Annotated in this window: 61 protein-coding genes (2 of these 61 only partly in view); 18 read left to right on the top strand and 43 right to left on the bottom strand. The window is 37.8% G+C overall.

All coding sequences use genetic code 11. From position 1 onward, the window contains the following. A protein-coding gene (gene nagE / locus NSQ59_RS02945) for an N-acetylglucosamine-specific PTS transporter subunit IIBC (protein WP_340829078.1) crosses the window boundary here: on the top strand, nucleotides 1–1,698 show its 3' portion. The gene continues 258 nt to the left of window position 1, outside the view; 1,698 of the gene's 1,956 nt are visible here — the last part of the coding sequence; the start codon falls outside the window, past its left edge; its stop codon occupies nucleotides 1,696–1,698. Between the two features lie 131 nt (nucleotides 1,699–1,829). On the opposite strand, the gene NSQ59_RS02940 is transcribed toward nagE, so the two are convergent. The 6 genes from NSQ59_RS02940 to NSQ59_RS02915 all read right to left on the bottom strand — a co-directional run bounded on the left by NSQ59_RS02940 (nucleotide 1,830) and on the right by NSQ59_RS02915 (nucleotide 6,594). After that, entirely contained in the window at nucleotides 1,830–3,029 is a 1,200-nt protein-coding gene (locus NSQ59_RS02940) for a GGDEF domain-containing protein (protein ID WP_340829074.1), read from the bottom strand. Nucleotides 3,030–3,156: 127 nt separating this feature from the next. Then, the gene (locus tag NSQ59_RS02935) at nucleotides 3,157–4,059 is read right to left on the bottom strand and encodes a phosphotransferase (RefSeq protein WP_340829072.1); all 903 of its coding nucleotides are present in this window, start codon (nucleotides 4,057–4,059) and stop codon (nucleotides 3,157–3,159) included. A gap of 120 nt (nucleotides 4,060–4,179) precedes the next feature. Beyond that, nucleotides 4,180–4,311 carry a YvrJ family protein gene (locus tag NSQ59_RS02930; protein WP_445669228.1) on the bottom strand — a complete coding sequence of 44 codons (132 nt, stop codon included), beginning with the start codon at nucleotides 4,309–4,311 and terminating at the stop codon, nucleotides 4,180–4,182. A gap of 107 nt (nucleotides 4,312–4,418) precedes the next feature. Beyond that, complete coding sequence (locus tag NSQ59_RS02925) at nucleotides 4,419–4,637, bottom strand: DUF2922 domain-containing protein (RefSeq protein WP_340829067.1); 219 nt, start codon at nucleotides 4,635–4,637, stop codon at nucleotides 4,419–4,421. A gap of 111 nt (nucleotides 4,638–4,748) precedes the next feature. Beyond that, a complete protein-coding gene (locus NSQ59_RS02920) occupies nucleotides 4,749–4,967 on the bottom strand; it encodes a DUF1659 domain-containing protein (RefSeq protein ID WP_055738177.1) in 219 nt (72 codons plus the stop codon). 103 nt (nucleotides 4,968–5,070) lie between these two features. Further along, nucleotides 5,071–6,594, bottom strand: a complete 1,524-nt coding sequence (locus NSQ59_RS02915; protein ID WP_055738176.1) for a response regulator transcription factor — start codon at nucleotides 6,592–6,594, stop codon at nucleotides 5,071–5,073. A 331-nt stretch (nucleotides 6,595–6,925) separates the two neighbouring features. Here NSQ59_RS02915 and NSQ59_RS02910 point away from each other — a divergent pair, with 331 nt between their 5' ends. From NSQ59_RS02910 to NSQ59_RS02895, 4 genes are read left to right on the top strand one after another with little or no spacing between them, the layout of a single operon-like run. Beyond that, complete coding sequence (locus NSQ59_RS02910) at nucleotides 6,926–7,531, top strand: DUF6230 family protein (protein WP_055738175.1); 606 nt, start codon at nucleotides 6,926–6,928, stop codon at nucleotides 7,529–7,531. 31 nt (nucleotides 7,532–7,562) lie between these two features. Next, nucleotides 7,563–8,003 carry a DUF6114 domain-containing protein gene (locus tag NSQ59_RS02905; RefSeq protein WP_340829060.1) on the top strand — a complete coding sequence of 147 codons (441 nt, stop codon included), beginning with the start codon at nucleotides 7,563–7,565 and terminating at the stop codon, nucleotides 8,001–8,003. 59 nt (nucleotides 8,004–8,062) lie between these two features. After that, complete coding sequence (locus tag NSQ59_RS02900; RefSeq protein ID WP_340829057.1) at nucleotides 8,063–8,389, top strand: hypothetical protein; 327 nt, start codon at nucleotides 8,063–8,065, stop codon at nucleotides 8,387–8,389. Then, complete coding sequence (locus tag NSQ59_RS02895; protein ID WP_340829055.1) at nucleotides 8,379–9,080, top strand: hypothetical protein; 702 nt, start codon at nucleotides 8,379–8,381, stop codon at nucleotides 9,078–9,080. The genes NSQ59_RS02900 and NSQ59_RS02895 overlap by 11 nt, the downstream gene beginning before the upstream one ends. 18 nt (nucleotides 9,081–9,098) lie before the next feature. Here NSQ59_RS02895 and NSQ59_RS02890 read toward each other — a convergent pair whose 3' ends face one another. From NSQ59_RS02890 to NSQ59_RS02855, 8 genes are all read right to left on the bottom strand, one after another. Further along, on the bottom strand, nucleotides 9,099–9,518 hold the full coding sequence (locus NSQ59_RS02890) for a VanZ family protein (RefSeq protein ID WP_126647328.1): 420 nt from the start codon (nucleotides 9,516–9,518) through the stop codon (nucleotides 9,099–9,101). A gap of 15 nt (nucleotides 9,519–9,533) precedes the next feature. After that, complete coding sequence (locus tag NSQ59_RS02885; RefSeq protein ID WP_055738171.1) at nucleotides 9,534–10,193, bottom strand: SOS response-associated peptidase; 660 nt, start codon at nucleotides 10,191–10,193, stop codon at nucleotides 9,534–9,536. Nucleotides 10,194–10,459: 266 nt separating this feature from the next. Continuing rightward, nucleotides 10,460–11,428 (bottom strand): ABC transporter ATP-binding protein, encoded by a 969-nt coding sequence (locus NSQ59_RS02880; RefSeq protein WP_055741103.1) that lies wholly within the window; start codon nucleotides 11,426–11,428, stop codon nucleotides 10,460–10,462. A gap of 38 nt (nucleotides 11,429–11,466) precedes the next feature. Next, the gene (locus NSQ59_RS02875; protein WP_055738169.1) at nucleotides 11,467–12,462 is read right to left on the bottom strand and encodes an ABC transporter ATP-binding protein; all 996 of its coding nucleotides are present in this window, start codon (nucleotides 12,460–12,462) and stop codon (nucleotides 11,467–11,469) included. 88 nt (nucleotides 12,463–12,550) lie between these two features. Next, nucleotides 12,551–13,477, bottom strand: a complete 927-nt coding sequence (locus NSQ59_RS02870; RefSeq protein WP_083489191.1) for an ABC transporter permease — start codon at nucleotides 13,475–13,477, stop codon at nucleotides 12,551–12,553. After that, on the bottom strand, nucleotides 13,477–14,406 hold the full coding sequence (locus tag NSQ59_RS02865; RefSeq protein WP_340829048.1) for an ABC transporter permease: 930 nt from the start codon (nucleotides 14,404–14,406) through the stop codon (nucleotides 13,477–13,479). The genes NSQ59_RS02870 and NSQ59_RS02865 overlap by 1 nt, the downstream gene beginning before the upstream one ends. Nucleotides 14,407–14,699: 293 nt before the next feature. Then, complete coding sequence (locus NSQ59_RS02860) at nucleotides 14,700–16,388, bottom strand: peptide ABC transporter substrate-binding protein (protein WP_340829046.1); 1,689 nt, start codon at nucleotides 16,386–16,388, stop codon at nucleotides 14,700–14,702. A 195-nt stretch (nucleotides 16,389–16,583) separates the two neighbouring features. Further along, nucleotides 16,584–17,507: a DUF1002 domain-containing protein gene (locus tag NSQ59_RS02855; RefSeq protein WP_055738165.1), complete on the bottom strand. Its 924-nt coding sequence runs from the start codon at nucleotides 17,505–17,507 to the stop codon at nucleotides 16,584–16,586. Nucleotides 17,508–17,827: 320 nt separating this feature from the next. Between NSQ59_RS02855 and NSQ59_RS02850 the strand changes: the two genes are divergently transcribed. Beyond that, a complete protein-coding gene (locus tag NSQ59_RS02850) occupies nucleotides 17,828–18,739 on the top strand; it encodes an LCP family glycopolymer transferase (protein ID WP_055738164.1) in 912 nt (303 codons plus the stop codon). Nucleotides 18,740–18,899: 160 nt separating this feature from the next. Continuing rightward, the gene (locus tag NSQ59_RS02845) at nucleotides 18,900–19,118 is read left to right on the top strand and encodes a spore germination protein (RefSeq protein ID WP_055738163.1); all 219 of its coding nucleotides are present in this window, start codon (nucleotides 18,900–18,902) and stop codon (nucleotides 19,116–19,118) included. 154 nt (nucleotides 19,119–19,272) lie between these two features. On the opposite strand, the gene NSQ59_RS02840 is transcribed toward NSQ59_RS02845, so the two are convergent. The 7 genes from NSQ59_RS02840 to NSQ59_RS02810 form a co-directional block, all read right to left on the bottom strand. Beyond that, nucleotides 19,273–19,590 (bottom strand): PTS lactose/cellobiose transporter subunit IIA, encoded by a 318-nt coding sequence (locus NSQ59_RS02840; protein WP_055738162.1) that lies wholly within the window; start codon nucleotides 19,588–19,590, stop codon nucleotides 19,273–19,275. 105 nt (nucleotides 19,591–19,695) lie between these two features. After that, complete coding sequence (locus tag NSQ59_RS02835; RefSeq protein WP_055738161.1) at nucleotides 19,696–20,013, bottom strand: PTS sugar transporter subunit IIB; 318 nt, start codon at nucleotides 20,011–20,013, stop codon at nucleotides 19,696–19,698. A 166-nt stretch (nucleotides 20,014–20,179) separates the two neighbouring features. Continuing rightward, complete coding sequence (locus NSQ59_RS02830) at nucleotides 20,180–20,623, bottom strand: DUF3284 domain-containing protein (RefSeq protein WP_055738160.1); 444 nt, start codon at nucleotides 20,621–20,623, stop codon at nucleotides 20,180–20,182. A gap of 200 nt (nucleotides 20,624–20,823) precedes the next feature. Further along, nucleotides 20,824–21,048, bottom strand: a complete 225-nt coding sequence (locus tag NSQ59_RS02825) for a hypothetical protein (RefSeq protein ID WP_055738158.1) — start codon at nucleotides 21,046–21,048, stop codon at nucleotides 20,824–20,826. 85 nt (nucleotides 21,049–21,133) lie between these two features. After that, the gene (locus NSQ59_RS02820) at nucleotides 21,134–22,540 is read right to left on the bottom strand and encodes a PTS sugar transporter subunit IIC (RefSeq protein WP_055738157.1); all 1,407 of its coding nucleotides are present in this window, start codon (nucleotides 22,538–22,540) and stop codon (nucleotides 21,134–21,136) included. A 588-nt stretch (nucleotides 22,541–23,128) separates the two neighbouring features. Then, the gene (chbG, locus tag NSQ59_RS02815; protein ID WP_055738156.1) at nucleotides 23,129–23,830 is read right to left on the bottom strand and encodes a chitin disaccharide deacetylase; all 702 of its coding nucleotides are present in this window, start codon (nucleotides 23,828–23,830) and stop codon (nucleotides 23,129–23,131) included. Between the two features lie 106 nt (nucleotides 23,831–23,936). Further along, nucleotides 23,937–25,256 carry a 6-phospho-beta-glucosidase gene (locus NSQ59_RS02810; RefSeq protein WP_126647324.1) on the bottom strand — a complete coding sequence of 440 codons (1,320 nt, stop codon included), beginning with the start codon at nucleotides 25,254–25,256 and terminating at the stop codon, nucleotides 23,937–23,939. Between the two features lie 461 nt (nucleotides 25,257–25,717). Here NSQ59_RS02810 and NSQ59_RS02805 point away from each other — a divergent pair, with 461 nt between their 5' ends. Next, the gene (locus NSQ59_RS02805; RefSeq protein ID WP_340829036.1) at nucleotides 25,718–26,443 is read left to right on the top strand and encodes a GntR family transcriptional regulator; all 726 of its coding nucleotides are present in this window, start codon (nucleotides 25,718–25,720) and stop codon (nucleotides 26,441–26,443) included. A 511-nt stretch (nucleotides 26,444–26,954) separates the two neighbouring features. After that, nucleotides 26,955–28,127: a M20 peptidase aminoacylase family protein gene (locus tag NSQ59_RS02800; protein ID WP_445669227.1), complete on the top strand. Its 1,173-nt coding sequence runs from the start codon at nucleotides 26,955–26,957 to the stop codon at nucleotides 28,125–28,127. Between the two features lie 53 nt (nucleotides 28,128–28,180). On the opposite strand, the gene NSQ59_RS02795 is transcribed toward NSQ59_RS02800, so the two are convergent. Then, nucleotides 28,181–28,846 (bottom strand): lysozyme family protein, encoded by a 666-nt coding sequence (locus NSQ59_RS02795; RefSeq protein WP_083489189.1) that lies wholly within the window; start codon nucleotides 28,844–28,846, stop codon nucleotides 28,181–28,183. A 399-nt stretch (nucleotides 28,847–29,245) separates the two neighbouring features. Here NSQ59_RS02795 and NSQ59_RS02790 point away from each other — a divergent pair, with 399 nt between their 5' ends. Beyond that, nucleotides 29,246–30,103 carry a MurR/RpiR family transcriptional regulator gene (locus NSQ59_RS02790; protein WP_340829032.1) on the top strand — a complete coding sequence of 286 codons (858 nt, stop codon included), beginning with the start codon at nucleotides 29,246–29,248 and terminating at the stop codon, nucleotides 30,101–30,103. A gap of 34 nt (nucleotides 30,104–30,137) precedes the next feature. On the opposite strand, the gene NSQ59_RS02785 is transcribed toward NSQ59_RS02790, so the two are convergent. From NSQ59_RS02785 to NSQ59_RS02775, 3 genes are all read right to left on the bottom strand, one after another. Continuing rightward, on the bottom strand, nucleotides 30,138–30,968 hold the full coding sequence (locus NSQ59_RS02785; RefSeq protein ID WP_205603391.1) for a carbohydrate ABC transporter permease: 831 nt from the start codon (nucleotides 30,966–30,968) through the stop codon (nucleotides 30,138–30,140). Between the two features lie 11 nt (nucleotides 30,969–30,979). Next, complete coding sequence (locus NSQ59_RS02780) at nucleotides 30,980–32,287, bottom strand: carbohydrate ABC transporter permease (protein ID WP_340829030.1); 1,308 nt, start codon at nucleotides 32,285–32,287, stop codon at nucleotides 30,980–30,982. A 71-nt stretch (nucleotides 32,288–32,358) separates the two neighbouring features. Next, a complete protein-coding gene (locus tag NSQ59_RS02775; RefSeq protein ID WP_445669193.1) occupies nucleotides 32,359–33,675 on the bottom strand; it encodes an ABC transporter substrate-binding protein in 1,317 nt (438 codons plus the stop codon). A gap of 249 nt (nucleotides 33,676–33,924) precedes the next feature. On the opposite strand from NSQ59_RS02775, the gene NSQ59_RS02770 reads away from it, so the two are divergent. Then, nucleotides 33,925–34,179, top strand: coding sequence for a hypothetical protein (locus NSQ59_RS02770; protein ID WP_055738150.1), 255 nt, complete (start codon nucleotides 33,925–33,927; stop codon nucleotides 34,177–34,179). 24 nt (nucleotides 34,180–34,203) lie between these two features. Here the strand turns inward: NSQ59_RS02770 and NSQ59_RS02765 are convergent, their stop codons facing one another. The 9 genes from NSQ59_RS02765 to NSQ59_RS02725 form a co-directional block, all read right to left on the bottom strand. After that, nucleotides 34,204–35,199: a LacI family DNA-binding transcriptional regulator gene (locus NSQ59_RS02765; RefSeq protein WP_126647320.1), complete on the bottom strand. Its 996-nt coding sequence runs from the start codon at nucleotides 35,197–35,199 to the stop codon at nucleotides 34,204–34,206. Continuing rightward, nucleotides 35,199–36,248, bottom strand: a complete 1,050-nt coding sequence (locus NSQ59_RS02760) for an aldose epimerase family protein (protein ID WP_340829026.1) — start codon at nucleotides 36,246–36,248, stop codon at nucleotides 35,199–35,201. Before NSQ59_RS02760 ends, NSQ59_RS02765 begins: the two co-directional genes overlap by 1 nt. Nucleotides 36,249–36,260: 12 nt before the next feature. After that, entirely contained in the window at nucleotides 36,261–37,748 is a 1,488-nt protein-coding gene (galT, locus tag NSQ59_RS02755; RefSeq protein ID WP_340829024.1) for a UDP-glucose--hexose-1-phosphate uridylyltransferase, read from the bottom strand. A gap of 2 nt (nucleotides 37,749–37,750) precedes the next feature. Next, nucleotides 37,751–38,740 carry a UDP-glucose 4-epimerase GalE gene (gene galE / locus NSQ59_RS02750; protein WP_055738146.1) on the bottom strand — a complete coding sequence of 330 codons (990 nt, stop codon included), beginning with the start codon at nucleotides 38,738–38,740 and terminating at the stop codon, nucleotides 37,751–37,753. Then, nucleotides 38,737–39,918, bottom strand: coding sequence for a galactokinase (locus NSQ59_RS02745; protein ID WP_340829019.1), 1,182 nt, complete (start codon nucleotides 39,916–39,918; stop codon nucleotides 38,737–38,739). The genes galE and NSQ59_RS02745 overlap by 4 nt, the downstream gene beginning before the upstream one ends. A gap of 303 nt (nucleotides 39,919–40,221) precedes the next feature. Beyond that, a complete protein-coding gene (locus NSQ59_RS02740) occupies nucleotides 40,222–40,800 on the bottom strand; it encodes a YkoP family protein (protein ID WP_126647316.1) in 579 nt (192 codons plus the stop codon). Nucleotides 40,801–41,178: 378 nt separating this feature from the next. After that, nucleotides 41,179–41,310: a hypothetical protein gene (locus NSQ59_RS02735; protein ID WP_321198443.1), complete on the bottom strand. Its 132-nt coding sequence runs from the start codon at nucleotides 41,308–41,310 to the stop codon at nucleotides 41,179–41,181. 50 nt (nucleotides 41,311–41,360) lie between these two features. After that, nucleotides 41,361–42,638 carry a C40 family peptidase gene (locus tag NSQ59_RS02730; protein WP_126647315.1) on the bottom strand — a complete coding sequence of 426 codons (1,278 nt, stop codon included), beginning with the start codon at nucleotides 42,636–42,638 and terminating at the stop codon, nucleotides 41,361–41,363. A gap of 1,050 nt (nucleotides 42,639–43,688) precedes the next feature. Beyond that, entirely contained in the window at nucleotides 43,689–44,141 is a 453-nt protein-coding gene (locus NSQ59_RS02725) for a hypothetical protein (RefSeq protein WP_055738141.1), read from the bottom strand. Between the two features lie 205 nt (nucleotides 44,142–44,346). On the opposite strand from NSQ59_RS02725, the gene NSQ59_RS02720 reads away from it, so the two are divergent. After that, on the top strand, nucleotides 44,347–44,748 hold the full coding sequence (locus tag NSQ59_RS02720) for a helix-turn-helix domain-containing protein (protein ID WP_055738140.1): 402 nt from the start codon (nucleotides 44,347–44,349) through the stop codon (nucleotides 44,746–44,748). Nucleotides 44,749–44,966: 218 nt separating this feature from the next. Here NSQ59_RS02720 and NSQ59_RS02715 read toward each other — a convergent pair whose 3' ends face one another. Then, nucleotides 44,967–45,317, bottom strand: coding sequence for an SCP2 sterol-binding domain-containing protein (locus tag NSQ59_RS02715; protein ID WP_340829012.1), 351 nt, complete (start codon nucleotides 45,315–45,317; stop codon nucleotides 44,967–44,969). Nucleotides 45,318–45,407: 90 nt separating this feature from the next. On the opposite strand from NSQ59_RS02715, the gene NSQ59_RS02710 reads away from it, so the two are divergent. After that, nucleotides 45,408–45,944, top strand: coding sequence for a short-chain dehydrogenase (locus tag NSQ59_RS02710; protein WP_340829011.1), 537 nt, complete (start codon nucleotides 45,408–45,410; stop codon nucleotides 45,942–45,944). A gap of 13 nt (nucleotides 45,945–45,957) precedes the next feature. Further along, entirely contained in the window at nucleotides 45,958–46,716 is a 759-nt protein-coding gene (locus NSQ59_RS02705) for a nucleotidyltransferase domain-containing protein (protein ID WP_340829009.1), read from the top strand. On the opposite strand, the gene NSQ59_RS02700 is transcribed toward NSQ59_RS02705, so the two are convergent. The 4 genes from NSQ59_RS02700 to NSQ59_RS02685 all read right to left on the bottom strand — a co-directional run bounded on the left by NSQ59_RS02700 (nucleotide 46,713) and on the right by NSQ59_RS02685 (nucleotide 51,188). Beyond that, entirely contained in the window at nucleotides 46,713–47,930 is a 1,218-nt protein-coding gene (locus NSQ59_RS02700; protein ID WP_340829007.1) for an MFS transporter, read from the bottom strand. The two genes, NSQ59_RS02705 and NSQ59_RS02700, sit on opposite strands and share 4 nt — an antisense overlap. Before the next feature lie 78 nt (nucleotides 47,931–48,008). After that, nucleotides 48,009–48,587, bottom strand: a complete 579-nt coding sequence (locus tag NSQ59_RS02695) for a DUF2087 domain-containing protein (RefSeq protein WP_340829005.1) — start codon at nucleotides 48,585–48,587, stop codon at nucleotides 48,009–48,011. 520 nt (nucleotides 48,588–49,107) lie between these two features. Then, complete coding sequence (locus NSQ59_RS02690; protein WP_055738134.1) at nucleotides 49,108–49,872, bottom strand: M15 family metallopeptidase; 765 nt, start codon at nucleotides 49,870–49,872, stop codon at nucleotides 49,108–49,110. A gap of 215 nt (nucleotides 49,873–50,087) precedes the next feature. After that, nucleotides 50,088–51,188, bottom strand: coding sequence for a citrate synthase/methylcitrate synthase (locus NSQ59_RS02685; protein WP_055738133.1), 1,101 nt, complete (start codon nucleotides 51,186–51,188; stop codon nucleotides 50,088–50,090). Nucleotides 51,189–51,298: 110 nt separating this feature from the next. Here NSQ59_RS02685 and NSQ59_RS02680 point away from each other — a divergent pair, with 110 nt between their 5' ends. Together NSQ59_RS02680 and NSQ59_RS02675 are read left to right on the top strand one after the other, a co-directional pair. After that, entirely contained in the window at nucleotides 51,299–52,177 is an 879-nt protein-coding gene (locus NSQ59_RS02680; protein ID WP_055738132.1) for a LysR family transcriptional regulator, read from the top strand. 271 nt (nucleotides 52,178–52,448) lie between these two features. Continuing rightward, nucleotides 52,449–53,090 (top strand): aspartyl-phosphate phosphatase Spo0E family protein, encoded by a 642-nt coding sequence (locus tag NSQ59_RS02675; protein ID WP_055738131.1) that lies wholly within the window; start codon nucleotides 52,449–52,451, stop codon nucleotides 53,088–53,090. Nucleotides 53,091–53,113: 23 nt separating this feature from the next. On the opposite strand, the gene NSQ59_RS02670 is transcribed toward NSQ59_RS02675, so the two are convergent. From NSQ59_RS02670 to NSQ59_RS02660, 3 genes are all read right to left on the bottom strand, one after another. Continuing rightward, nucleotides 53,114–53,638, bottom strand: a complete 525-nt coding sequence (locus tag NSQ59_RS02670) for a GNAT family N-acetyltransferase (RefSeq protein WP_055738130.1) — start codon at nucleotides 53,636–53,638, stop codon at nucleotides 53,114–53,116. 65 nt (nucleotides 53,639–53,703) lie between these two features. Next, nucleotides 53,704–54,711, bottom strand: coding sequence for a C45 family autoproteolytic acyltransferase/hydolase (locus NSQ59_RS02665; RefSeq protein WP_055738129.1), 1,008 nt, complete (start codon nucleotides 54,709–54,711; stop codon nucleotides 53,704–53,706). Nucleotides 54,712–54,876: 165 nt separating this feature from the next. Continuing rightward, the gene (locus NSQ59_RS02660) at nucleotides 54,877–55,851 is read right to left on the bottom strand and encodes a nuclease-related domain-containing protein (RefSeq protein WP_055738128.1); all 975 of its coding nucleotides are present in this window, start codon (nucleotides 55,849–55,851) and stop codon (nucleotides 54,877–54,879) included. A 277-nt stretch (nucleotides 55,852–56,128) separates the two neighbouring features. Here NSQ59_RS02660 and NSQ59_RS02655 point away from each other — a divergent pair, with 277 nt between their 5' ends. Together NSQ59_RS02655 and NSQ59_RS02650 are read left to right on the top strand one after the other, a co-directional pair. Continuing rightward, the gene (locus NSQ59_RS02655; protein WP_055738127.1) at nucleotides 56,129–56,449 is read left to right on the top strand and encodes a transposase; all 321 of its coding nucleotides are present in this window, start codon (nucleotides 56,129–56,131) and stop codon (nucleotides 56,447–56,449) included. Nucleotides 56,450–56,466: 17 nt separating this feature from the next. Beyond that, entirely contained in the window at nucleotides 56,467–57,384 is a 918-nt protein-coding gene (locus NSQ59_RS02650) for an IS3 family transposase (protein ID WP_152982338.1), read from the top strand. 184 nt (nucleotides 57,385–57,568) lie between these two features. Here NSQ59_RS02650 and metH read toward each other — a convergent pair whose 3' ends face one another. Continuing rightward, on the bottom strand, nucleotides 57,569–57,671 hold the 3' end of the coding sequence (gene metH / locus NSQ59_RS02645) for a methionine synthase (protein WP_340828999.1). The gene runs 3,332 nt beyond the window's last position; 103 of the gene's 3,435 nt are visible here — the last part of the coding sequence; the start codon falls outside the window, past its right edge — the gene reads right to left on this strand; its stop codon occupies nucleotides 57,569–57,571.

Here is a 57,671-nt window from a genome sequence, read left to right as displayed (position 1 = left end):
ATCGGTTATATGGTTTTAACCTTTACTACACACGCCATTAATCCAACGGTAAATATGGGAGTACTCGGCGGAATTATTTCCGGAATTGTCGCCGGTTTATTATACAACCGGTTCCATGATATTCATCTTCCAACCTGGCTTGCCTTTTTCGGAGGAAGGAGATTTATTCCGATTATTACAGCTTTAGCAGGAGTTATCTTAGGGATTCTATTCGGGTATATTTGGCCGTATGTACAAGATGGAATTGATGCATTAGCTCATTGGATTACAAGTGCCGGTGCCTTTGGCTACGCGGTCTACGGATTCTTAAACCGACTGCTTATTCCTTTAGGCTTGCATCATATTATTAATACTCTTGTCTGGTTTGATTTTGGAACCTTTAAGGATGCCGCCGGAAATGTGTATCATGGGGATATTACCCGCTTCCTGCATCATGATCCGACTGCCGGAAGGTTTACGACCGGTTTCTTCCCTATTATGATGTTTGGTTTGCCAGCCGCTTGTTTCGCAATGATGGCTACAGCCAAAACAGATCGGCGCAGAAAAACAGCAGGTTTACTGCTCGGTATGGCGTTAACCTCTTTTGTTACCGGGGTAACGGAACCAATTGAATTTGGATTCATGTTCGTGTCACCACTGCTTTACGTTATTCATGCTTTACTGACCGCTACATCATTTGCGGTGACGTATTTGCTTGGTATCCATGATTCTTTCAGCTTTTCTGCAAGTTTGATTGATTATATTTTGAACTATGGTATTGCTCAAAAACCGTTGCTATTGATTTTAGTTGGCTTAATTTATGGAGTTATCTATTTTATCATCTTCTATTTCGTCATCAAATGGCGCGATTTAAAAACACCTGGGCGCGAAGATGAAGATGAATTCGCAGATGATGACACCATCGCTATCTCTGCGGACGATAAGTATACAAGAATGGCAGCAGGCTTTTTAAAAGGGCTGGGAGGAAAAGAAAACTTAACTAATATTGATAACTGCGCTACCCGCCTCCGCTTGGATGTACGGGATAGTGGTAATATTGACGAAACAACTATTAAACGTTTCGGAGCAAGAGGCGTGATGAAAACAAGTAAATCAAGCGTGCAGATTATCGTTGGTCCGGATGTAGAATTTGCAGCCAATGCTTTGAAAAAGCTGTATGCACTGGATCATCCGCCAGAGCCGGTGACACCTGGTACAGCCCATACTGAACCAATTACCAAAAATGCAACTGCCAAAAAATTTGATAAAGATTCATTTACTGCCCCACTTAGTGGCAGGCTTTTAAAAATAGAAGAAGTCCCAGATAAAGTGTTTTCCGAAAAAATGATGGGAGATGGCTTTGGAATTGAACCATCTGACGGAGAAGTCATATCGCCTTTTAATGGAGTAGTGAAATCCGTATTTCCAACCAATCATGCGATTGGTTTAGAATCGGAGGATGGACTAGAGGTTTTAATCCATATGGGGCTTGATACAGTGAACCTTAAAGGAGAAGGATTTACTGTTCATGTGGAAAATGGGGATTGTATAAAACAAGGACAAAAGCTTGCAGACATGGATATCGATTTTATTAAGGATAAAGTTCCATCTATCGTAACACCAATTATCTTCACGAATCTTGAACAGGATAACCGAGTAAAATTGCTTAAAGAAGGAAACATACAACGCGGGGATAAAGGATTTATCGAAATAGAATAAAATGTATGGAGGGTGGCTTTGGGAAATGGGCCACCCTCCTTAATTTTTTATCAGATTTTTTCTGCATCTTCCCCGGCGGGTAAGCGCAATGACACGTCTCTTACCGTGTTTCCTTTGGCAGCTAATTTCACTCATCCATACGTTAGAGCTTCGCCGCGTGCACAAACAACACGATTTCTTCCATTATTTTTAGCCTTATATAAAGCGATATCTGCACGGTGGTAACACGATGTAAAGGGATCTGCTTCCTCCGTGTTCAGGGACGCCACCCCTAGACTTGCCGTTATGATAATGGTTTCATTGCCTACGGTAAATAAATTAGATTGAATGGCAGACTTTACTTGTTCTGCAACCAATACTGCTTCCGTAAGCGACGTATCGGGTAAAAGGAAGATAAATTCCTCCCCTCCTAACCTTGCAGGGAAATATTTAGCACCTAACATTTTTTTCAACAGAATTCCAACCTCTTTTAAGATTTGATCCCCTGCTGGATGACCAAAATGGTCATTCACATGCTTGAAATGGTCAATATCCATTATAATGACACAAGTCTCGCTTTGATTATTACTCGAATTTGCTATTTCGATTTCCGTATGTTTCATAAACTCCATTCTATTTAAGAGGCCAGTTAAAGAATCATGGGTGGCTAGAAACTCAAGTTGCTTATTTTGTTCTTCCAGTATTTGATTCTGTGCTTCAATTTCTTTCTCTTGAAAAAGTTTATAGATGCTATTCCTCCACGTAATTAATGCGATTCCAAAGCTAATGCCAATGACAGAAATACTGTTCACTCTTTCTGATAACAAGATATTTTGATTGCTTTGGGTGAACGAAATGCCAAAATGAAAGAAGACAAAGGCTAAACCATAAATAAAAAGTGAAGGAATGGGATGTATTAAAAAAATAACCGCAATACCGATACATACACTTGAAAAGGCATTGATACCCGCATTAACGTATTGGTCAAACGCGCTTACAACAATGCCAAAAAGGAGATAACTTATGATGGCTATTAGTTGTAGAAAAGCAGCCGCTTTGCTTTTATCCATTTTCTTTTGTTTGAAAAAATAGGCGGTACAACCAATAACTAGTATCACAAAAAACATAGTAAAATGAGAAATAGCTACTCCCATTCGCCATTTATGTACATTTTCTGCTGACTTAAAACCTGGATCATATATCCAAAAGATACATCCATGCGCGAGATGAATCAGCATTAAGATAATGGAAAGAAGATAAATTCGATGATTATTTGTAGAAATCATATCTTCCCTAGCGATTTTACTATTCATATTTAAAAGATGATTTCTAATTCGCGTAATAAGCTTCATTTTAATTCCTTCTCCACCTGCAAAACAGGATTTCACCAAATAGACGTTCCATTCATAATTTTATAACTTTTTGTGACCTTTTACCTACTTGCGTGTATTTTTATTTTTCGACAAAATTCGAACGTATTCATAGCAGGTGTCGAAGGATTTCTTTGCATTCTTCGATAAGAAGCTGGTTTGAGTTATCGTGCGCATACAGAAGGAGCAGGATTGTTGTGTAAATCGCTTTAAACTTTGCAAGATTTTCCGTTTGTTCATCGACAGTACCATATATGCTATAAAATAAATTCCGTCCTTCCGGAGGGATAAAAGTATAAACAATGGATAAATCGATGGCAGGGTTCCCTATATGAGTATCTCCCCAGTCAATAATTCCGGATACCTTTCCTTCCCCATCTACTAGCATGTTTCTTGTATGAAGATCCCCATGGACTAATGCAAATTCTGTATCTGTTTTATCAGAAGAAACGGATCCGATAAATGGTTCTAATTCTTTCTGCGCGATAAATAGACCTAACCCTGAAGCTTTTTGCAGATTTTCTTTTAATTTCGGCCTGCGACTTTCGATATCGAGCCGATTTAATTCATCATAAGGAATTTTCACATTTAGTGCGTCCTTTACAGGGAATCGATGCAATTCCTTTAAAAAGAGTGCTAATTTTTCTACTGACTGCATTCTCTTTTCATTGGACAGTATTCCAGGTGTTGTACCGTGGACGATTGGATATCCTGTAAATGACCAAGGGTAGCTTTCGCTTGGTACCCCTATAAAAGTAGGATTTGGAATGGGAATAGGAAGCTTATCAGCTAGTTTCGGTAAAATTCGATTTTCCGTTTCTAACAAATGGGCAGCAACATTACGACGCGGAAAGCGAAAGATAAATTCATCATTTACCTTGAACACCGTATTATCAAATCCTTCTCCGATTACCTCTGCCTTAGTTGGATTCAGTTGTGGAAATTGCTCTTCAATTAATGAAGTTGCTAACGTTTCTGTGACAACCACTTGCGGATCCCATATTGGTGACATGCAAACACCCTCAATCCCATTTAATTATATTAAAAATAATTGTAATGGATGTCACCTCTAAGTGACAACCAGTAACAAAAAGCGCAAGCGCCAGCACTAACGTAGGCGCCTGCGCTTCTCTTATTCATTACTCTTCAATCGATCAGGAAGACTTTGAATCGACTGTATGACTGCTTCCAACTTCGTTTCTATACGATACAAAAGATACAGTGATACAACGATTGGGAAACCAACCTCATTGATGAAGGACATGATATTATCCAAATTATTTCCCCCCTTTCTTCCAATAATCCCGCAAACAAAGAAATTATAAATAATGAAAGGCCTGTCCAATTTGAACAAGGCCTTCCCTTCCAGAACTATTCAATCGTATATTCTGTGACATTGTGATCTACTAATCTAGCACCCTTCATTTCGATAAAAGCATAACCGGTGGAATTTTGAAAGACATTGGCTGCAATCAACTGCTCCATCGCCCCTTTTACCTTTGCAGTATCAACAGGCTCGATAGGATCTTCAATGGATACACTAGCAGTTTTATTATTTGCTGTGACAAATTGTAATTCAAGAGTTTTCACTATTTTCACCTCCCTCTTTTTTTCAAATGGCTTTGTTAAATAAATGTTATAACGGAACATCGATTGAACCGTAAATAACATTGCTTAACGTAGCTCTGAAATTATTCCCCATTACGCCTGAATATCCGAACTGTCATTACGTTCCACACCATAAAGAGCTTTCTGAGATAAGGAAGCAATTGCTTGTGCAGCACTTTGCAGCTCATCAGGAGTGGAATCCAGACGGATATTGCTAAAGGTTTTGCTTTTAAACAATTGCTTTCCATCACCGTCTACTCCATTATCGAAGATTAGCTTTAGCCTGGATTCCTTTAGAAGTGTTTCTGCCATTTGTATCACCTCCCTTCACCTTTTATATAGGTTTCTGGAATAGAAAAGGACACCCTTAATTAAAAAAAAAGAACTTTCTTAACGAAATTCTTTGGCAACAAATCTATTTAATTATTCCAGATCGAATAGCCTTAACTGCTGCCTCTGTTCTGTTTTTGGCATTCAGTCGTTTCATAATATTAGATACATAGTCTCTAACAGTATATTCGCTTAAATGGAGCTTTTCAGCCGCTTCTGACGTCGAAGCACCTTCCGCTAACAGTTCCAGTACCTCTATCTCACGAGAGGATAACGGCGCTATGCCTGAATCTAGTACCTTCCACTTATTAGTTCCTGAAAATTTCATCAATAATTCCCCCGCACTCTGTCCGAATTTCAAAAGGGCTGTAAAGGTGTTACTGTCCACTTGAAAATGCTTTCCTGGCCCTTGATCCAAGATGGCTGCGGCAATTAACTCCCCTTCAGAAGGAACATAGATTGGGGCAACGATAACGGATTCCAATTGGAAATGCTGTACATATCGTGTAGGGAATTCCTTTGAAGCATTCGAAATATAGATCGGCTGAAAGTTCTTCATTGCCTCATTTTGAGGATGGAGCTTCGTAATACTCTTATATAAGGAAGGGATATTATCCACATGTTCTTTTATATTCCGGATTTCGTCATTATTAAAATGGTAGCCAAATAATCCTAATCCTGTCTCATCCTCGTTCGAATACTTAAATAACGCACATCTTTCAAAAGGAAGATATTGCGCATATCCATATGCTATATTTTGAATAGCCTCCTCTAAATTATGGGACTTCATAATCCATTCATTAAATAGAATAACCGCGTCCTTCCACTGATCACCGGATTGTTCCTGTCTTTTTTCCTCCTCTATTTGCAATAAATGCATTGCATAGGTTAAAAAAGGGGCAATGGAAGAAACATTTTGGTTTTTGGTACAAAATAATAATGTCTCACTTTTCCACGGAATCGGAAAAACATCCCGGGTTTCCTGGCCACCTGTTAATTGCAGAAGAGACTCTGTCAACATAAACCATGATGGTTTTATCTCATCATATAGGCTGCTTTGTATTGATTCTTCAGATATACCAATTATTTTTTTGAATTGGTAGCCATTTTGAACGTGCCCTATCCGTGCAATCCACTCAATATGCAGTTGTTTCGATTGAACAAGCTGCCGACAAAGTATGTCGATCTGAAATTGTCTTTGTTTTGAAATCGATAGCATTTCCTCACATATTTTCGAAAAGAGAAATTGTACAGCTGGATGCAAATGAAAAGAACGTGTTGTATTGGATTTAATGACCTTATGAACGGCATTCTCCAACAGGGTCAAAATAAAGATGAGCATATTTGGTTCAGGAGGTCTTTGAAATTGCCTGTACCATTCCGAACGAATATCCAGAAGTAAAGTATCTGTTTGGTGATTTTCCGACTGTAAAAAACGACGGAAAAAATGGAATGCAAATTCAAAAGCATCTGCTGATTTTTTATTGGTTTTTTTCATGTACTCTAATATTTCCTTCCACTCCGCCATAATGGAATCTTTATAAGCGTATAAAAGCTCCACACCATTTTTCAATACTGTTTTCATATGGGTATTCAATGATAGAGACATAGAGATCCTCCATTCCCATCTGGGTAACAATCCGCATCCTTAAAAGATATATTCAAACCTATTTCCACCATAGTACCACCGTCTATTAAAAGATAAACCTTATTTCTTTCGCCAAATATCAGCAAACTCGACATCTTTTGCTAATTTTCGTACACGACAATTGTAGGGGCACTCTTGCTATTTTCCTACATTGATAGGAATTTAGTTATCAGATTTTTTCGAATAAAATTAAAAATAAAAGTGGCTTGTAAGCGGTTTCTTAGGTGATGTTGGGATCTGGAAACCTTCGTTATTTTCCACTTTTTATTTATGAAAAAAGGGAGGGGTTTAAATGAATGAAGGTGTTATGTTGATTCAGGGGAAGACGTCGAAGAAATGGTTTTTTAGTGCACTTTTATGTGGATTTTTATTGTTAGGCGGATTGTTTGCAGTGTTTGGCGTAACTGGTGTGGCATATGCAACTCCTATTGGAGGGATTGGGAAATTTAATGTTTCCTTTGACAAGATGGTTGGAAAAGGATTCAAGCTATATGGAAGCCTTTATGGTGACCCTCAAAGCGGAAATCCAAGCAAAGTTAGTCCTGTTTTTGTAAATGAAATTGATGATGTGACTATTAATGGATTAGTTATCTCAAGAGATGTCGACATTCCAATATTAGGTAAATACACAGTAAAAATTACAGCAGGTAATGGAAATAATCCTGTAAAAATACAAGGGTTAACTCAAAAAGCCACTCTTATAAATGGTGATGCATCCTTTACAAAGATGAATATCAGTGAAAACTATGTGGAAGCATCAGATCCGCAAGCTGTTAGTAAGGCTTTTACGCAAGGATCTGATACTATTACGATTACAAACGGCAGCTTAGACACTCAATATCTATTCCAACAAGCTGTTACCTTACCTGGAATGAAGGTAGAATTTGTTAAAAAGTAATTTCATGGCTTTCTTCAAGGAGTTGAATAACATGAATCCTAGCGTTTCAAAGAGAAAAAAATTTAAAAATTGGAGAATGAGCCGCCCATTTTGGGGAGCGACCTTGTCGCTCCTTGCTGGTATTATCATTTTATACATTCCTATACAGCTTCTTAATATTGCCTTTGCACCGGGAAACATGGTGGTAATCGGCCTTATCTTTGGCGGACTCATTATTCTCATGGGAGCTCTTGGTTATTTCTATCCAAAATTTAATGTTGTCTTTGGAATCGTTACGATTTTTTTATCGGTTCTTTCTGTTATGGGTGCACTCGGCGGTTTTCTAATTGGAACTATTCTTGGCATTGTAGGAGGTTCCTTGTCCATTGCTTGGAAATATGAAATGATCCACCCTAATAATGAAATAGGCGCACTTTCAAACGCGGAAGTCGCTGCAAGTTCGGTTCTATCTGAAGAAACTACTCAAAAATGAAATGCGCATAGATAGATCATGCGCTTTTGTCTTATTTTAAGAAAATGGTGATAACCTTGGTGAAAAAAACTAGTTTCATAATCATGATTACCTTGCTTATTTTAGGTACTGCCATATCCCCCAAAAAGTTGCATGCGGATGCATCTGTACCCATGATTGATGGCTTTGTGATTGAGGCAGACAAAGTGGAAGGTGTTATGGGGATTCCAGGCATTATTAATGGTGAAACAGCTACCCAGAAAAATAAACTTATGCTTCGATTAACGTTCAGTAAAGCAACCATATATGGCCTTACTATTACGAAGGTGTTAAATACACCAAATGGTCCTGTCACGATTCAATTTAAATCAACAGGACCAGTGGGAATTAACCAATATGGCAGTTGATGTGACAAAGATTGAATTTAGCGGTATATATCTCCCAAATAAACTGGGTGAGCTTGGGATGAAGAACGTACGGCTCGTTGCCCATATGCAAACAGCGGATCAGGCAATTCTTCCTGCTCTTGTTGCCAGTCTCGAAGAACAAGGAGCTAACCTGGATACAACAAGCGATTCAGATGAAAATTTACAGAAACAAGTGGATATTTTTAAAAAGATATTAGGAGATTCTAAGGATGGAAATCTCCAGCTTCCACTGGATGATTTAAATAAGATTTTACAGCCTGATAAAGAAAAAGACTCTAATGATAAGGCAGGTAGCAATCCGTTAAACGAAATAAATAAAATCTTACCACCTAGTGGAGAGGGAAAAAATGATGACTTAGAAAGTAAGAGTACAACTTCAGAAGACAAAAATATCAAACCTGAAAAATCAGATTCTAATACATCAAATGGTAATGAAAAACCAGGCAGGAACCAAAACAATCAGACTAGTGACAATGCACAACCAAGGGATAACAATAATCCAGTTATGAAAAATACAACTCCCGATACGTCTGAAGATACCACGAGCGATACCAAACAGAGTAAAGGCACAACAGAAGAACCTGTGCCAACTGGAGATACAAATTCTGGGTCCGCTAATGAAACAAAACATGGTGGATTATTAGACCTTTTAAAAAAGCTATTTCCATAACATAAGAGTAAGGAGTAGTTATTTAGAAACTACTCCTTTCCGTTCAGCATATTTCTTTTGAAAATACCTCACAATTAAAATTGCAATGATACAGCCACACGAGTCAATAATCACGTCCTTAAAAGATGCCGTTCTACCCGGCACAAAGGATTGATGATACTCATCCGTTGCAGCATAAATCGTTGTGATCTCCCAAGCAAGAAACGCTCTTTTTCTTAAAGCCATGAAAAAACATATCCCTAGAAATCCAAATGTCGTGATATGGGTAGCCTTACGAAAAATAAAATTCACATTGCTCGCCTGATCAGGACTCATGCCGGTTAATTTTTCAATTATACGCTGTGTGTTGGAACCGGTGGAAGCTTGTGTTCCGGTAAAGTAAAATATCATGCAGCACAACAAAATTGCGATAATCCACCAAATTACTTCTTTTTTCATTTTAAAACCTCATTACTATAATGAATTGATCAATTCTTTTCCATCATTCTTCGGACTGTTCACAAGGGAGGAAATCGGATATGCTTCCATTTCATGATGATCATACGGGATAAGAACCTTTTTCGCTTCTTCCCCTACGTTTCTGTCCAGCCACATTTTTTCTGTTTCCTTCGTTAAAATAACAGGCATGCGGTCATGTATTTTTTCCATTAATGGATTTGCTTCTGTCGTAATAATCGTACACGTTTGCAGCTTTTCTCCATTCCGTTCCCAACGGTCCCATAATCCTGCAAAGGCAAATGGCTCTCCGCTTTTCAAACGTATATGATAGGGCTGTTTGGTGTTTCCATCTTTTTTCCATTCATAAAAACCATCTGCGGGTATGATGCATCTTCTTCTAGATAGGAGCTTTTTGAAGCTCGGCTTTTCAGCTAAAGTTTCTGCCCGTGCATTGATCATCTTATATCCCATCTTCGGATCATTGGCCCATGATGGCACAAGCCCCCATTTTAAAAAGCCACCCTTATTGCCGTGTTCCCCTTGGACCACAGCTAAGACAGCCTGACTCGGCGCAAGATTGTAACGGGGAGATAATTCAATCCAATCTATGTTCGTAAGTTCAAATCTCTCCAATAATATTTCAATACTAGAATAAAGATTGTAACGACCGCACATAAAGGAACACTCCAATTTAGTGATGTTAATTTATTGTATCATAGAAATATTGCATTAAATAATGAAAGTCTGTTTATCCCCACCTTTACAGGATTTCCACATTTCTTACCTCATTTTCATCACTTTTCTCATAAAATCCCACAGGAACCTTTGGTTTTTCCACACTTTCCCCGCCTCCACACGTTTTCGTGCACACTTCCCCCCTACAACATATAAAAATATCCATAAAAAAAAATAAACCGGGCTGTAACCACCACCCGATTGATTCATGTATATAAATGACAGGCAACATAATGTCCTGGCTTTGCTTCCTTCCACTCCGGCTTTGCCTGGGCGCATATATCCATCGCATGTGGGCAGCGTGTTCGGAAGACGCAACCGCTTGGCGGATTTATCGGGCTCGGAACATCCCCGGAAATGACAATTCGCTCTCGATGAAGGTTTGGATTAGGAACCGGAACAGATGACAGTAACGCTTTTGTATAGGGATGGAGAGGGTCGCGATATAGCTCTTCACTTTCCGATAGCTCCATCATATTTCCTAAGTACATCACAATTATCCGATCAGAAATATATTTTACCATCGCTAGATCATGGGCAATGAATAAATAGGTAAGCCCCATCTTCTTCTGCAGCTCTTTCAATAAATTTACGACCTGTGCTTGAATGGATACATCAAGGGCTGAAATAGGTTCATCACAGACGATAAATTTCGGATTTAGCGCAAGTGCCCGCGCAATCCCAATGCGCTGTCTTTGCCCTCCGCTGAATTCATGAGGAAAGCGATTAATATGATCCGGACTCAAACCTACCAATTCTAATAATTCTACAATCCTGTCATGCTTCTGCTTTCCTTTTACAATTCCATGAATGGTTAGCGGCTCACCGATAATATCTTCTACGGTCATCCGCGGATTTAAGGAAGCATAAGGATCTTGGAAGATCATTTGGATTTCGCGGCGAATCTTCATTAATTCTTTTTGATGAAGAGAAAATAAATTCTTTCCATTAAAAAGAACTTCTCCGCCTGTAGCCTCGTATAAACGAATCATCGTTCTACCGGCAGTAGATTTTCCACAACCGGATTCCCCAACAAGCCCTACTGTTTCACCTGGATAAATGTCAAAGTTTAAATGGTCCACAGCCTTAAGATGCTTATCTCCAACTTTAAAATACTTCTTTAAATCCTTCACTTCAACAAGAGGAGATTTTACTGCCGTTTCCTGATGATCCATGCTTTCACTCGTTTCGTTCACCATATATTTCCCCTCCTTTATCCTTTAACACTAGCCTGCGCCATATAATGATGCAGCCAGCATGCCGAAGTTTGCCCAGTCTCGATTTCTTTAAGCTCTGGTTCATTTTCCTTGCAAACTCTCATTGCCTTTTCACATCTCGCATAGAAGGAGCATCCTTTTGGAGGATCGATAAGGTCTGGCGGTGTCCCAATAATGGGCGCTAACGGCACCTTCTTGTCCATATCAAGGCGGGGGATAGATTTCAATAACCCTTTCGTATAAGGATGCTGCGGGTTATCAAAAATATCCTGCACCGTACCCGTTTCGACCACTTTTCCCGCATACATGACAATGACTCTATCACACATTTCCGCTACTACCCCTAAATCATGGGTAATCAGAATAATAGATGTTTCTGTTTTTTTCTGTAGCTGTTTCATCAATTCCAATATTTGCGCCTGTATCGTTACATCCAATGCAGTTGTAGGCTCGTCCGCAATTAAAAGTCTAGGCTGACAGGCAAGAGCCATCGCAATCATGGCACGCTGCCGCATTCCTCCAGAGTATTCATGAGGGTATTGATTCATTCTTTTTGCAGGTTGTGGGATGCCTACCAGCTCCAGCATTTCCAACGCAATCTGAAAAGCTTCTTTTCTAGTAACCTTATTATGCTTTAATACTGCTTCAATAATTTGATTTCCAACTTTACTTGTTGGATTTAAGGAGGTCATCGGATCCTGAAAAATAATACTGATTTCATTGCCGCGAATTTTCTGCATTTCTTTTTCCGGTAATCCTATTAGCTCTTTTCCGTTAAAAAGGATGGATCCACTTTTATAAATCGCTGGCGGAGTCGGTAATAGCTTCATAATAGATTTAGCGGTAACACTCTTTCCGCAGCCCGATTCTCCAACAATTGCAATTGCTTCTCCTTCTTTGACTTCAAAATTCACACCCCGAACAGCCTTTACTTCACCCGAATACGTTTGAAATGAAACATTCAAGTCCTTTACCTCTAATAAATTCCCCATATTATCTCCCTTCCCAATTCCGATTATTTCTAGGTAAAAAGTGGTTGGTCCATGAAGCAGGTCGTTATACAAAAATTCTTGCTCAGATTCATCTTGGATCTAGTGCATCACGTAATCCATCGCCAAAAACATTAAAAGCGAACATGGTGATAGAAATTAAGATAGCAGGAACGAAAAGCTGATAAAAATTGCCGATGAGGATGCTGCTAAGTGCTTCATTTGCCATCGTCCCCCAACTTGCTTTTGGAGCTGGGATTCCTAATCCTAAAAAGCTAAGTGTCGCTTCAGCAAAAATCGCTGTCGGAACGGTCAAGGTAATATTAACTAATATTGGTCCCATCGTATTTGGAATCATATGCTTGCGTAAAATCCACGAAGTTTTTGCACCTGCTGCATTGGCAGCCTGAACATATTCAGATTCTTTCAATTGCAACACTTGTCCCCGGACAAGTCGTGCCATTGGAATCCACCCCGTGATGGTCATGGCAATAATCATTGGGAAAATCCCACTATTATTCCCAAACCATACCATAATTAGAATAACCATTAGCAAATAAGGAATCGCATAAAGTACTTCTGCAATTCTCATCATAATATTATCGGTGCGGCCGCCTTTTAAAGCGGAGATTCCTCCGTACAATACACCAATCAGAAAATCCATTAATGCCGCCATAAAACCAATAAACAACGATATTCTGGCTCCGTACCATGCCCGTGTGAACATATCCCTTCCCAATGAATCTGTCCCAAACCAATGCTCCGCATTCGGATGTAAATTTCTCTTCTTAAAATCTTGTTCATAGTACGTATATCCGTTAATATGAGTACCAATGCATGCCATAATGACAAGCAAAACAATCAAGATGAGACCAAGCATTGCCAGCTTATTGGAACGCAATCTCCTCCATACATTTGCCCAATAAGAGATGGTGGGACGTGCAATTTTTTCCGCTTCTTTATAATTGTCCTCTGCTGGTAAGAACATTTCTTCCGTTAAATGTAAGTCCTTTGCCATTATTTACTCTCCCCCGTCACCTTAATTCTCGGATCAATCCATGTGTAAGCAACATCCACAATGAAAATTAATAAGATGAGGATCACACTGTAAAAAACCGTTGATCCAAGTATGACTGGATAATCCCGATTAGAGATTCCTCTGACAAACATTTCCCCCATACCTGGAATACCAAAAATATTTTCGATAATAAAGCTTCCCGTAACAATATTGGCAATTAGTATACCGAGAACCGTCACAACTGGTAAAATAGCATTTCGAATTGCATGTTTGATAATAACCACACTTCTTCCTAAACCTTTTGCCTGTGCGGTTAAAATATAGTCCTGACTTAAAACTTCAATCATGCTGGAACGCATCAGTCGCGCAATATACGCCATTGGCATGGTGGCCAGCGATAGGGATGGCAACACTGTATGAGACCACGATGTCCATGTTGCAACCGGGAAAATGGGCCATTTGACAGCAAAATAATTAATAAGAAAGGTTGCTAGAATAAAGCTTGGGACGGAAATTCCAACGATTGCTAGAATCATAGAAAGATAATCTGGCCACCTGTTTTTATTCAAAGATGCAATGACCCCGAAGATTAATCCGAAGCAAATCGCAATTACCATTGCCTGCAGCCCTAGATGAAGGGAGACTGGAAATCCATTTTTTATATAGTCATTTACGGTAATAGATTGTGATTTCATGGATGGACCAAAATCTAAGTGTATAAGTGACTTTAGATATAGCCCATATTGTACAATCTTGGGCTTATCCAAATTATAATGATGCTGAAGATTATCGTAGACAGCTTTTGGCATGGAGCCTTCTTTGGCAAAAGGGTTCCCGGGGATACTATGCATAATAATAAAGGTAAGAGTAATAATCGCCCAAATGGTAACCAGTGCCCAAAAAAACCGTTTTAATGTGTATCTTAACATGAGTGTTTCACTCCAATTCATTTAGCGTAAACAAATAGGTTTTTTATACGCTCGTCCAATTACATGTTGTTAAAGGCTGTTTTCGTTCAAAATGTTGTTTTCCGTCATTTTAATTTCTCCCCAGTTTCGGAGCATCCTTTTCCAAGAAGATGACCATAGAAATGTATTAGGTTTTGGTTCAAATAAAGTCTGAGATAGAGCCTTTATAAAAATAATGTTGAAAAAGCGGGGTATGCCCACCTGAGCATACCTCCTGATTAAAGATTTATAACTGTGACAGTTCCTATGACTCCTTATTTCTTGTTGATGTCTGCGTAGATGTATTGCGGATAGCGGTTAATTGGTGTAAAGAATCCTGTTACGTAAGATTTAAGTGCGTATGGTTTTGTGTAGAAATAGATTGGGATAACTGGCATTTCGTCCATTAAGATTTTTTCTGCATCATGCATTGCTGTCATGCGTGTCGCAGGGTCCATAGATGTTTTCGCTTTTTGAATGAGAGCATCATAGTCTTTATTGCTCCATTTTGCGTCATTGTATGGTCCGTTTGACACCCATAGATCCATGAATGTCATTGGATCCACATAGTCACCGATCCAGCCAGCACGGGAGATTTGATAATCACCGGCATGTTCGCGGTCGATTTTGACCTGGAACTCAACGTTTTGCGCTTTTACATTAACACCAAGGTTTTTACGCCACATTTCCTGAATGGCTTCTGCGATCTTTTTATGCCCTTCATTTGTGTTATACATGATTGTAAAGGCAGGCATTTTCGATAAACCTTCTTCAGCAAGCCCTTCCTTCAGAAGCTTCTTAGCCTCTGCAACATCTTCCTTAAATAAATCCCCGCCATTTTCTTGATAATCACCGTTTACATCAGGGATTCCCGGTGGAACGACAGAATAAGCTGGTTTTTGGCCGCCTTGTGCAACATCCTGCACAATGACTTTACGATCGATAGCCATCGCTAAAGCTTTTCTAATCTTTTTATTGTCAAAAGGTTTCACTTTATTATTTAAGTTGTAATAGTAAGTGGATAAGTCTGGACCGTTGTGGAATTCAGGATTTTTAGATGCCATCAATTGTCCTTGAACATCCTGTGGAAGCGGATACACCATATCTAATTCCCCAGCCTGATACATTTGCCATGCTGTGTTTTCATTGGCAATTTGTACAAAATCCACTTCGTCTAACTTGATATTATCCTTATCATAATAATTTTCGTTTTTCACTAGCTTCATGCTTTCTTTATGCTTCCAATCTGCTAATTTAAATGGTCCGTTTGAAACATAAGTGGAAGCTTCTAAAGCCCATTTAGGGTTTTGTTCTTGTACTTTTTTATCAACAGGATAATAGGTATAAAATGATGTTAAATCAAGGAAGTATGGAGTTTGCTCTGCCAGTTTAACAACCAATGTCTTGTCGTCTGTCGCTTTGACTCCAACCTTATCTTCCAATGCTTTTAAGTCGGCTCCCTTTTTAGCTGAGTTAAACTCTACCCCGCCTTTTAAATAATAGAGCTGATAGGCATATTCAGAAGCCGTCTTTGGGTTAAGTGCATATTTCCATGCATACTCAAAGTCACCTGCAGTAACCGGATCGCCATTCGACCATTTCATTCCATCCTTTAATTTGAAGGTCCATGTTAATCCATCCTTGCTTATATCCCAAGATTCAGCCATACCAGGTTCAATCTTGCCTTCAGGTGTTTTCTTTGTTAATCCTTCGAAAAGACCTTCTAATAACCAGGAGTCATGGGTACCTTGTGCCGTGCCTGGATGAAGTGATCCGGGTTCCTCTGTATTATTGAGGTGTAGGATTTTTGGCCCGGCATTAGCATTGTTTTTGTCTCCTCCCGTATTTCCATTAGATGATGGCTTTGGTGAGGTATTTCCTTGTCCACTAAAACACCCCGAAAGAAGCAACATTGCAGCAAATAGTACCGAAGCAAGCGAAAACAACGTCTTTTTCTTTCTCAAACTATTTCCCCCTTTGAAATATAAACTATGAGCAACTTAAAATTGCTGCACCCAATAAAATCTATTAAAAATATCCTATTTATATTCCTAAAAATTACTTATTTTCTTTTACAAATTTGCGCTAAAAAAATAAAAAACTGACTGTTAGCACGTAACAGTCAGTTTTTTATACTACATAATATTAATCAATACGATTTACCCAAATAGTCCGCTAAAAAAATTTCCTATTGCCTGAAATAAACTTTTGAAAAAGTTGGCGACACTTTGCCAAAAGCCTTTATCTCCGGCCGCTTCTTGCAGTTTCTTCTTAATATCAGAGGTGATGCTTCCGAGCTGGCTTTTTACATTATCAAAATTAATATTAAGTGAACGCATTTTATCAAATAATTTAATAAGCAGCTGACGGTCCTCAGGACTTAGTTCAATTTTCAACGTTTTTAATTTATCATCCACAATCTTCTCAATATCTTCTTTTGTAGCAGGGTGTTGGTTCGCAATTTCCTGTTTAATCTCTGTTAATAATTGCGTTACTTTATCTTGGTCCAAGCCATTTTTTTGCGAAAGATCGGTTGCTAGATTTAATTCCTGATTCGCAACTTCCATACGATCCTTGTTCAGTGTTGTTCCAGATTTATCATAGGCCTTATAAATTCCAACTAGCGCAGATTCACCAGTTACTTTTATTGGTGAAGCCACATCAACAGTTGCATCCTCAACCCCTGCAGTAAGTAATGCATTCGAATACATATCAGATGTAACTCTTGTAATATTGTCCGGAGTTACAATATTGACAACGATACCATTACCTTTATCTTTTCTTGTTATTTTTGCGGAAGAATATAAATTGGAGTTCGGATCCCCATTAATATATTTGACAAGGTCAGAATCTGTAACAGTGATTTCCTTAACCTGGCTGCTGTCTGTCACATTAAACACTTTTCTCATTTCATCCTTCTGAGCAGGTGTCAAGGTTTCCCCATATACTACAATAGGCGATCCGTATTTTTCATCATAACCAGTATCATTACTGTCATTGCTTGATGCTTTTGCCACACCATTCAATCCTATTCCTAATAGGAAGATTGCTACTAGAATAAATCTACTTAGCATTTTTAACATTTTTTGTTTCTCCTTTTGTTCCCTTTTTGGCATCTTTTCTATCAGTACAAAGAAAATAATAATTTTTTGATAAAAAAACTATCAATAATTAAGAAAAGATACTTCATCATCTCTATTTAGTTGTATCACATTTTAGACGTTTTTTCGCAATTTAATGTTTCACTTTTTAATGAAAAATGGGTATACGTCCCATTTAAACCTTTACAAATCAACTATTCCGACAGAACTTACCATCCAATTACGTTTTTAATTTTTTCTGTCTAAACAAACAATAAGCTTAATATAGCTATAGATGCCTGTTGTAGAAGTGAGGCAATAAGATGAAAAAAATAATAATCATTATGGCAAGTATTGTTGGTATTTTGGCAATTGGGATTAGTGGGTATGCATATTACGTCTATCATACGGTAAAAAAAACAGCCGAACAAATGCATGAACCTAATGTTAATGAAGAGCCGCCCCCTGAGGTAAACATTCCTGCTAATCCAAAACCCATTTCGATTTTATTGATGGGGGTTGATCAGCGCAAAGGGGATCCTGGAAGAACAGACACCCTAATAGTTATCACTTTAAACCCTAAAAAGGAAAAAATGGTGATGGTAAGTATTCCACGTGATACTAGAACAGAAATCATTGGCAACGGAAAAATGGATAAAATAAACCATGCCTATGCTTTTGGCGGTACAAAAATGTCTATTGATACGGTTGAAAATTTCGTTGGTGTTCCGATGAATTATTATATTCGTGTAAATATGAAAGCACTTAAAGAGCTGGTAGATGCGGTCGGAGGAATTACCGTACAAAATAATATTGACTGGTATGATGAGGGTTATTATAAAAAAGGCTACCATTATAAAAAAGGGCAAATAACCCTAAACGGTCCGCAAGCACTAGGATATGTCCGCATGCGCCATCTAGATCCTAAAGGGGATTTTGGCAGAAATGAACGGCAACGCAAGGTCATTACAGCCATCATCCATAAGGCTGTAAACATATCCTCCGTTACAAGAATCACGGATATCCTTCATGCACTTGGAAAAAACGTTAAGACAAACATGACCTTTGACGAAATGATGAATATACAAAAAAATTATCGGGACAGCCAAAAAAATATTATTCAATATGAGGTTCAAGGAAAAGGAGAAAGAATCGATGGAATTTACTATTTAATTGTTCCTCAAGAGGAAAGAACTAGAATGATGAATGATTTAAAGGAGAGTCTGAAGGAATAAAAACGGCATAATAGGACGGTTCTCATTGTAACTAGGAAAAGGAACCTATCCCTCTGTTTCACACCATTTTACAATTAGGCATATGATGTAGCATCCGATATTTATAATTTTAAAGAGCGATATTACCTAAAAATACCAATTTTAAAAAGGAATGATGAATATGCCAGCAGTAGTAGGGCCAATACAAATTGATAAAATCTTTGGAGGAGTTGCTGGAGTTGGCGACAGGGTATTTATAAGTCCAGAAACTTCAAGTAAGGTCATTTCTGGCTCCGGAGATCTTTGTACAGGAAATTTTGTATACATGGAAAATCTATTTGACATCAACACAGACTTTGCACCGAATGTAGCGAGTGAGCCAACGATTTTCAACTATTAATTTAATGGGTGCTAAACAGCACCCAATTTTAATTCCTCACTATTGTTTTTATATTTCGAACACAATAACTGTTGAGCGGCTAAAATGTATAATAAAAAGATCATTACAAAAGCAATTTCGTAATGACCCTTATTTTTATATTCATCTTAGGATGTTACTTGTTTATTTTTTTGTACATTTCCACCATTTCTTTAACCAGTAGAGCAATCGTTTCTGTACTCATTAGTTGGTCTTCTGCATGCATAAATAGTAAGGAAAATTCCACCTTATCTCCAGAAGCTTCTTTTTGAATTAACCCTGCATGAACTTTATGTCCTTCAACAAAATATTTATTAGATTCCTCTAATTTTTCTTCAGCTAGAGCATAGTCGCCGCTTTTGGCAGCAAATAGAGCTTCCATAGCTAGACTTCTTGCCGTACCAACATTACTAATAATTTGAAATCCTATCATATCCAAATTTTCATCCACCATTTATTTCAACATCCTTCATTCATTTGAACTCCTTACTACTGAGTCAAACATATAATAACTCATAAAATTAATATTCCCTGCAGTGATTTTCTTTTCAAGAATGGATTATTTATTATCAATTAATTTAATGGCTGCCTCTAAAACATTTTCACCCTTCATTAATCCATAGTCTTGCATGTTAATAGCTTCGACTGGGATATTTTTCCCATCCAATTTTTTCTCAAATTGAGCTTTCATATAACGAACTTGTGGGCCAAGTAATAATACATCGACATTCTTTTTCTTCAAAGTATTATCCACTTCAGAAGCAGAAACCGCAAAAATATCAGCTTCTATCCCTTTAGCTTCAGCTGATTTTTGCATTTTAGTGACTAATAAACTCGTACTCATTCCCGCAGAACATACTAACATAATTGTTTTCATAAATTTTCCCTCCAAATTATTTAGGGTTGTTTTATTAAAAGGCTGTTTACGTACTATTTGTTTTTTCGTTTTTATAAATGCTGAGGAGGATTGGTTTCGGGGCGTCTTTTCTTATAAGGTTTATCGATTATTAGCAAAAATTATGATATATTCGTATTTTGTAAGATTACAAAATACTTGACTCTATCTCTTCCCTTGAATAACTAGCTTCAATTTGATTAAGCATTTCATTAAACCTCTTTTTTTTCAGCCTAGACCAAATAATACCGACAAAGGCATCATTTAGTTTTTGAAGATAGCCGTAGGATTCCATCTTTTCAGAATAGTGTAATTCACAGTTTTCTCCAGTAAGCGGACGAACTTTATAAGTTACTGTAAAATCATGTATATTGCTAGTTGTTCGATACTGATAGGATTCATTTTTGGTGATTTCTTCAATCTTTACTGTAGCCTGGTTATTCTTGGAGAAAGTCTTAATATATTCGAATCCCGGCAGTTGACTTTCAACCACCTTTTTTCCCGTTTGCGAATGGATATCGGACAAAACTGATTTTATAATTGTCTTATAAAGAAATTCAGCCGGCACATTCATTTTTCTTACTATTTCCACTAGAATCACCTAATCTTTTTTCTTTTTAATCTTCCTTTTTTCCCTAAAAACCATAAAAGCTCCAACTATAATAAGAAAAAGTGCAGTAGTCAAATTAAAAATATTGTATTCCCCTGTTCGCGCATTTGCACTAATAAGTAACAGGATACAGCCAATACTGGCGAGAAATAAGCCGTTTTTAACCATGGTGTTCATCCTTTTCATTCAACTGGGGCAGATCGAAAATAAAGAACCGACCCCCACGGCTGACTTTTAATAGCTGTTTTTGCTAGTTTTGATGCTTGTTCCAAATCATTTGCGTTTGTTTCAAAATAAAGATTGATGCCCTTTTTTTCTTTAAAGGAAAATTGTATCCCTTCTTCGTTATAATTGTTTAATAGTTCAATGATTTTATCTTGCTGTACAGCAGAGCAAACTTCTATCATTTTCTTACTCCTTTCCAAATGAAAAAGATTGGTGAGCCGCTCCTGCGATAACGACGAAAGTGACCCACCTATCAGTGAATAATTCTTATGCGGCTTTATCCTCTGTTTTTGCAGTCACTTTATTTGCAGCAATAACAAATGGAACCCAAATGATGAATGAAACAGCCATGGCAACTAATGTAACAATTGGGGCACGCCAGTCTGCTCCAGTGGCCATGAAGGACAACAATAACGGCGGAGTCGACCAAGGTATCGCTACCGAAACAGGATTAACCCATCCCCATATTGTTGCAAAATAACCGATTGCAACAGACACAACTGGTGCAATCAAGAATGGGAAGAACATAAGTGGGTTTAGCACAATTGGCAAACCGAACATGATTGGTTCATTAATATTGAATATCCCAGGTCCGACAGACAATTTCCCAACCGCTTTATAATCTTTCCGTTTTGAAAATAGGAGGATTGCCAATATTAAAACAATTGTTCCTCCAGAACCGCCGTACCAAGCATAAGCATCAAAGGATCCACGAACCCACTTGTATCCATGTGCAAGAACCTCTGCGGTTCCGCCATGTTGGAAAAGGTTAACGTTTGTCAATTGAGCTACTCCGAAGACTCCTTCCAAGATTGGGGCAAGAACGTTCGGTCCATGGATTCCGAAGAACCAAAATAGTTGAACGAACAGGGTAACTAAGACAACTGCTCCAAATCCTTGGGAAAGTCCCAAAAGCGGTAACGCGATCGTTTTTTGCAACCATTGTAAGAACGTCATATCCGGTACGATGAGAGAGAATATCCAATAGAAAATAGCAATAACATATAGGGCTACGGTAGCCGGAATGATGGATGCAAAAGCTGTAGAAACTGCAGGTGGAACCGATTCCGGTAACTTGATTGTAATATCCTTCAACATCAATTTAACATAAATCATAGTAGCCACAAAACCAATAATCATTGCGGTAAAGAAGAAATTAGCGTCCAAATTATTCAGCGGCAGCCATCCCCAGCCAGCAGCTGTAATGCTCTTTGAAGTAGCAGTCCACCCAGCAGCATTAATGGCATCTACAGTGGCCGGATCTAGCTTTAATCCTGAGATTCCACCAGAGAAGGAGAACGTAATCCCCGCAATCGAAGCAGCAGTTGACACAATTCCTCCCGCTAACTCGTTTACTCCGTAGATTTTCGCAATATTGTACCCCCATGAGAAAACAAATATTAATCCGGCAATTGCAAGGGTACCATTCCATACATAACCATTGATTGTAATAATTTGTTTAATGACCGGAATGGTGTTCCCATCATATCCATCGAAAAATTGTGGCGGCAAATCCCTCAAAATAGCGTTAAGCATAACCGCCACGGAACCAGCCATTGTTGCCGGCATAGTCCCAATAAATGCATCTCTTAATGCAACTAGATGCTTTTGACCCCCAATTTTAGATGCAATAGGAAGGAAATATCTTTCCAACCATGCAGTTATCAAATTCATCCATATACCCCCCTAACAATTAAATTAAAACATGTTATAAATCTCAGGAAATTGTGTAAAACGAAGCGGAGTGATTAAACCATCCCTTGTCTTACTTCAAATGCATCCCCCCTCTCAAGGATGAATGGACTAAATTATTAAAACGGTGAAACATCTTTCAAAACTGCCCGCCAATATACTATGAATCTTGAAAGCATAGGAAAATTCCATTACATTGATGTTTTAGGATGATAGATTATTGGAAAAGTTTGAATCTGCTGAAATAGCAAAGTATGTGTGAAAGCGTTTACCGATGATGTCAAAAAAATTTTGAAGTTTTTTAGTTTAAAGCCAATAAGTGTTCTTACTTCTTTTTGAAACATTTGGGAATGAAATACACGAATTTAGTTTGCTGAGGCATTTCTTACAATCTCGATACTATACACGTTTGTTTTTGCCATTGCCCTCCTCTCTTTTGGAATATTTAGTTTTTATTACTCATATTAATTATAGTAACAAATACTTATTTAGGCAATACAAAATTAAATTTGTTATTACAAGTTTTTTAATAAAATTAAATTAGGAAAATAAACCCTTATTCACACGGGTTTATTTTAATGTGATGGATTCCGGCAATGAAACATGTGTCAATATATGAGTTTCTTTCGCACGAAGCACATTATAGGAAGATCCGTTAAGCACCTCCTGATCCACAAATCCCGGGTGAGTCATGATCTCAGCCGTTTGTCCATCCATTACCTTTTCTTCCAAGGAATAAAAATAATCCTCACTTATCGATTCACCGTAAAAGTCATCCAAGAAAACATCGCTATAGTACGGTAAATCAAATGCGTGGCTCGGTCTCCTAACTGGGAGATTATATTTATCGGACAGCCTCTTCACAATGGGGTAAAGTACGTCCCATCCATGAACATGATGATGGCTATCAAAATGATTTGGAGTAAGACCTGCTTCGTAAAATGCCTCAATTTGTGCAGTCCATTCACGTTCCAATTCTTGTAAATCGATATCCAAATGCTTCATCAAATAGGCTAAAGATTTAAAGTTTCCATTCTCATCGACCAATGTTTTTACATTATCCACTAACGGCTTGCCACAAGTTAAAACTAAATGAATCCCTACTTTCAAAGTTGGATATTGCTTTGCAAGTTCCACAGCATGTCTGGTGCCAGACATATTCATCATCATCGTAGTAGAATTGACGATCCCGTGCAGATGACTTTCAATGATGCCATAATTTACACCTGCAGAATACCCAAAATCATCCGCATTTACAATCAGCTTTATCATTTTACAGTCCCTCCCTATTTATAGTTGTCTCTCATAGTTGATGCTCCATAGGAAGCTATGCATCAACAATTAACCTAAATTAAGTAAAAAGGCAGCATTGCGCTACCTAGTTATGAAAGAATTGCGGCAAATGTTCTTTATGTGCCTCCAACATTTCATCCAAAATGAGTTTGCCGACACGATCATTTGCAACAAGCGGATTAATGGTCATGGCCAGCAAAGCTGTGTTGTAATCGCCCGTCACTGCCGCTTCCGCTGCAACTCGCTCGAAAGATTTAATTTGCCCGACAAGCCCTTGGACTGCAACCGGCAATTCACCAATGGCAATTGGTTTAGGACCATCTTTCGTAATTATACAGCTTACCTCAACGGCGGAATCTGCGGGAATTCCAGCAATTGCTCCATTGTTGATTGTATTGACTGGCTGTATATCTTTTTTATCTGTATAAATAGAATGGATCAAACGTACGGCAGCATCACTATAGTAAGCTCCACCGCGTTTTTCCAATTGCGGCGGTTTTACATCAAGATTAGGGTCTTTATAAAGTTCAAACAATTCCGCCTCTAATTTCTTCACTACTTCTGCTCTTGTTCCTAGCTCCTTTGCATTCTTCAGCTCTTTTTCAACCATATCGCTTCTTTTGTAATAATAATGATGGTAAGAGCAAGGAAGAGCATTAAGTGCTTTTAAAAATTCTGGTTCCCATTCCAGTGCCGGCACATTTTCAACCGTAATGGCATTATCCGGATTAGTGATGAGATCAATGACTTTATCTTTAACACTGACACCGTCAAGGAAAATATCCAATCCGTAAACCATATGATTCAAGCCTGCAAATGTAATGCGTACCCGACTATGATCCACATCTAACAAGCGAGCAACTCCCATTTCCATACCGATTGGCACATTACATAAACCGACAACCTTTTTAATATTGCTATAGCGAAGAACGGCCTCTGTCACCATACCTGCAGGATTTGTAAAGTTAATTAACCATGCATCCGGGCACAGTTCTTCCATTTCTCGGCAAATATCTAAAATAACCGGAATCGTTCGAAGACCTTTAAACAGTCCGCCGGGTCCATTTGTTTCTTGACCTAATACCCCATATTTAAGCGGAATTCTTTCATCCTTTGCTCTTGCATCCAGTAAGCCTACTCGAAATTGAGTCGTAACAAAATCAGCATCCTTTAATGCTGCACGGCGGTCTAATGTCAGATGAACATTAATAGGCAGACCGGACTTTTTGATCATTCTTTTCGCTAGATCCCCGACAATTTCCAACTTTTCTCTTCCCGCTTCAATATCTACTAGCCATAGTTCGCTGATAGGCAGTTCATCATATCGTTTAATGAATCCCTCCACAAGCTCCGGTGTATAGCTAGACCCCCCACCTATCGTAGCGATTTTTATTCCTTTTGCCATGAAAATCCTCCTCCTCTTGTCATTCCTCAAGTAAGTCAATAATTAACCGTTTTTCACTTTTTGCCCATTCAAAAATTCTTATTCTATCAAATTATAGTAAGAAGAAGGTAAACTCCCTTCTTACTTAACCATTAAGATATTAAATTTCAAATCTTAAAGTCTTCCTATTGTAAACGTTTACCTCTTTGAATATTATTATAATTACAAGTTATATCATATGCAATACAAAATTAAATTTGTAATGACAAGTTTTTATAATCATTACTCCTAAAAAGAAACAATGGATTATTTGTCCCTGTTTATGATATAAAACAAGTATACATACAAATAAGATTCACCAGAAACTACTCACAACCAGATATGCCAATATTGTTCGATCTGCCCATCTCATCCTTCATAAAGGCTTGTTTAAGCAAATCGACCAACAAAATATTTTTTTGCACAGATAAAGGAGGATTCTTGTGGAAAGGGAAGGAAATGGAGATGCCTTACATTTTAAAGTGAAGGAAGCCATCATCCAATTTATAAAATCCGGAGAGTATACTCCGCATACACAATTACCGACGGAAGCGGAGTTTTGCGAGAAATTCGGTGTAAGCCGCACAACGGTGAGAACCGCACTTCAACAGTTGACTCTAGAAGGATATGTATATAGAAAACAAGGAAAAGGGACATTTGTCTCAGGTCAAAAAGTGAAACAAGTACTGACGAATACGGTTAGTAATTTTACCGAACAGCTCACAACACAAGGGAAGAGCCCCACCATAAAAGTGATCGGTCTTACTGTCATACAGTCAGATGCATTTCTTGAGGAAATATTCACTTTGCAAAAAGGGGATCCCGTTAATATGCTAGAAAGAATTCGTTATGCCGATAATGAACCGTTACAATATGAGATTGCCTATTTACCTTGGAGACAAACTCCAGGCCTTAATGCAAAAGAATGTGAAAAATCGTTGTATAGGCTTCTTGAACATCAGTTTGGATTAAAAGTGAAAAAAACAATCGAGTACTTAGAATTGTCCCATGCCGATAAAGATATTGCCGAAAAGTTAAAGGTTAAAGTAGGGGCACCATGCTTTTCTCTAATCACCTACGCCTATTTAGAAGATGGGACACCTATTGAATATTCCAAAACAATATTCCGTGGGGATACTGCAAATTTCGTTATTGAGAGACATTATTAAATAATGAATTTACTTCGACAGTTATTGCGGGAGGAAAGCCTCAGTAGTCCAGGTATCGTAGGGCTTTACACTTTTTTAATCAAACGTTTGATTAAAACCTTTATGTCAAATATTGTTTTTGCACCTCTAATAGGAGCTTTGGACAGAAGCTCTTTTTTTATGCCCTTTGAGTGATCTACCTAATAATAAGGGAACTTTTTAACGGAAGTGACATAACATTTAGTAATACGAAAAAAACCAATTCACATCTATGATTCATCCACAAAATAACACTTCATTTATCTTTGAAATTATGCTATGTTCGAAAAAATATAAACTATATGAAAGGCTGTTTTCGTAACGATTGTTGCAATTAGTAAATGTAGACTTAATTTCGAGCATCTTTTCTCAAAAAGTTAATTATTCTTAATTCAAATAAGATGTTTATTAGGTTTTCGTCTCCAAAAGCAACTCAGTTTAAGAAAAGAGCCTTTGCTACAACGAAGAAATGGAAGGGATTTTAACGATGGGAATGTTTACAGAAGACATAAAGGATATACAAGCGGAGGTAATGGGGATTTTTGAATATTTACATGCCCATCCTGAAGTAAGCATGAAGGAATTCCATACAACGAAATTTTTGAAAGCCAAATTGGAAGAGTTGGGATGCAAAACTCGTGTATTTGAGGATTGCCCAGGAGTTATAGCAGAAATTGGGGATGGCACACCTAAAGTAGGGGTACGAGCTGATATGGATGCCCTTTGGCAGGAAGTGAATGGAGAATTTAAAGCCAACCATTCATGCGGGCATGATTCCCATATGACCATGGTGTTAGGTACATTAATGCTTTTAAAGAAGCAAAAGTCATTACCAAAAGGAACCATTCGCTTTATCTTCCAACCTGCAGAGGAAATTGGAGAAGGAGCGAAAAAAATGATTGAAAAGGGTGTTGTGGACGATCTTGAATTTTTATATGGTGTCCATGTTCGCCCTATTCAAGAGACTGAAAACGGCAGAGCCACGCCTGCAATCCTTCACGGCGCAAGTAATCATATTAGCGGTACGATTATCGGCGAGGATGCCCATGGTGCACGCCCGCATCTTGGCACAAATGCGATTGAAGTAGCTGCGTCCCTTGTCCATGAGCTGGCTTATATTCATATCGATCCAATGATCCCTCATTCTGTCAAAATGACAAAGCTTCATGCAGGCGGGGAAAGTGCAAATATTATCCCCGGTCAAGCAACCTTTAGTCTCGACTTACGGGCACAAACAAATAAGGTTATGGAAACCCTTATTGAGAAAGTACAATCAGCGGTGGACTCGATAGCCGAATTTTATAAAGTAAAAATTAATTTATCGATACCAGAGAGCTTAGCAGCTGCAACAGTTAATCCGGAAGCGAAAATGATTATGGCTGAAGCAATATCAGACGTCCTTGGCCGAGATAAGCTAGATGAAGCACTTGTGACCTCAGGAGGCGAGGATTTTCACTTTTATTCCGTTAAACGCAAACACCTTAAAGCAACTATGTTAGGGCTTGGCTGCGGATTAACTCCGGGACTTCACCACCCTCATATGACCTTTGACAGAAATGCAATGCTTTCAGGAATGCAAATACTGGCTACAGCTGTTTTGAAGACAATGGATAAAAACACTAAAAAAGATGACTCTGTAAGTCCTAATCAATTTGTTTCAAACTGATGAACCAAGGAGAAACTGCTCCTTGGTTTTTGTTTGGCTTTTTTCGTCGGCCTCTAATTCTCTGGCTTCATCGAGATAGTTCTTTCGTTTATTTTCTCCATATTCTTTTTCAATAGTTCAAACTTTGCCTGGACTTTTTCCGCATACGTGTAGTCACCAAAACAATATGGATAGCGGAAATTGCCCTTAAAACCCCCGCAAGTATATAAATCCGGGTGATTTTTTACTTGCTTTTCAGAATAGGATTTTGCTAGTTTTTCACTATGTTTACTACCATTTGCCGCTACATATTCTATATAACCCGGCCCCATATTATAGCTTTGGATTATCGTATTCAAATCCACTTTATTTTTTATCCCGAGATGGTACATTTGGTAAAAATGATATACCCCCTGTTGGATACTCACCTGCTTATCTTGTATCTGGTTTCGTTTTAAACCTGCTGATTCTGATGCTTGCATTAAATCTTGTCCTTCTCCCCTGCTTTCTTGATACATAATGGCAAGGAGAAGCGGTGTGAACTTTTCTAAACCATATTTCTTTAGTTCTTTTTTAACATCTAATTTATATGATAAAACCTTATCAGTTTGTTTTTGAAATAAAAATGGAACATATTGTGTTAATAAATCTTTAACCGAATTTCCCCGTACTGCAAAAATTGCAAATACTATAAGCACTAAGAGGAAAACAGCAACAAAGGATTTCAATTTCTTGACCACGATGTTTCCTCCGTTTTTCACTATTTTATTGTGAAAATTTATTTATGATTCATGCTTTTATCGTAACATATTTCGTCCACAAAACGGTTACACATTTTTTACAAATGTGTAAAACGTAACTATCATCAAAATAATGGAAAAACCGCGTAATATAAACGCTGAACGGATTAATTTTACAGATGAATTGGAAGCAACATCTCGTTATTTAGGTCTTTTTACCCAAGACAAAAGAGAGGTGTGAAGTTTAGTAGTTCGGATAATGTGATAAAAGATTATTTCACAAACAAAATCTCAGTTGAATTTTAAATGTGACCTTTTCCTATCTTAATTTAAAAGTACCATTTTGATTTTATTGTATACTTAAATAAATAATACAATAGCGAATGAAAGGTGTTCACAATGTCTAGATTTCAATCTTTCCCTTGTCTCCCCAGAATAAAAACCATGTATTCTCAATTTAGTGAAAAGGAAAAGGCCATTGCGGATTATATTTTAGAGGATCCACAAAAAATAATTCATAGCACGATTAATCAGGTTGCCGATGATTTATTTGTAGCTGATGCGACTGTTTTTCGTTTTTGTAAACGAATTGGGTTTAATGGCTTTCAATCTATGAAAATAGCATTAGCTTCCGAAATTGTGGCGCCTATTAAAAATATTCACGAAGAAATACAGGAAGGAGATTCGGTGAAGATAATCGCCGAAAAAGTGTTTAAGGCTAATATTCAAACATTAGAGGAGACACTTCATACTTTCAGTGACAGCAAAATGGAAGATGCGATTAAGCTCATTTTGGAAGCAAATGTGGTTGGATTTTACGGGAGCGGCGGATCTGGTGTTATCGCAATGGATGCCCATCATAAATTTATGAGAACCGGCATTCAGTCCATGGCATATACAGATTCTCACTTTCAAATCATGTCCGCAGCACAATTAACGGAACAAGATGTAGTTGTCCTTATTTCTCATTCGGGCTCGAATAAAGATATCATGGATGTTTTGCAAATTGCCAAGAAAAATGGAGCAAAATCAATTGGGATTACAAACTTGGCAAAATCACCTTTAAGCCAAAAGGTAGATATCCCGCTCTATACGCTCTCCCAGGAAACGGACTATCGCTCGGAAGCCCTATCATCACGGATTGCCCAACTTAGTATTATTGATAGTCTTTATGTCAATGTAATGGCAAGGCGGGATAAATTCGGCCAAGAATCCCTGCAAAAAATGCGCGAAGCAATATCTCTTAAAAAAATATAACATCGGATGAGATATCCATCCGATGTTTTTTTCGTTATTCTTTAACAGATCCCTGTGTAAGACCAGATACAATTCTCCGCTGAAAGATAAGAACCAGAATAACAAGCGGTACTGTAACAACAATGGATGCTGCTGCAATTTCCCCCCACGGAATCGTATATTGTCCTTGGAACAGCGCGAAGCCTACCGGAACTGTCTTGTAATTTGTATCGGTATTTATCGTTAAAGAGAAAAGAAATTCATTCCATGCTGCAATGAAGACGAGAATAGCTGTTGTAAAGATTCCCGGAGCCGCTAACGGGAAAATAATTTTCCAGTATGTTTGCATCAATCCCGCTCCATCAATCTTTGCCGCCTCCTCCAGGTCATGAGGAATCTTTCGGAAAAAGGTTACGAGAATCCAAATGGATAGCGGCAGCGTAAAGGTTGTATACGGAATAATTAACCCTAAATAAGAGTTGGTTAGTCCCACATTTTTCAAAAAGATATAAATTGGCGATATCGTTGCAATTTGCGGGAACATGGAAACGGATAAAACAATCCCTAATATGACTGTTTTCCCTGTAAATTGAAGTCTTGCTATAGAATAAGCGGCGAAAGATGCAACAAATACAGTATAAATGGTGGTAATAGAAGAAACGACAAAGCTATTCCATAAATAGCGGACAAACGGATAATCAAAAAAGACGGACATATAGTTTTTCCAGGTTGGATGAGAGGAAAAGGGTGTAAAAGCTTTATCCCCAAACAATTCTGTCGCTGGCTTTATCGAACTGAGCAGCATCCATAGGAAAGGAAACATGACGACAAAGACGAATATCAATAATACGACATAAAATAACCATCCTGTTTTTCGATTCACCATGAACTCCCCCCCTATTTCCCCGATGAATCCTGCAATAAATCTTTGCCAAGGAATTTAATATAAATCATCGAAATGATGGCAACACATATAAAAACAATAACAGCTAAAGCGGAACCATTGCCAAAATTGGTTTGCGAGAACATGACCTTATAAGCAAAAATCGAAATTGTTTCGGTAGAGTTTGCCGGCCCGCCCCCAGTTAAAACCCAGATCAAGTCGAAAACACGAAATGCATCGAGCGTACGAAATAGTAAAGCAACTAGCATACTAGACTTTAAGAGTGGAAGGGTAATATTCGTAAATTGTTTCCATTTGGATGCTCCGTCTATGGATGCAGCTTCGTACAAGGAGCTTGGAATGACTTGTAAACCGGCAAGTAGCAATAAAGCCATGTACGGAGTAGTTTTCCAGACATCCGACAATATCACGGAAACAAAGGCACCCATCTGTGTTGTTAGAAGGCTGCTCATATGATCTACTAATCCGACTTTCTCAAATATCTTTGCCACTACCCCATTTTGACCATCATATAGAAATTTCCATATTAACGCAGAAACTGCAGTCGGTATCGCCCATGGAATTAAGATGGAGGCACGAATGAGTCCTCTTCCTATAAAGGCCTTATTAATGACGAGAGCAATGGCAAGTCCAAGAATTAGTTCAATAGCAACCGAAATGACGGTAAAAGTAAAGGTATTGCCAAGAGCTTTCCACATTCTTTTTTGAGATAAATCGTCCTTATAATGCGCTAGTCCAATAAAATTCGGTTTTACGATAACCTGATTCAATGCCGATGAGAGGCCCATCAGTTTTTTGCTTTGATCAAGTTTGGTTGCAGCAGAAATGGATTTTAATGCGTTGTGAATTTGGTCGGTTGACGCCTGAATTTGCTTAGCCAGCTTTCTGTCTATTTTGATAAAAGCCAGACTGGAATCTATTTGTTCAAAATTCATTAGCTTTTCGTTTACCGTTTTATATTTATCCTTTATATCCGGGTCAGCTTGGATTTTTTTATCCAAGGCTTGAAGATTTGTTTTAAGCTTATTTAAATCATCTGCTGCATGTCCTTGTCGTATCTCTGCATCGATCCCGCTGATTAGAAAAGGATAATTATCTAAGTAATCCTTCAGATTGAACGAGTAACTTAGGTGAGTTTCCGATTTCGTTGGACTATTTAACTTCAAATCAAACAAACTAAAATAAAAGGATTGAATAACAGGCCATATTGCAATTGCAGCAATAAGTATTAATGCCGGCGCGACTAAAGCATACGCTTTTATTTTTTCAGAGGATTTCTTTTGCTTGCGTTTCTTCGGCAATTCTTTCGCTCCTTTCTAAAAAATGTACTAGCCTTTCCAATGAAGAAAGGCTAATACATCAGACTTTCGGATTACTTCTTCAATTTCTCCTTCATTTGCGCTTCCATATTTTTAACCGCTTGTTCGACGGTTTCTTGTTTTGCTATCGCCTTTGATACTTCAATTTGAATAATGTCTGAGATTTCTTGATAGTTAGCTGCAACAGGGCGTGGAACTGCTGCATTTAAGCCATCCTGGAAGCCTTTATCTCCGAAAGTAGGATTTGCTTTTACAACATCCGGATCGCTATAAAGGCTAGTAATTGTTGGTGCATGACCGCCATAGATGGCATCAAGCTTTTGTCCTTCAGGCCCTGCCATAAACTTAAGGAATTCCCATGCCTCTTTAGGATGCTTTGAATATTTGTTAATACCGGCTTGCCATCCGCCAAGCGCAGCCGCTGACCCCTTATCCCCCGCAGGCAGTGGAGCAATCCCAACTTTGCCTACTATTTTTGATTTATCTTTATCATTCGCACTTGCAAATTCATATGGCCAATTCCGCAAGAAGGCAGTTTGACCTTCGATGAACGCTTGATCGGATTCTATTTCAGTGAAAGTATTTACATTCCCAGGAACAACACTTGAATTTGCTACTTCCACTAGCTTTTTCAAGCCTTTTATTGTTTCTGGACTATTAACTACCACTTCATTCTTTTCATTAATAAATTGTCCGCCATAAGAGGCAACGAATTCAATTGCGTTACACACTAAGCCTTCATATTGCTTCGCTTGGAACACATACCCAAACTTTGTACCGCCCTTACCTTTCTTTTCCTTGGCCATTTTTAGTAAATCATCCCATGTTTTCGGGACTTCGTCTTTACTCACTAAATCCGTTCTGTAATAAAGAAGTCCTGCATCAATAAATTTCGGCAATGCCCATTGCTTGCCGTTAAATTGGGATGCAGCCAAGGCACCTTGATTATATGTGCCTAAATCAATTCCATCCTGTTGAATAAAACGGTCAAGCGGAAGGACATAATCTGCTTGTGCAAATTCAGCCGGCCAGATAACATCCATATCAAAGACATCTATTTCTGATGACTTTCCGTTTAATTGTGTAACATACGTATCATGCTGCTGCCCGCTATCAGACGGCATTTCCTTAAATTCAACATGAATATTTGGATGAGCTGCTTCAAATGCTTCCACAATTTTTGTTGTTCCCTTCGTTACATCCTTGCCTCGTGCATACACAATCGTTACTTTTTTATTATCGTTGTTCTCTTGCTTCGTGCCTTTGTCTTTTTCATTTGAACTATCCGTTTTACTGGAACAAGCAGCCAGCATTAAAGACAAAGATAAAAAAAGTGTCCCGGCTATCTTCCATTTGCTTTTTTTCCTCACGCCAATATCCCCCTCTTCATTTATGTTTAGGTACCTTTTAAAAAGGAAAACCATACCAACCTTTAAATCAATCCCAAAGGAAGTTTAAAATTTACTTTTTCTATTTAGGTTCACTTCATTTTATTAATGACAAGCAGAAAGTATGAATGAAGGGTAAAATAAATTAATGGAATATGGTTGATAGAAAATAGAGGAAAATAAATAACAGAGATAGAAATGGTACCTATCTGCAATTTAGGAGGAATCGGGATGGCTAAGATGAAATCGAAGAAACAATCTCTATCCTTTTTTCGAATTATATGGATCATCTTATTAGTTTTTATTGCTATAATGATAGTCTATCTTTATCGCTTACAAACCCAAGGCCAATTACTGAAACAACTCCTTAATATAACAGGATCGATTATGAGCTTCATAGAAAAAGACCCACGAGTCGGCTATGTTCTTCTAAGTTATATCCCTATCTTTTACCTGGGCTACAAAACCGGGAAGGCAAGAAAATAAGGTGTCAGGTAACTATTTATATGATTATAAATAGTTACCTGACACCCGGTGTATGAGTTTAGTAGATATAAATACCTTTTTCGCTATTTTTCTGCCGTCAATCCGTTCCATCAAGGTATCGACAGCGGTTTCTCCCATTAATTCTGTATAGACTTTGACTGTGCTTAAAGGTGGAAAGACATACTTCGACACACTGATATCATTTACACCTATAAGGCAAACTCGATCTGGAACTGGAATATTTGCCTCTTGTAAAGCTTGCAAACATCCGATTGCAATCGAATCATTGCCTGCAAAAAAGGCAGTCGGCAGCTGCTCTCCATGCTCCTGAATCGCCTTTTTCATCCACTTCTGCCCATCCTGGACGGTGAATGCTCCGGTATAGATGAACTCTTCCTTAAATAAGCCAGCGGACCTCATATATTCACTGAAGGTTAATTCTCTTACATCCACGATTTCAGCAGTTTGGTCACGGAAGGCTTCCCGCCCGCCAATATAACCTATCTCCGTATGTCCATTTTCTATAAAAAAATCAAGCACCTTTTCCGTCACCTTTTTAAAGTCAACGACAACCGAGTCAAACTGTTCTTCGTCCGGAGAAAAATCTACAAATACAAGATTGTTTGAAATCCCTGCTATTTCTTCTACTTCCTTGCTGCTGTATTTACCGATTGCAATAATCCCTTGAATTCCCTCTTTTTTAAGATCGCCAAGATTGCTTTGATAACACTTGATAACCTGGATATCATGCTGCTGGCAGCGATTCTCGATTCCTAATCGAATGGACATGTAGTATAAATCATCCAGTTCCTCTTTCTCCGTATACCAATGAAGCATCGCTATTTTTGCAGGGCTCGATTTACGTGCAGGACGCTTTTTATAAGAAAGTGCCTCCGCAGCTTCAAATATATTCTTTCTGGTTTCATCACTAACAGAAAGGCTGGGGTCATAATTCAAGACTCTCGAGACTGTCGCTATTGAGACTCCCACCCTTTCCGCTATATCTTTAATCGTAGCCATTATTTCCTCCTGGAAAATTGATACGTTGTAGTTGATTGGTATATTTCATCTTTATCTAAAACAATAGATGGGAAGTGCGAATGATGAACGGCATCCGTATATCCCTGTGTCTCCAGGCAAATACCTAGGTATTTCTGTGCTGGTACTCCAAAAATTTCAAAATCCCCTACTAACTGGTTAGATGTGTAGACCACCACAGACGGCTGATCGGTTTCCACCTTTAACGAACGTCCACTCTCCGGATCCGCTAGGGTAATAACTTTATCTTCCTCCTCATTCAATACAAACGGGTGATCATATCCATTTCCGGCTAATACATTTTGCAGATGTGCAGAGACGGTTCCTTCTTTTATTATCCTGCCCTCGCGAAAATCAAACGCAGTATCTGTTACATCGAGCAACTTTCCGGTTGGCAAAAGTTGCTCGTCTAATTCTAATATCGCCTGGCTGTTTATTGTCAACTGATGATTCAAAATATCTGTCTTCAAATTTCCGCTTAAATTAAAATAAGAATGGTTCGTCAAATTGACAATGGTTTTTCGATCCGACTGAGCCTCGTATGAAATTTTAAGTTCATTTTCATTGGTTAGAAGATAAGTGATTTTTAGATTTAATGTGCCTGGGTAACCTTCTTCCCCATCCGGACTTTGATGAGTAAAAACGATACCGATTCCAGCTTCATTCTGAATATCTTCAGCCTGCCAAATAACATGACTCAATCCTTTTATACCGCCATGGATATGATTAACATTTTCATTTACCGTTAAACGAAAAACTTCCCCATCCAACTCAAATGCTGCCCCTTTAACTCTGCCGGCTACCCGCCCAACAACGGCGCCAAAATAAGGAGAATATTGCAAGTAATCCTCCAAGCAATCAAATCCGAGTACAACATTTTCAACAATGCCGTTGCGGTCGGGTACTAAGATTTTGGTAATAATACATCCATAGTTGAGACATGTCACACTCATTCCAGCATCATTTGTCAGTGTAAAAGCTTTAACTTCTTGGTCATCCAATTTGCCAAAACTTGTTTTGGATATTTCCAAACCAATCCCCCCTTATAATGTTTCGATGAATCTATTAAATGCTTGTTTTCCGTCCTTATCCCGTTTATACACACTAGCATCCTCTAATGCCTTCTTAAATTTCGCTCCAACTTCTTCCCGTAAAATTCGCTCCACATTTTGCTCGTTATGTTGATCTTTGTACTTCGCCTTCAGTTGTTTCGCCCATTCCTGGTGATACTCTGCAATGGAATGCCGTTCATCTAAAAGGAATTTTCCCACTTCCTTTAGTTCATCCTTCAATCTGGCAGGTAAAACGGCGAGACCCATAACCTCAATCAGGCCAATGTTTTCCCTTTTAATATGGTGAACATCGGCATGAGGGTGAAATATCCCTAAAGGATGTTGTTCACTTGTACGATTATTGCGTAAAACAAGATCCATTTCATACAATTCTCCACGCATCCTCACGATTGGAGTTATTGTATTATGAGGTGTATTCTCGGAGAAAGCATATATACCCACGAAAGGATCGCTGTACCCCTTCCACTTTTGTAAAATATAATCCGAAGTATCTACCAAGCTTTGAATCTCATTACTTCTTAATCGAATCACGCTCATCGGCCATTTTATCGTAGAACATTCCACATTCGAGAATTTATTTATCCGAAATGTCTCCTCACTTGCTGCTCTCGCCATTGGGAATTCATAACGTCCTCCCTGATAATGATCATGTGATAGAATGGATCCTCCAACAATCGGCAAATCGGCATTTGAACCAATAAAATAATGCGGAAATCTTTCCACAAACTTCAACAGGTTGGTGAAAGTGTTTCGATTAATAACCATATTCCGGTGCTGCCCCGATAAAAGGATGCAGTGTTCACGATAATAAAGATACGGTGAATATTGCAGCATCCATTCTTCGCCCTCAAGCTCCACCCTTATTACACGATGATTAGAGCGGGCCGGATGGCCAAGTCTGCCGGCATAGCCTTCGTTTTCAGCACATAACAAACAAGTTGGATATCCAATACTTTCCACTGTTTTTTCCTTTTCAATTTGTTTCGGATCCTTTTCCGGTTTGGAAAGATTAATCGTAATATCAAGGTCTCCATATTCCGTAGCCACTTGATATACAATATTTTTTTGAATTCTCTTTGTTTGGATATAGTTGCTGTTGCGGCTTAATTCATAAAAATAGTCCGTTGCCTGTTTTGGGTTCTGTTCATATAACTCGTAAAAATTTCGATTAATCGTTGACGGTCTGGCAACAAAGCAATTCATGATTTTACTAGAGAGGATTTCCTTTGAATCAAAGTAATCCTCAATTATATTATTTTTACACGCATACTCTACTAAAATATCCAACAAATCCGGTATTTCCTTTTCTTCAAACTCTTCGTCTGTCTCTGAATAAGCCTCTAATCCTAAAAGAGCAAGTACTTGGTTTCTCGCATAAATCATGTCTTCTTCTTCTATTAGCTTAGCAGTCACCGCTTGGGATACAAGCTGTTGTATAACATTGTAAATAACCTGCATCTTTAATCCCCGTAGCCATTCGGATGATGGGAATGCCAGTTCCAGGCATCCTTAATTATCTTATCAATCATCGTTCTTTGCGGATTCCAGCCTAGTATTTGCATTGCTTTAGATGCGGAGGCAATTAATTTACTTGGATCACCGGCACGTCTTTCCCCGGTTACAGCAGGAATATCGATATTCGTTACCTTTCTTGCTGCTTCGATAATTTCCTTCACCGAAAAGCCTTTGCTGCTGCCTAAATTGAACACATCACTTTTCCCTCCATTTTGCAAATAACGAAGGGCTAGTAGATGAGCATCAATTAAATCCTCTACATGGACATAATCCCGGATGCATGTACCGTCTTCCGTATCGTAATCATTCCCAAACACAGTAATGGCTTTCCGTTTTCCTAATGCAGCCTCCAGTACAACTGGAATAAGGTGGGTTTCCGGTGAATGATCCTCTCCAATTTCCCCTGATTCCCTTGCACCCGCCACATTAAAATAGCGGAGGGAAACATATTTTAGATCAAAAGCCTTCTCACACCATTTCATCATTTTTTCCATTGTTAGCTTTGTCTCGCCATAGGTATTGGTGGGATTCGTCGCCATCTCTTCGTCAATAGGAACCACTTCCGGTTCTCCATAAGTTGCGGCGGTAGAGGAAAATACAATATATTTCACATGAAATTCCCTCATCATCTCCAATAGCACCTGTGTTCCGTACACATTATTATCAAAATACTTTAACGGATCCTCCATAGACTCTCCTACAAGTGAATTCGCTGCAAAATGGATTACTGCATCAATATTTTCTTTTTCAAAAACTCCTCTAAGAAATTCGCGATTACGAATATCCCCTTCATAAAATTTCGCCTTTGGATGAATCGCCTTTTTATGACCTGTTTGCAAATTATCGACAACTACAACCTCATGCTGCTGATCGATTAACTGATAAACTGCATGGGAGCCAATATAGCCTGCTCCACCTAACACTAAAATGCTCATAACTTCACCTCATTCAATATTTCTTTTGCACCATCACCAATACTAGCTACATAAAAGTCAGCCGCATATCCTATTTTTTGCTTATATGCTTTTCCAACCTCTGAAATAAAATCTTCCACCTTGTCTTTTTCGACAATGGCGATTGCGCAGCCGCCAAATCCAGCTCCGGTCATTCTCGCACCAACTACGCCTTGTTGTGCCCATGAAGCTTCCACCAAAGTATCAAGCTCAATACCTGTTACCTCATAATCATCTCGCAAAGAATTATGCGACGCATTCATAAGTGCACCGAATTCTTCCAGATTACCATTTCTTAATGCCTGCAACGCTTTTAAAGTCCGCTGATTTTCATAAACAGCATGTTTTGCACGTTTTCTCACCGTCTCATTTTTAATCAGATGCTTGGAATTTTCAAATAACTCTTCTGTTATTTGACCAAGTGCAATAATATTTAGCGCCTTTTGTAAATCGGAAAGTGCTTCCTCGCACTCGCTTCTTCTTTCATTATATTTAGAATCAGCAAGCTCCCTGCGTTTATTCGTATTCATTATAATGATTTTGTGATTTTCCAACTGAATTGGCGCATATTCATAATCAAGAGTCTGACAGTCTAGTAGAATACCAGAATCTGCTCTCCCCATTCCAACCGCAAATTGGTCCATAATCCCGCTATTAACACCGATGTACTCATTTTCCACCTTCTGCCCCAGCTTTACCAGCTCAAGCCGCGGGATTTCCAACTGAAATAACCCATCTATCATTATTCCCGTTAGCATTTCGATGGATGCTGATGAAGATAAGCCTGCCCCGTTTGGGATATTCCCATAAAATAAAACGTCAAAACCATTCGGAATTTTGTAGCCACTATCGCGAACAAAACGGAGCATTCCTTTCGGATAATTACCCCAATGATGGTCGTTTTGATAATCAAGATTGTTTAATGAAAATTCAATGATTCCTTTTTCCGCGAAATTTACCGAGTACATACGCACATTTAAATCATCACGTTTTTTCACGAAACAATATGTTCCAAATGTAATGGCACAAGGAAATACATGTCCTCCATTATAGTCCGTATGCTCACCGATTAGATTAATTCTCCCCGGGGCAAAAAATTGTTTTTCATGGGCACATTGAAACTTTTCCGCAAACAAAGCTGATAAATCCTTATCATTCACTATTGGTATCCCTCCAAATAAGCATCTTATTTTCATTAATCGTATCTCAATTAGTAAAAATATTCAATAATTTTACTAATATTTTTACTAAAATTTTATTGAAAAATATTCGACATTATTTTCTAATAACATCAATATCAAAAGAGCTTCCTACAAACATTTTTGATATTTTTCATCAAACGTTTGATTAATTCCAATTTGTCGAAAGAGTAAGAGTCGATGCCCTTACATGTGGGGAGGAGACGCAGTCATTTTTCAAAAAGTATTTTATCCTTTCCAACATAATAAAAAAACCACGTAAACCTACGTGGCATGCCCCGTATCTATATATTTTTCAAACAGCTTTTCTTTAGACATAAATAAATAGGTTGGACATTGCTTTCTTATATTACGCATCGAAATGGAGGTTGTTGATAATAGATAGATTGGAAATTGAGTGGAAAACTTAAACAACTTATATAGTCTGCTGTTTGGATATGACTTTTCAAATCCAAGATGAGTGACACCTTTATTAATCATTGTAATCCCTATAATTCCTTTAATTTGATTGGACCTTGGATGATTATCGATAAACCGCGCCAACGATGGCATGGATTGTTCTACCATTCTGTATATTACCATGGAGCGTTGCAATGGATGTTTTAATGAAAGTACTTCTTTTAATATCCGTACATTATGCAAGTGAATCTTTAATAAGCAGTCATTCTTGGCAATACACGTCCCATCAGATAAATATACATTTTTACCTTTATATTTTGTAATCCTCACCCTAAAGACCGTTTTCTCATTCTGACTGGTAAAAGTATACTCGAGACGTCTAACATATAAAAAAAGTGTATCAATGATATGACATAAAGAAATAATGGATAATCGAAAAAACAAATGAATCAAACCTCCCTACGGATCGCTCTGACGTCCACCGAGAAAACATTACCAAATTCATACTTATTCATGAAGATTAACAAGTATAAAAAGTGATTTCATCATTAGTATTCCTTTTTTTCGTCAACAATTTCATCTTATTTACATGTTTCCCGGGGAATATTATAAAAAGCTGTCGACTACTGGTAAAATGTTTTAAAGAGCACGAATAAACATATTATTTGAAGAAAAAATAACATAAAATGTTCGACAGTTTTTATACAATATTTTTTGGTCCATATTAATGATTCATGCATTTTCACTATTATTAATCAAGCGTTTGATTAATAGCTATTAGGAAAATCACTTCCAATATTGTCACATTTCCTGCTCTTTCTTTCATATGGATAATATAATTAGATAGGAGGTGGAAATAGATTTTAATAGTACTTCCATTCCATTTAAAGCATTTTGATGTAAAACTTCAAAAGCCTCTACTTCATAAACCCTTTCTTCTTGGTATATTTCCATAAACAGCAAAAAACCCTCCTAAACTATTTTTAGGAGGGTATCTTTATCTATTACTCTACTACACGTCTTACTACACCATTAAAAGTTTTTTTCCAATAAGGATTGCTTAATGAATCAATAGACACACCATTAGAACTGTTATCGTCAAGGAATTGTCCATTTCCTAAATAAATTCCTACATGGCCGTTAGTTTTATACGTATCAAAGAAAAGGAGATCTCCACGCTTCATTTCAGATGCACTAACCGCTCTTCCTTGGTATACAAGTGTATTAGTAGATGTTCCTGTAATGCTTCCTAAGTTCACACCTGCCATAGCATATGCCCAACGTACGAAGGAGGAACAATCAAATGATCTGTTTTCAATATCGCTGCTAGAACGACCGCCGCCCCAGTTGTATGGAGAACGCCCAACAATGGATGAACCTGCGCTAATAGCTGCTTCGATTGCTGCCGATCCATGATAAACTGGTCCATCAGAAGGTGCACTAGATCCAGAACTAGATGGCTGGCTATTGGCAGAAGATTGGTGAATTCCACTTGAATGGGATGATGAACTGGATGTTTTTCTTTGATATGCCAGTCTTTCTTTTTCTTGTTCAGCTTCAGCCGCTTTTTCTTGTTCAGCTAGTGATGCTGCTTGGTCTTGTAAATTTCCAAGCTCTCCTTTTGCTGCTTTTTGCTCTTCTTTAATTTTTGCTAGAATACTATTTTTATCATCTATTTGATATTTTAATTGTGCTTTCAAGTCTTCAAGGCTCGCTAAATCTTGCTGAACTTGCTGCAATTTATTATTTAAATCTGCTTCTGACTGCTCAAGAACTTTTTTATCCGCTTCTTGCTCTTGCAGAATTTTATGATCGGCATTCACGAAAGTGGTTAGAGCCACAGCTCGGTCAATAAAATCCCCAAAGCTTTGAGAACTTAGCAGCACATCTAAATAACTATCGGAACCATCGCTTTGCTGAATAGAACGAGCACGATCCTGTAAAACTTTATTACGTTCCGCGATTCTTTGCTTTGTTTCCTTAATTTTCACCTGTAAAGCATTTATTTCTTGCTTTGTATCATTTACTTTTTGAGTGGTATCTTTGATTTTCGCGTTTGTTGCATTTACTTTAGCTGTAATTTCGTTCATTTCCGATTCCATCTCTTTTGCCTGTGCACTAAGGTTAGAGATTTCAGACATTTTCTTTTGAATATTGGATTGAACGTTTTTTTGCTTTTCTTTAATGGATTGGGCAAATGCGAAGTTGCTGGATAACGGAGCAATTAAGGTACCGGCACTAATAACGGATGCTACACTTAGGGTTAAAAGTTTTCTTTTCACGATTATTTCTTCCTCCAGAGTATGTAGATAGATATTTTTAACTATTATTTTTATAAAGTATGTAGATAAAGATTCTTAACTGTTATTTTTTATTAAGTATGTAATGAGTGACTCTTTCACTCTCTTATTTTTCTTTTAGCAAAGTTATTATATCATCAAATTTCGACAATTTGGGCCATTTAAACATTACAGTTATATTTCAATTTTATATCCTATTTTTACAAATAGGGTATATCTTTCCGTAATTGGCTATAAATCCTACTGTAGACTAACATTCTTACCCATATAGGATGTTTACAAAGTCTTCGTATACAAAAAAACTGCATAGTTAAAGTTACAAAAACTCTATTGGAATACTTTTTTCAAAAAATGCATAGAATCTATCAAACCTATCTAGTATTTGAAAATCGATTTATTTTAATGGAGGGCTTGTCATGAGGAAGATGCTGAAGAACTATTCTTACACTATAATTCTTGTTTCTCTTGCCGTTATTACAGGAATTATTTATATCAACTCTCTTTAATTTGCAGTCAAAGAAAGGATAATCATTTTCATTTTATTAAAAGGGACTCCCTTAATTATAGGTGTTACAAAAATGTTTTGGTGAATATTACGGAATTTATCAAGAAGAGTACAAAAAAAGAAACGGAACAAATAGTCCGTTCCATTTATAAAAATTGGGTAATCACTTTTAACCAGCCGAAAAAGGAAAGCCACAATGGTACGCTTAATAAAACAGCCCAACACATGCCTGCAAAAAAGTTTCCATCATCTCTATTCACGGATTAGCACCCCTAATAAGTGATTATTCACCAGGTGTATCAAACGCTTGTATTTCTATTTTAGTTCCTATAAAAATAAAACGTTGTCGGAATTGATAGATGAAAATATAAATTTACTATCATTTGAAGTCGAATAAGTTAATAAGTGCATCCATTCCATTTGAAATGCGGGTTTCAATGCCATTAAAATCTTCTGCTTTTATAATATAGGCATCCATATTGGCAAACACCTTCGACACCACAAAGCTCACCAATTTCAAATCTGTTTCAATTCAAAATATCTGAGATATGTTTATTCCTTGTCTTGATTCTATGTAAATCCTTGAAATATAGCACTTTACTGCCTTGCTTAATACCGAAACAGGAAATAATCTTAGCAACAATTGCATTTGAAATTTTCCCATTGGAATCTTGAAAAACCTCAATGGAAATGTTATTTTTCTTCAAATCAATATACATATAAAAATTTAAGTAGCGATCACTAACAATCGCTTGAATTTTTAGAGTTGTCCATTCCCGAAGTGGAGTAATATGGAGTATGGATGTTGAATCGGAGTCGTGGTGTGAGGTACTTTGAAGCGCATGACTTAGTGAAAAATACGTTTGTATTTTCACTACTTGGTTTGCTTGTTTATAACCGTGGCAAACTAAATAGTAGTCCCCTTTGATAAAATGACCATGTGATAGAATTTCTTGAAAACGAATACTTAATTGTTCCATTTCATTCTCCTTCCATGTCAATTTATTACTATTTAACTAGTAAATAGTTAATTATTACTATTAATGGTAAAATATTTTTATAGTTAATAAGTCACTGTATTCTAAATTAGCATGTAAATAAATATTCCGTATTCGAATACTACCTTTTATCAACATAAAAAACCACTATCTTTATAGTAAAAAAGTAGCGGGTGAAATAATGTCCATGTCCTTTGCAAAGCGTTTTAAGGAATTAAGAGAAAATCTTGGCCTAACTCAACAGGAAATGGCTACTAGATTACATAAACAACAGCCCGATATTTCTAAAATAGAGAACGGTGAAAAAGAATTAACCGTTTCCGAATTAGCCGAGTTTCGAAATACTTTTCATCTGTCCAATGAAGTTATACTTTATTTAACTTTTGGGATTGATCCTGGCTCTCAAACGACGCAATTGGCCATAAGAGAACGTTACGAGGATGCTGAGGCACAGCGCATACTCAAATATTTATTAGAGCATCCAAATTTCAAAAGCCTGATTAGCCGAATAACCCTGTTGCCTGACAAAAATCAGCAATATGTCGCGCAAATGTTATCGGCCATTATTAAAACAGAAGAAAGGAGATAAGAAAGGAGCCGAAAGCAGCCGGTGTGCGGATGAGTGAAATTTGATGTGAAGCGACAGCGAGGTTCTTTAGGAGCGATGTTGTCTTATCGTAGGAAGCAGACTACGAAATCCGATAGCCTCTGTGCACATAGTTAGACAGAGTACGTTTTCTTATCCTCAAACAAGAGTCCATTCCATATAAAAATAGGATTGGACTCTTTTCTTCGTTCATTAGATTTTCATAGCTCGAATTGCCCCAAAAGCTTATCTAATTTCAATGCCTGACCAATACTGCCTTCTATCTTCAGTTTTCCCATCATAAATGCAGTGGTGCTGTTTATACTCCCCTGTAAAAATTTTCTAAAATCAGAAACCTTCATTTTCAATGTGCACTGAGGTTCTTCCACCGCTTCGTAAAGTACCTTCGCAGAACCTCCCGAAAATGCCAACTGATACGTGCCGCCATCATCTCCGCTCAACTCAAATTGATACACAATATTCATATCCTGAAATGGGACAGGGTTTGCATTTAATACAATTTCAACCTCCTCCCAAATTTCCTTCACCGTTTTCTCATTAAGTTTACTCATATGCACATCCCCCTTTTCTATTAATATATAATAATGGATTTTGAATAATCAAATAATTGCAGTATTATTAAAGAAAAGGAGGCTTTATTAATGAAACATGCACTTGTAGTCGGCGGAACCGGAATGTTATCAGATGTCACCTTATTTCTGAAAAAGGAAGGATATTTTGTTTCGGTTATTGGCAGGGATCCCTCAAAATACGAGCGTATTTCTGATTCTTCCCATTCAACATTTTTATCAGTCGATTATCATGATGACATGCAGCTTTTAAATAAAATCCAACATACTATTCAACAGCATGGTCCTATTCAATTAATTGTTGCGTGGATTCACTCGTCTGCTCCAGATGCTTTAAGGATTATTTTTGCGGAAGCTGCAAAAACTAAGGTGGAATTTCATTTATTTCATGTTTTGGGGAGCAGCTCGAATTTAGAAAAAATAAAAGAGGCTGCATCAGTTCCTGCGAATTGTCTTTATCATCAAGTACAGCTTGGCTTTATCCTCGAAGGTAATCGAGCACGCTGGCTAACCAACCATGAAATTGCGTCAGGAGTGGTTGCAGCAATAAAGGAAGATCATCCTATTAAAGTGATTGGCGTATTAGAGCCTTGGGAAAAACGTCCTTAAATCGGAGGAAAAAATGAAGGATCAGCTTTTAGAAATAGAAGCAAAATATCATGTAAAAGTATTATTTGCATGTGAAGCAGGCAGCCGAGCATGGGGGCTCGCATCCGAAAACAGTGATCATGATGTCCGTTTTATTTATGTGCATCCACTTGAATGGTATTTAGATATAGATCAGAAACGAGATGTTATTGAGAACCCTATTACAAAGTCACTGGATTTATCCGGATGGGATCTGCGTAAAGCCCTATTTTTGCTGAAGAAATCCAATCCCCCTTTATTGGAGTGGCTGCATTCGGACATCATTTATATGAAAGAAAGTCCTTTTTATGACGAGATGAAAAATCTTGCGAATAGAGCTTTTTCTGCAAAAGCTTGCCTTTTCCATTATCTCAATATGGCAAAACGGAATGCGAAAAACATCTTTCAAAAAGACAGGATTAAAGTAAAACAATATTTAAATGTTTTACGTCCACTGCTATCCTGTAAAGCGATGGAAGCCGAGGGCTCTTTTCCAACGGTACATTTCCCAAATTTAGCGGCGAAGCTTATAACAGATGATAAACTCAAAAAGGAAATAAACCAATTAATACATCTGAAACGAGCGGAAAAAGAATATATTAGCCGTGCGGAATTATTCTATACGAACGAGTATATAAAATCGGAGTTGCTATATTTAGAAGAGTATGTCAACACAATAACGGTTAAAAAAGGGGATATAACGGAGGAATTGAATCAATTTTTTCGAAAAACATTAAAAGAAGGTACCTCTTAAATGGTACCTCTTCTCTTAAATGCCTTCGTCGAAATAACAGCCATCAATAAGATGGCAACTAGAATATACGCGATGCCCCCAATCATGCCTAATGATCTTGGTGCCAAGTATTGCAAGACAAAACCAGAAAGAAACATAGATATCCCCAATAAAGTGTTGCCGATAGTCGCTAACAGTCCAAACATTGTTCCTTGATGCTCCTCGGGTATTTCTTTCATAAGAATAGTATCAAAGCAAGCATTTCCGATCCCGGTCATAAAAGCGGCCCCGCAAAACATAAGAAAAGCTATCACGATTAAATGAGTTCTGCTTAATAAAAAAAGAAAAGTACCTTCAAGCATTAAACATATTAGTCCTGTCAAAAGGTAATTTTTCCGAAGCCGATTTGCAGCTGAGAAGCTCAGCATCAGCCCTATTCCCAACGCTCCATAAAAAAGGCCAACCCCCACATCACCTAGCTGGTATTCCTTAACTGCATACACACTTATTAAAACATTATCTATTCCATTCATAGAAGCAATTATGATTTCACAAAAAAGAAGAAGTTGAATCGGAGCAGACATAAGCACAACTTTTTTAAAAGTGGATAAAGGGTTCCCTTTTTTAGCTTCATTTGCTTTCCCTTCCTTATTTTTCTCAGGAAAAGCAATGGTTGCAGTAATCAAAGCTGCCCCTAAAAAAGAAGCTGCATTAAACCAAAATGTTACACCTGCTCCAAAGATGGATGAAACAATCCCTCCGGAAAAGGCGCCTCCAATTAAAACAATACCAACCATTACTTGTTCCAAACTATTTATTTTGACGAGTTGATCCTTCTTTACCAGACCCGGAATAGATGACTTCCTTGCTGGAGCATAGATTGCTTCACCAACGGCTAATACGAAGGTACTAACATAGACAATCCACAGATCCTCTTTTCCATTCACCATTAAAAAAGAAAGGGCAAACACGATTCTAATAAGATCTGTTATCACAAGTATCGCTTTTCGCGAAAACCGATCTGCAAGCCATCCCCCGATCGGTCCAAACAATAGAGAAGGTATCAGCCGAATGGCTAAGGTTACTCCTACCGCCATTCCAGAGCCAGTAATATGCAAAAGCATTGCCAGAACAGCAACGGAACTAAAACGGTCCCCAATACCATTAACTACCCCAGCAAAAAACAATCTTCGGTATTGCTTTTCCTCTCTTATAATCGATATTCCCAAACCCATCACCTTCTTTTAAACTCATCTAATTTTATATATATCTAATTAGTTATCTAAAAAATACAGGTGCCGAGTGACACCCATTTAATGTAACCACCATAATTCAACAGGATTTAGTTCATATTGATTATTTTCCCTGTACATATATTGGCACATGATTAACTCGCGCCTTAACGTGGCATAATCCTCATGAAACTGTTTTAAATATTCATTGATTTCCTTTTCCGGATAAACCTTTCCAAACTCTAACCCCTTTGCCATATGAGCAAGGACAACCAGCTTTTTCTTCCGCTGTGCCGGATAATTTTTGAGTTTTCCATCCTTCGTGAAGAAATTATTAATAATTGCTGCGCGTTCTTCTTCTGTAACAGACATTTCCATATTGGTGCCCCCTCCTTTTCCAACCGTTAAAATTGCCTTAGCACTTGTTTCTAATATTTTGGTGTTTAACGAAAAATAGATGGTATTTTTATCTCTGCGCTCTTTAATTAATCCAACCTCTCGCAGTTTTGCTATATGATGTGTGATTGTTGGCGGCTTGAGTCCCAGCTTACCGGCAATTGCCTGACCATGCAAAGGTCCTTGCTGAAGCAAGGCAATAATTCGGATCCGCGTAAGGTCCCCTAAAGCCTTATGAAATTCCACTATTTTGTTTAATTGCATGGAATAATACACCTACTTTTATAATTATCTAATTAGATATTAATCAAATTAAATTTAAATATCAATAGTTAAAAGGGGAATTTTTAAAAAATTTCGGGAATATGTTGAGGAATCGAAATAATAACTATTTGATTGTTCCCATTTTTGCCTGGGCTGATGAACAATGGGAACAATACCTGAACTATCGTGACCGTTTCATCCTTTGCCTGAGGAAAATGGGAACAATACTTATATAATCGTTACCGTTTCTGCCTTTCCCAGAGGAAAATGGGAACAATACTTATATAATCGTTACTGTTTCTGTCTTTCCCAGAGGAAAATGGGAACAATACTCACCTAATCATGCCCTTTTAAATGATAAAAGCCCCACCTTTTACAGATAGGGCCTTCATCGTGTTAAATTAGGATAATTTAGGGAAGTCTGTGCCTAGTTACAAGGAAATCTGGTACCTTGATCTAAGCGCTGACCCGCAGAAAAGACTCGCGCCGAATCACCTCTGCGGAGCAGCCTTTATAGTAGCTAGACCCCTGTTTTACTATAGTATTCTTCCAATGTTATGTGCTTTTTATAGATTGCAGACGCTACTTTCACTCCAACATAGCGGAAATGCCATGGTTCATATTCATATTTTGTTATTTTTTCCTTCCCTTTTGGATAACGCAATATAAAACCATATTCGTGGGCATGTTTGTCTAGCCATATTCCCTCTTTTGTTTTAGCGAATTTTTCAACTGTGTGGAATTGTACGCTGGCAGCAGTAATATCCATCGCAAGACCAGTTTGATGTTCACTTGTTCCCGGTAATGCTACCGCCATTTCTGCCTTCTTGCGCCCATATTGTGCGACTTCTCTTTTAAATAGGGCATCCTGTGTTTCATAGGAGCGAAAACCAGATGCGCCATAAAGCGTTATCTTTTGTGCAGCTGCTGCTTTGAACATTTTCTCCAATGCAGCTGCTGCAGGCTTTCTTAATAACGCTTTTTCAAGCTTTTGATTTCCAAATAAAAATTTCACCTTCGGACGTACTAGATCCTTTGGACGATAGCCTTTTGGCAAAGCATTGGATTTGTTTACCATGACCGAGATGGAAGTTGGATTTTTAGCTGTGTGAATAACGTTTGTTTTGGAAGAAGCTTTTGTGACTTTAAATGCTGCTTCATTTACTTTTTTATCAGTGATATTAATCACTCGGGAAGATTTTGGTTCACTTACAGCCTTTGATTGTAAACCACACCCCATCATTAGTAATGCACCACTAATGAAAATGATACCTAACCTTTTCATAATCATTACTCCTATTATAATTGTTCAGTTAGCGCATAATGGCTAGCGTATTTCAACGTCTCATCGAAAACTATGGAATCCGGCGCTGCATATTTCGTACTGTCATTTTTAAAGACGCATGAAAGCACGAAAAAGTTACAAAAAGAATAACTCAACTTTCGACATTATTTGAAAAAAGAAGGCTGCCGAAAAAATGGCTGCCTTCTTTTTGAAGTTTAAATTTCCTGTAATTCGGGAAGCTTTCCAATATATTGTGATTCAGGTCGAAAGAGGACATTATGTTCTGCTTGTTCCAAAACATGTGCAGTCCAGCCAACTACACGGCTTGCCGTAAAAGTTGGAGTAAATAGTTCGTCATCCATATTAATGGAACGCATGACAGCTGCAGCAAAAAACTCTACATTCGTATATAATTTCCTTCCCGGTTTATATTCCTCTAACAAACGAATGGCCGTTTCTTCAACATACAAAGCCAAAGCAAGCCAAGGATCATTTTTTCCGACCTCTAATGCCTTTTCCTTCAATGCGAGAGCTCTCGGATCTTTTGTTTTGTAGACACGGTGGCCGAACCCCATGATGCGTTCGCCTTTTTCTAATTTGGTTCGAAGCCAGTTTTCCGCATTTTCCTTTTTGCCAATTTCATTCAACATTATGGTTACGTCTGAAGGTGCCCCGCCATGCAAAGGTCCTTTCATAGTTCCAATAGCCGAAGTAATCGCTGAAACCATATCGGATTCAGTGGAAGCAGTTACTCTTGCGGAAAAAGTCGATGCATTCATACCATGTTCCAGCGTTAATACCATGTAAGTTTCCAATGTTTTGACATGAACATCCGACGGTTTTTCTCCTGTTAACATATATAAGTAATTTTCAACATGACCATATTCCTGATTTGGTTTTATTGGTTCCAGTCCATCCCTTTTTCGTTGCCAATAGGCAATGACAGTCGGCATAATAGCCGTCAGCTTAATCGCTTGATCAATTGTCGGCTTCCATTGATAGCTTGCATCCCCCATTGCTGAGATGACCGTTCGTAAAACTCCCATTAGCTCCATATTGATTGGCAGCTGATCAATAATTGTTTCTATATAAGAAGGCAGCTCTCTATGTTTTTTCAACTGTTGGTCTAATTGGTTCGCCTCTTCAGATGATGGTAATTTGCCATGCCATAGCAAATATGCTGCTTCAACAAAGGAATGATGGATGGCAATCTCTTTTGCCGCATATCCCCGATATACTAAATGCCCCTTTTCTCCATTAATATAACTAATCGCTGTTTCAGCAGCTATAACCCCTTTTAATCCGTGTTGAATCATGATCCTTTCCTCCTTTATCGCTTTGAAATTAGTATACGTGCTATAATTGATAAAAAAAATTAAATAATTTTTATTAAATCAATTAAGTATGTTAATCAGGAGGTGCTAACTTGGATTTAAAATGGATACGCACGTTTATTACTGCCGCAAAGCATGAAAATTTTCGAAAAACGGCTGAGGAGCTCTTCATTTCGCAGCCAACTGTCACGGTTCAAATCAAACTTTTAGAGGAGGAAATCGGCAGCACTTTGTTTCAACGTGATGGCAGAAAGGTGACAATAACAGAGGATGGAAGAAGATTTTTACCTCATGCCGAGAAGCTATTAGGGGTTTACGAGTCGGGAATGTCCGATTTAAACCGTTTTCGGCAAGGCTTTAGTCAAAAACTTACATTAGCCATTTCCCCGCTTATAGCAGAAACCATTATGCCGTTTGTTTTAAAACGCTATATGACCTTACACCCGGAAATTGAGATTAATCTGCAGGTGGTTGATTCCGAATTTATTGCAGATGCCGTTTTAAATGGAGAAGTTGATTTAGGACTTTCCAATCAGCATACAAAGAATTCTGATTTAATTTGCCGTCCGTTATATGATGACCCTGTTGTTTTGATTGTCCCTCATGACGGGAAAGACAGCGAAACCGCTCCGCCATTGGACGCCGAGGATTTGCTGCAAAAAAACTACTTAATTACTCACAATCATCCTGAATACTGGGATCAGTTACTGCATTCCGTTCGTGCGGTGGTGCCCGCAGTTCGGACGATGGCCGTTTCGCAAGTCAATGTAACCAAACGGTTTATTATTGAAGGGTTAGGCATTTCGTTTTTGCCCTCCTCCACTGTGCGCAGAGAGCTTTTAGAAGGAAGACTGTTAGAGGCACCATGCCCTTTTATCAATCTGCCTAATTCCAAGACATATGCCCTTTTAAAATATGAACATCCTAAAGAAACACAATTTCTCGAATTTTTAAGTCAATTTCGTTTCTAGTTTTCCATAATAAATGTTCAAAAGATTCATTTTAAAGTATAATTAGTAAAGCGGAAGGGCCTTGCTCATAGGGCGTACAGATTTCGTTGTCACAGGCGAGACCAACGGAAACACAGAGAGTGATGGTGACTTATTGTAGAGGAGACGGAGATATCCGCTAGCCGACGGCTGCTTGCGCTAGACAATTATTATTGGTAAATAATTGATATTAAAAAAAACTTATACTTTCCTATCTTTTAAAAATATGATGGAGAACAGAAGGTAGATATGAATGATCAAGGATATCATTGAATTTAAAAGAAATCAGCTATATGAAACCATTGGTCTTGTCGGATTAACAGCGGAAGAAACCCTCACCATTAGTAAAGAGCTAGAAAGATTTATGAATTATCATGCGAAAATCAACGGCAAAACCACCGACATGCAAACAAATCAAGCAAAAATTCATGTTAGTGTTTTACTTAATATATTAAAGGTTATTTCAAAAGAAAAACTTGATCTGCCATTCGAATTGAATGACCAATTTTTAAAAAAAGCGGAATGGATTCGGTTTGACATGGCACATACACTGTTACATGCAATTATAGAAAATTATGGTTCGGAAATAGAAGAGTATATTGGAGAATGTGTACCTATCCATGGTATATTTCCAAAAGAGGTTCAAAGCTTTCATGAATCCTTAAAACATTTAGACACTATTTTTCACTTAAACCATAAAAGTCCTGTCTATATCGGCGAATATTTGCCTTTTATGGATATAAAAAATGAAACAGTCCTATTTTGTTATACCCCTCATTACTCATCCGCCTTTAACTACGGAATTATTCAGGGACTTTCTAAAAAATTCAATCACTCTTTAAAAGTGAAAATACTAGATCACTGTAACGGCGGACAGTTTAAGATTGTGGGTTAAGCTCAGGGTTAGAACCTGAGCTTTTATATTTCAATCCAAAATCGTCTAACGATATTCCCATCTTCTTCTGCGAAACTACTATCTTCTATTCCGCCATTATTTAAAATTGTCTTCGCAGAACCAATATTATTTTCATCACAAGTTACAAGAACTTTTGTAATTCCCAGCTCCATTACTTTTTCCAACGATAAGGCGAGAAGCTTTGTTGCATATCCTTTTCTTCTTTCAGACGGACGAATCCCGTAGCCAATATGGCCACCTGTTTGTAATAGTTTCTCTGTTAAGCTATGGCGAATATTAACCGCACCTATAACTCTATTATTTTGATTGACGAGCCAGTAAGTAGAATCCGGCACCCAGTTAGCAGGCAGATTATCACCTTTTTCCGCATCTAATAAAGACTGGACCATGCCTGCAAAATCACTCGGGTCTTTGCTGATAACCCAAGGCACCATATTTTCACCGGTTTCCTTCCATTCCTGATAAAAAGATAGGTACTCGTTTTTTAACTTTACAGTTGGCTTGATTAATATTACTTCACTACCCATAGTTTGACCCCCATATATAAATTGCATCTAGTTTACCATAGGGATGCATGAATGAATATAGAAATTTAGCTGTGGACAATGGTACCGCTTATTTCATTTGGTAAGGATAGCGAACCGTTTAGCCATTCTTTAAAGGAAAAAGCAAGTGGATTACTTTCACTGCCAATACCAATCATTACTCTGAGATCTTGTGGTGAATATAGGACTGTATGCAGGGTGCCAAAGTACTCTTTATAATTTTGGAAAAATAGCGGAGAGTCATGGTGATTAAAACGATCAAAAGTTTCTTCGGGAGTAAGCTCTTCCTTCATTAAGGCTTGAAGATAATTCTTCCGTTTTACGGAGCCTTGCAGCTGCTTTTTATTTTTTCTGAGTAAGGTTTTGGTTTCAAAATGATTAGTGCAACTAAGAGGTTGAGTGTGAATAATTTCCTGCTGTTGTGGAGTTGCCTCAACAATAACACTGTTCCCATGTTTGTCCGTAATCGAATAATTATAACAATATCCATGGGGAACCTTCTTAATTAACTGAATAGCTTCCGAAGCAGTTGCGCATTGGTCTAAGACCATTCTAACTATTGTGGTTGCAAGAAAGCCCTGTTGTTTGTACGCTTGATTAACAAAATGCAGGCCAATAACAAGGCCCTTTTCATTCATCCCGTCCAGCCTGCCGATAATGTGCTGACTAAAGCCTATACTCGCAAACCCTTCATTAGGTTGTATAAGTACAAGTCTCGCATCATATAATTCCGGGCTAAAATCATAGTTGCGGAGATAGTAAGAATCTTTCACTAATGTGGAACATCCCATTTCAGGAAATGTTACGTCATATCCACTGTAAGCACCTATAGCTGTGGAAAGCGGCAACTTTAGCCCTTCTGCTAACCCTTTCAGCTCCTCTAATATTTGTGATGAATTCTTCTCTAAAATTATTTGGGCATTATTAGTAGCATCTTTGTTTTGAAGAGTTTGAGAAATACCCTGCGATATTTGCTGACCTTGTTTGAACCCAATTTGATAGAAGCTTCCTCTTAATCCTATTACTTTTACTTTTAATTCCTGCTCTTTTTGCACCTGCAACCCCTCCTGATTTAGTTGAATAACGGGCAATATTAAATCTACTTCATCCAATTGTTCGTTTTGATACCATTCTAAAATGGGACTGGTCGGATCACATCCCCTTTTAGAATAAGTTACACCTTAAAGCTACTTGAAGGTCAAGAGGATTTTTCACTTTTGCTAGTCCCAATCATCGAACTGAAGCTCATATACTCTGCCTTTTGTTGTGCCTGAATAAGGGAGGTTCATATCTATTAAAAGCTTTTGGACAATAGATTCAGAATCAGATTTCAAGAATTTTCTTGCCTCTTTATTAGTTATGGTAGGTTTGATTAAGAGACAAAAATCTTTTAATGTATCAATCTGTGCGTTTTTATTGGATGTTTGACATTTTGGACAGAGCCATTTACCCCACTTTCTTTCCATAGGTAAGCAGAAACATTTCGGACAGTGAACACCTAATAAGATTTCCGATTTTGAAATGTTATATTTTTGAAGAACATCGGGATGCTTAGGGGTGTGGTGCTTTAATAACAGTTTGGAGAGTTTACGGAGTTCTTTTTTAGTTAATTTTTCCTCTCTATATATTTGACTTAAATGATTTACTTTTGACAGGAAATTGGTACTTCGAGTAACGGTTTGTTTGTAGCTAAAACTATTTGGTGTGAATTGAATAAAAGAAGAGGGATTTGTCAAAACCACTAATGTTTCAATAGGAATTGATTGGAACTTATTATTTTCTAGCCATTTTTTTAATTGGAACCTTTGATGGTTAACTTGCAATACTGGATCCGGGAAGATTTCAATTTCATCGTTGTAGTCTCTGATCAATTGATTGGAGTCCTTGTCAAAGGTGATTTTTCCGGAAATGTGTTTTACTTCAAGAATGAGAAAAAAGGTGGAAGAAAGGATAACAATATCCATTTGAAAGTGATGTGAATTGCCTAGAAGCCTAATATGATGAAGAATGAGGTAATTTTCGTCGGGAAGAAATGATAAATAATACTCCATCGACTGTTCTCCTTTAAATCCTGTCAATTTTTTTGCCAAATCCTTTTCAATTTGCGAACGTTTAAGGTGGTTATTGGGTAATCTTCTTAGTAATGCCTGCAATGCTACAATCTCTGCTTCCATTTTTTTCGGTTTTACAATCAAAATATCACTCCTTTTGTATCTTGATAGTAAATTTCTTCACCAATTTGCAGATATCCTCCCTCTTTAAAAAATAATTCCGCCAAATTTCTGCATAATCCCGCGAATTTTTATTATAATCCCGCCAAATCTGACAATAATCCCGCGAATTTTTACTATAATCCAGCCAAATTAGACAATAATCCCGCGAATTCAAAAACCCCCCTATTTAGCCCCCTAACTCGTTTGGACACCTACTTCGTAAGATATTACAATAAATATATCCGAGGGGGCGTATAAAATGAGTAAAAGAAGAGGGCCGATAGAAGAAGTAAAGAAAAATTATGTACGCATGGCTTTAGAATCTGGAAATATGGCATTTGTAGCACGTAAAACTGGTGTAAGTCAATCTACTCTAAAAGCTTGGGTGAATCTATATAGGAGTGAGGTGGAGGCTGAAATGGAACAGGAGGGGGTTAATCCTCTCTCTTCTTCACCTTCTAATAATGACCTTCAAAAAAAATATGATCAAGCAATGAAATTGTTAGGGGAAAAAGAGCTGGAAGTGGCGATGCTTCGTGACATGTTAAAAAAAAAGTTTCCGAACTTTCCGAGAGAGTAGAATTAGCTCACGAATGGATTCAGGAGGGATTCCCAGCTAAACGGGTCCTTAAGATTGCCTCTGTTCACCGTTCTACCTATTACTACCGTCTCTCTCATCCTAAAGGAATGAAAAAAATAAAAGGTGGACGACCTGTACCTGGATTTTCCCGTACGCAATCGAACAAAAAAGTGAGCGACAAAAAGATAAAAGGCTATCTGATGAAATTGATGGAGAGGAAAGAATGCGTCTATGGCTACAGAAAGCTTACTCGAAGTTTAAGAAAGAAATACAAATTAATCATTAATAAGAAAAAGGTTTATCGCCTATGCAAGGAATTGGATATCCTGGTGCCTCAACGGGAGAAAAAGGGGAAGATTCCAAGAAAACTAGCGAAAAACAGAGTGGTTACAGGACCAAATCAGCTCTGGCAGCTAGATATTAAATATGGTTACGTGACAACTTCACGACGTTTTTTCTTTCTTGCCAGTGCCATAGATGTTTTTGATCGTTCCATTGTTGGTTATTTTAAAGGGACTCATTGTGAAGCAAAGGATATTACGAAAATGCTTCAAAAGGCGATGTTAAAGCGTGGAGTTCATATACCTGACTCCGACGATGAAAAAGCTTTAATCATTCGAACGGATAATGGCCCTCAATTTTGTAGTACACATTTTAGAGATTTTTGTGAGAATCAAAAGGTTTTTCATGAACGAATTCCACCCAAATCACCTAATATGAACGCATATATAGAGTCTTTTCATAGTGTACTAGAAAGAGAGTGTTACCAGCCAAACGAGTTTGTAACTTTTGAGCAAGCATATAAAACGGTTGATGAATACATCAAATTCTATAATGAAGAACGGTTCCACGGTGGGCTAAAAGATAATACACCAAAGGAGTACTACGAAAAGTGGCAAAATAAAACCCTAGAACCAGTTAGGTTAGCCATGTAAAACCCTATATCCTGTAGATTTTAGGTAAAAGGAGCCCTTTTACCTAAAATCTACAGGCCACCAAGCGATAGCGCGGTAGATAAAATGGAAAACTAAGAAAAACAGAGAATTCCAAAGTAAGTGTCCAAAATTAAGGGGTTAAACCGCCCCCTTTCAAAAAGGGGAGTCAAACCGATAACGACATCTATAATACATTAAAATACCTCGCTTCCGGATGTGCAAATACAATCGCCGTCACTGCTGCCTCTGGTTCCATCATAAAGCCTTCCGTTAAATGCAGACCAATC

This window comes from Margalitia sp. FSL K6-0131 (assembly GCF_038008735.1).
GTDB lineage: Bacteria > Bacillota > Bacilli > Bacillales > Bacillaceae_C > Margalitia > Margalitia shackletonii.
The sequence above is the reverse complement of the archived record's forward strand: the minus strand, read 5'-3'. Positions and strand labels throughout refer to the sequence as shown.

Coding starts and splice junctions, on each gene's coding strand:
- NSQ59_RS02890 (WP_126647328.1), bottom strand. CDS start 9,518: ATGAAAAAAGAAGTAATTTGGTGGATTATCGCAATTTTGTTGTGCTGC.
- NSQ59_RS02715 (WP_340829012.1), bottom strand. CDS start 45,317: ATGAGTAAACTTAATGAGAAAACGGTGAAGGAAATTTGGGAGGAGGTT.
- NSQ59_RS02915 (WP_055738176.1), bottom strand. CDS start 6,594: ATGTCTCTATCATTGAATACCCATATGAAAACAGTATTGAAAAATGGT.
- NSQ59_RS02725 (WP_055738141.1), bottom strand. CDS start 44,141: ATGGAACAATTAAGTATTCGTTTTCAAGAAATTCTATCACATGGTCAT.
- NSQ59_RS02870 (WP_083489191.1), bottom strand. CDS start 13,477: ATGGCAAAGGACTTACATTTAACGGAAGAAATGTTCTTACCAGCAGAG.
- NSQ59_RS02855 (WP_055738165.1), bottom strand. CDS start 17,507: ATGTTAAAAATGCTAAGTAGATTTATTCTAGTAGCAATCTTCCTATTA.
- NSQ59_RS02865 (WP_340829048.1), bottom strand. CDS start 14,406: ATGTTAAGATACACATTAAAACGGTTTTTTTGGGCACTGGTTACCATT.
- NSQ59_RS02700 (WP_340829007.1), bottom strand. CDS start 47,930: ATGGGTTTGGGAATATCGATTATAAGAGAGGAAAAGCAATACCGAAGA.
- NSQ59_RS02705 (WP_340829009.1), top strand. CDS start 45,958: ATGAAGGATCAGCTTTTAGAAATAGAAGCAAAATATCATGTAAAAGTA.
- NSQ59_RS02675 (WP_055738131.1), top strand. CDS start 52,449: ATGATCAAGGATATCATTGAATTTAAAAGAAATCAGCTATATGAAACC.
- NSQ59_RS02825 (WP_055738158.1), bottom strand. CDS start 21,048: ATGATAGAAGTTTGCTCTGCTGTACAGCAAGATAAAATCATTGAACTA.
- NSQ59_RS02820 (WP_055738157.1), bottom strand. CDS start 22,540: ATGAATTTGATAACTGCATGGTTGGAAAGATATTTCCTTCCTATTGCA.
- NSQ59_RS02710 (WP_340829011.1), top strand. CDS start 45,408: ATGAAACATGCACTTGTAGTCGGCGGAACCGGAATGTTATCAGATGTC.
- NSQ59_RS02905 (WP_340829060.1), top strand. CDS start 7,563: ATGAATCCTAGCGTTTCAAAGAGAAAAAAATTTAAAAATTGGAGAATG.
- NSQ59_RS02800 (WP_445669227.1), top strand. CDS start 26,955: ATGTTTACAGAAGACATAAAGGATATACAAGCGGAGGTAATGGGGATT.
- NSQ59_RS02930 (WP_445669228.1), bottom strand. CDS start 4,311: ATGTCCTTCATCAATGAGGTTGGTTTCCCAATCGTTGTATCACTGTAT.
- NSQ59_RS02685 (WP_055738133.1), bottom strand. CDS start 51,188: ATGATTCAACACGGATTAAAAGGGGTTATAGCTGCTGAAACAGCGATT.
- NSQ59_RS02765 (WP_126647320.1), bottom strand. CDS start 35,199: ATGGCTACGATTAAAGATATAGCGGAAAGGGTGGGAGTCTCAATAGCG.
- NSQ59_RS02770 (WP_055738150.1), top strand. CDS start 33,925: ATGGCTAAGATGAAATCGAAGAAACAATCTCTATCCTTTTTTCGAATT.
- NSQ59_RS02695 (WP_340829005.1), bottom strand. CDS start 48,587: ATGCAATTAAACAAAATAGTGGAATTTCATAAGGCTTTAGGGGACCTT.
- NSQ59_RS02850 (WP_055738164.1), top strand. CDS start 17,828: ATGAAAAAAATAATAATCATTATGGCAAGTATTGTTGGTATTTTGGCA.
- NSQ59_RS02940 (WP_340829074.1), bottom strand. CDS start 3,029: ATGAAGCTTATTACGCGAATTAGAAATCATCTTTTAAATATGAATAGT.
- NSQ59_RS02845 (WP_055738163.1), top strand. CDS start 18,900: ATGCCAGCAGTAGTAGGGCCAATACAAATTGATAAAATCTTTGGAGGA.
- NSQ59_RS02835 (WP_055738161.1), bottom strand. CDS start 20,013: ATGAAAACAATTATGTTAGTATGTTCTGCGGGAATGAGTACGAGTTTA.
- NSQ59_RS02880 (WP_055741103.1), bottom strand. CDS start 11,428: ATGGATCATCAGGAAACGGCAGTAAAATCTCCTCTTGTTGAAGTGAAG.
- NSQ59_RS02655 (WP_055738127.1), top strand. CDS start 56,129: ATGAGTAAAAGAAGAGGGCCGATAGAAGAAGTAAAGAAAAATTATGTA.
- galT (WP_340829024.1), bottom strand. CDS start 37,748: ATGCAGGTTATTTACAATGTTATACAACAGCTTGTATCCCAAGCGGTG.
- NSQ59_RS02840 (WP_055738162.1), bottom strand. CDS start 19,590: ATGGTGGATGAAAATTTGGATATGATAGGATTTCAAATTATTAGTAAT.
- NSQ59_RS02920 (WP_055738177.1), bottom strand. CDS start 4,967: ATGGCAGAAACACTTCTAAAGGAATCCAGGCTAAAGCTAATCTTCGAT.
- galE (WP_055738146.1), bottom strand. CDS start 38,740: ATGAGCATTTTAGTGTTAGGTGGAGCAGGCTATATTGGCTCCCATGCA.
- NSQ59_RS02875 (WP_055738169.1), bottom strand. CDS start 12,462: ATGGGGAATTTATTAGAGGTAAAGGACTTGAATGTTTCATTTCAAACG.
- chbG (WP_055738156.1), bottom strand. CDS start 23,830: ATGATAAAGCTGATTGTAAATGCGGATGATTTTGGGTATTCTGCAGGT.
- NSQ59_RS02885 (WP_055738171.1), bottom strand. CDS start 10,193: ATGTGCGGTCGTTACAATCTTTATTCTAGTATTGAAATATTATTGGAG.
- NSQ59_RS02720 (WP_055738140.1), top strand. CDS start 44,347: ATGTCCTTTGCAAAGCGTTTTAAGGAATTAAGAGAAAATCTTGGCCTA.
- NSQ59_RS02910 (WP_055738175.1), top strand. CDS start 6,926: ATGAATGAAGGTGTTATGTTGATTCAGGGGAAGACGTCGAAGAAATGG.
- NSQ59_RS02785 (WP_205603391.1), bottom strand. CDS start 30,968: ATGGTGAATCGAAAAACAGGATGGTTATTTTATGTCGTATTATTGATA.
- NSQ59_RS02810 (WP_126647324.1), bottom strand. CDS start 25,256: ATGGCAAAAGGAATAAAAATCGCTACGATAGGTGGGGGGTCTAGCTAT.
- NSQ59_RS02670 (WP_055738130.1), bottom strand. CDS start 53,638: ATGGGTAGTGAAGTAATATTAATCAAGCCAACTGTAAAGTTAAAAAAC.
- NSQ59_RS02735 (WP_321198443.1), bottom strand. CDS start 41,310: ATGGAAATATACCAAGAAGAAAGGGTTTATGAAGTAGAGGCTTTTGAA.
- NSQ59_RS02935 (WP_340829072.1), bottom strand. CDS start 4,059: ATGTCACCAATATGGGATCCGCAAGTGGTTGTCACAGAAACGTTAGCA.
- NSQ59_RS02790 (WP_340829032.1), top strand. CDS start 29,246: ATGTCTAGATTTCAATCTTTCCCTTGTCTCCCCAGAATAAAAACCATG.
- NSQ59_RS02690 (WP_055738134.1), bottom strand. CDS start 49,872: ATGAAAAGGTTAGGTATCATTTTCATTAGTGGTGCATTACTAATGATG.
- NSQ59_RS02895 (WP_340829055.1), top strand. CDS start 8,379: ATGGCAGTTGATGTGACAAAGATTGAATTTAGCGGTATATATCTCCCA.